The sequence below is a fragment of the Mesobacterium hydrothermale genome (assembly GCF_035818635.1).
In the GTDB taxonomy this organism is placed as follows: domain Bacteria; phylum Pseudomonadota; class Alphaproteobacteria; order Rhodobacterales; family Rhodobacteraceae; genus Mesobacterium_A; species Mesobacterium_A hydrothermale.
In genome coordinates, this window is the sequence record NZ_JAYLLH010000013.1 from 56737 (window position 1) to 111507 (window position 54771).

49 protein-coding genes and 1 tRNA gene (1 of these 50 only partly in view) are annotated in these 54771 nt (G+C 64.0%); 30 read left to right on the forward strand and 20 right to left on the reverse strand.

The window, feature by feature from the left end; all coding sequences use genetic code 11:
* On the reverse strand, nt 1–774 hold the 5' portion of the coding sequence (gene dnaE, locus VK792_RS11060; RefSeq protein ID WP_326297548.1) for a DNA polymerase III subunit alpha. It extends 2730 nt beyond the left edge of the window; 774 of the gene's 3504 nt are visible here — the first part of the coding sequence; it begins with the start codon at nt 772–774; its stop codon lies beyond the left edge, outside the window.
* 165 nt (nt 775–939) lie between these two features.
* On the opposite strand from dnaE, the gene VK792_RS11065 reads away from it, so the two are divergent.
* The 9 genes from VK792_RS11065 (at nt 940) to VK792_RS11105 (ending at nt 10933) form a co-directional block, all read left to right on the forward strand.
* A complete protein-coding gene (locus VK792_RS11065; RefSeq protein WP_326297549.1) occupies nt 940–1287 on the forward strand; it encodes an ArsR/SmtB family transcription factor in 348 nt (115 codons plus the stop codon).
* Entirely contained in the window at nt 1284–1451 is a 168-nt protein-coding gene (locus VK792_RS11070) for an SRPBCC family protein (protein ID WP_326297550.1), read from the forward strand. Before VK792_RS11065 ends, VK792_RS11070 begins: the two co-directional genes overlap by 4 nt.
* A 169-nt stretch (nt 1452–1620) precedes the next feature.
* Nucleotides 1621–3000 carry a xanthine dehydrogenase small subunit gene (xdhA, locus tag VK792_RS11075; protein ID WP_326297551.1) on the forward strand — a complete coding sequence of 460 codons (1380 nt, stop codon included), beginning with the start codon at nt 1621–1623 and terminating at the stop codon, nt 2998–3000.
* A 2-nt stretch (nt 3001–3002) separates the two neighbouring features.
* Nucleotides 3003–5348: a xanthine dehydrogenase molybdopterin binding subunit gene (xdhB, locus tag VK792_RS11080; protein ID WP_326297598.1), complete on the forward strand. Its 2346-nt coding sequence runs from the start codon at nt 3003–3005 to the stop codon at nt 5346–5348.
* Nucleotides 5341–6279 carry a xanthine dehydrogenase accessory protein XdhC gene (xdhC, locus tag VK792_RS11085; RefSeq protein ID WP_326297552.1) on the forward strand — a complete coding sequence of 313 codons (939 nt, stop codon included), beginning with the start codon at nt 5341–5343 and terminating at the stop codon, nt 6277–6279. Before xdhB ends, xdhC begins: the two co-directional genes overlap by 8 nt.
* Nucleotides 6246–7763: an ABC transporter ATP-binding protein gene (locus VK792_RS11090; protein ID WP_326297553.1), complete on the forward strand. Its 1518-nt coding sequence runs from the start codon at nt 6246–6248 to the stop codon at nt 7761–7763. The genes xdhC and VK792_RS11090 overlap by 34 nt, the downstream gene beginning before the upstream one ends.
* A 51-nt stretch (nt 7764–7814) precedes the next feature.
* Nucleotides 7815–8900 carry an ABC transporter permease gene (locus tag VK792_RS11095; RefSeq protein WP_326297554.1) on the forward strand — a complete coding sequence of 362 codons (1086 nt, stop codon included), beginning with the start codon at nt 7815–7817 and terminating at the stop codon, nt 8898–8900.
* Nucleotides 8900–9823, forward strand: coding sequence for an ABC transporter permease (locus tag VK792_RS11100; RefSeq protein ID WP_326297555.1), 924 nt, complete (start codon nt 8900–8902; stop codon nt 9821–9823). Before VK792_RS11095 ends, VK792_RS11100 begins: the two co-directional genes overlap by 1 nt.
* Nucleotides 9824–9859: 36 nt before the next feature.
* Nucleotides 9860–10933 (forward strand): BMP family ABC transporter substrate-binding protein, encoded by a 1074-nt coding sequence (locus VK792_RS11105; RefSeq protein WP_326297556.1) that lies wholly within the window; start codon nt 9860–9862, stop codon nt 10931–10933.
* A 122-nt stretch (nt 10934–11055) separates the two neighbouring features.
* Here VK792_RS11105 and dnaJ read toward each other — a convergent pair whose 3' ends face one another.
* Both dnaJ and dnaK read right to left on the reverse strand, forming a co-directional pair.
* The gene (dnaJ, locus tag VK792_RS11110; RefSeq protein WP_326297557.1) at nt 11056–12201 is read right to left on the reverse strand and encodes a molecular chaperone DnaJ; all 1146 of its coding nucleotides are present in this window, start codon (nt 12199–12201) and stop codon (nt 11056–11058) included.
* Between the two features lie 77 nt (nt 12202–12278).
* The gene (gene dnaK / locus VK792_RS11115) at nt 12279–14201 is read right to left on the reverse strand and encodes a molecular chaperone DnaK (RefSeq protein WP_326297558.1); all 1923 of its coding nucleotides are present in this window, start codon (nt 14199–14201) and stop codon (nt 12279–12281) included.
* 219 nt (nt 14202–14420) lie between these two features.
* Between dnaK and VK792_RS11120 the strand changes: the two genes are divergently transcribed.
* Entirely contained in the window at nt 14421–15026 is a 606-nt protein-coding gene (locus VK792_RS11120; protein ID WP_326297559.1) for an alpha-ketoglutarate-dependent dioxygenase AlkB family protein, read from the forward strand.
* Nucleotides 15027–15032: 6 nt separating this feature from the next.
* Here VK792_RS11120 and VK792_RS11125 read toward each other — a convergent pair whose 3' ends face one another.
* The 4 genes from VK792_RS11125 to ubiE all read right to left on the reverse strand — a co-directional run bounded on the left by VK792_RS11125 (nt 15033) and on the right by ubiE (nt 19929).
* Complete coding sequence (locus VK792_RS11125; RefSeq protein ID WP_326297560.1) at nt 15033–16586, reverse strand: hypothetical protein; 1554 nt, start codon at nt 16584–16586, stop codon at nt 15033–15035.
* Nucleotides 16583–17449 (reverse strand): flagellar motor stator protein MotA, encoded by an 867-nt coding sequence (motA, locus tag VK792_RS11130; RefSeq protein WP_326297561.1) that lies wholly within the window; start codon nt 17447–17449, stop codon nt 16583–16585. The genes VK792_RS11125 and motA overlap by 4 nt, the downstream gene beginning before the upstream one ends.
* Before the next feature lie 67 nt (nt 17450–17516).
* Nucleotides 17517–19049, reverse strand: coding sequence for a 2-polyprenylphenol 6-hydroxylase (gene ubiB / locus VK792_RS11135; protein ID WP_326297562.1), 1533 nt, complete (start codon nt 19047–19049; stop codon nt 17517–17519).
* 127 nt (nt 19050–19176) lie between these two features.
* Nucleotides 19177–19929: a bifunctional demethylmenaquinone methyltransferase/2-methoxy-6-polyprenyl-1,4-benzoquinol methylase UbiE gene (gene ubiE, locus VK792_RS11140; RefSeq protein ID WP_326297563.1), complete on the reverse strand. Its 753-nt coding sequence runs from the start codon at nt 19927–19929 to the stop codon at nt 19177–19179.
* A gap of 85 nt (nt 19930–20014) precedes the next feature.
* On the opposite strand from ubiE, the gene mutM reads away from it, so the two are divergent.
* The 6 genes from mutM (at nt 20015) to recF (ending at nt 26591) form a co-directional block, all read left to right on the forward strand.
* A complete protein-coding gene (gene mutM, locus VK792_RS11145) occupies nt 20015–20866 on the forward strand; it encodes a bifunctional DNA-formamidopyrimidine glycosylase/DNA-(apurinic or apyrimidinic site) lyase (protein ID WP_326297564.1) in 852 nt (283 codons plus the stop codon).
* A 63-nt stretch (nt 20867–20929) separates the two neighbouring features.
* Nucleotides 20930–21706: an enoyl-CoA hydratase gene (locus tag VK792_RS11150; protein WP_326297565.1), complete on the forward strand. Its 777-nt coding sequence runs from the start codon at nt 20930–20932 to the stop codon at nt 21704–21706.
* Between the two features lie 273 nt (nt 21707–21979).
* Nucleotides 21980–22243, forward strand: coding sequence for a 30S ribosomal protein S20 (gene rpsT / locus VK792_RS11155; protein WP_326297567.1), 264 nt, complete (start codon nt 21980–21982; stop codon nt 22241–22243).
* Nucleotides 22244–22725: 482 nt separating this feature from the next.
* Nucleotides 22726–24132, forward strand: a complete 1407-nt coding sequence (dnaA, locus tag VK792_RS11160) for a chromosomal replication initiator protein DnaA (RefSeq protein ID WP_326297568.1) — start codon at nt 22726–22728, stop codon at nt 24130–24132.
* 141 nt (nt 24133–24273) lie between these two features.
* Nucleotides 24274–25392, forward strand: a complete 1119-nt coding sequence (dnaN, locus tag VK792_RS11165) for a DNA polymerase III subunit beta (RefSeq protein WP_326297569.1) — start codon at nt 24274–24276, stop codon at nt 25390–25392.
* Nucleotides 25393–25487: 95 nt separating this feature from the next.
* Entirely contained in the window at nt 25488–26591 is a 1104-nt protein-coding gene (gene recF, locus VK792_RS11170; RefSeq protein WP_326297570.1) for a DNA replication/repair protein RecF, read from the forward strand.
* Here recF and VK792_RS11175 read toward each other — a convergent pair.
* From VK792_RS11175 to VK792_RS11190, 4 genes are all read right to left on the reverse strand, one after another.
* Nucleotides 26588–27187, reverse strand: coding sequence for a LolA family protein (locus tag VK792_RS11175; protein WP_326297571.1), 600 nt, complete (start codon nt 27185–27187; stop codon nt 26588–26590). The genes recF and VK792_RS11175 overlap by 4 nt on opposite strands.
* Before the next feature lie 143 nt (nt 27188–27330).
* Entirely contained in the window at nt 27331–30270 is a 2940-nt protein-coding gene (locus VK792_RS11180; RefSeq protein ID WP_326297572.1) for a DNA translocase FtsK, read from the reverse strand.
* A gap of 24 nt (nt 30271–30294) precedes the next feature.
* Nucleotides 30295–31473, reverse strand: coding sequence for an aminotransferase class I/II-fold pyridoxal phosphate-dependent enzyme (locus VK792_RS11185; protein ID WP_326297573.1), 1179 nt, complete (start codon nt 31471–31473; stop codon nt 30295–30297).
* A gap of 146 nt (nt 31474–31619) precedes the next feature.
* The gene (locus VK792_RS11190) at nt 31620–32951 is read right to left on the reverse strand and encodes an amidase (RefSeq protein ID WP_326297574.1); all 1332 of its coding nucleotides are present in this window, start codon (nt 32949–32951) and stop codon (nt 31620–31622) included.
* 79 nt (nt 32952–33030) lie between these two features.
* Between VK792_RS11190 and VK792_RS11195 the strand changes: the two genes are divergently transcribed.
* Nucleotides 33031–34248: a UbiH/UbiF/VisC/COQ6 family ubiquinone biosynthesis hydroxylase gene (locus VK792_RS11195; RefSeq protein ID WP_326297575.1), complete on the forward strand. Its 1218-nt coding sequence runs from the start codon at nt 33031–33033 to the stop codon at nt 34246–34248.
* Here the strand turns inward: VK792_RS11195 and VK792_RS11200 are convergent.
* Nucleotides 34245–34697, reverse strand: coding sequence for an Lrp/AsnC family transcriptional regulator (locus VK792_RS11200; RefSeq protein ID WP_326297576.1), 453 nt, complete (start codon nt 34695–34697; stop codon nt 34245–34247). The genes VK792_RS11195 and VK792_RS11200 overlap by 4 nt on opposite strands.
* A 74-nt stretch (nt 34698–34771) precedes the next feature.
* On the opposite strand from VK792_RS11200, the gene VK792_RS11205 reads away from it, so the two are divergent.
* Nucleotides 34772–35365 carry a LysE family translocator gene (locus VK792_RS11205; RefSeq protein ID WP_326297577.1) on the forward strand — a complete coding sequence of 198 codons (594 nt, stop codon included), beginning with the start codon at nt 34772–34774 and terminating at the stop codon, nt 35363–35365.
* 79 nt (nt 35366–35444) lie between these two features.
* The gene (locus VK792_RS11210; RefSeq protein WP_326297578.1) at nt 35445–36407 is read left to right on the forward strand and encodes an acetyl-CoA carboxylase carboxyltransferase subunit alpha; all 963 of its coding nucleotides are present in this window, start codon (nt 35445–35447) and stop codon (nt 36405–36407) included.
* Nucleotides 36408–36413: 6 nt separating this feature from the next.
* Here the strand turns inward: VK792_RS11210 and VK792_RS11215 are convergent, their stop codons facing one another.
* The 3 genes from VK792_RS11215 to VK792_RS11225 are packed head-to-tail and all read right to left on the reverse strand — an operon-like array spanning nt 36414 to nt 38372.
* Complete coding sequence (locus tag VK792_RS11215; protein ID WP_326297579.1) at nt 36414–36974, reverse strand: hypothetical protein; 561 nt, start codon at nt 36972–36974, stop codon at nt 36414–36416.
* Nucleotides 36975–36984: 10 nt separating this feature from the next.
* Nucleotides 36985–37635, reverse strand: a complete 651-nt coding sequence (locus tag VK792_RS11220) for a GntR family transcriptional regulator (protein ID WP_326297580.1) — start codon at nt 37633–37635, stop codon at nt 36985–36987.
* Nucleotides 37636–37679: 44 nt separating this feature from the next.
* Nucleotides 37680–38372: a M48 family metallopeptidase gene (locus tag VK792_RS11225; protein WP_326297581.1), complete on the reverse strand. Its 693-nt coding sequence runs from the start codon at nt 38370–38372 to the stop codon at nt 37680–37682.
* Between the two features lie 109 nt (nt 38373–38481).
* Here VK792_RS11225 and VK792_RS11230 point away from each other — a divergent pair, with 109 nt between their 5' ends.
* Together VK792_RS11230 and VK792_RS11235 are read left to right on the forward strand one after the other, a co-directional pair.
* Nucleotides 38482–38802 (forward strand): TIGR02300 family protein, encoded by a 321-nt coding sequence (locus VK792_RS11230; protein ID WP_326297582.1) that lies wholly within the window; start codon nt 38482–38484, stop codon nt 38800–38802.
* A 77-nt stretch (nt 38803–38879) separates the two neighbouring features.
* Nucleotides 38880–38955 (forward strand) — tRNA-Ala (locus VK792_RS11235).
* Nucleotides 38956–39013: 58 nt separating this feature from the next.
* Here the strand turns inward: VK792_RS11235 and VK792_RS11240 are convergent.
* On the reverse strand, nt 39014–40141 hold the full coding sequence (locus tag VK792_RS11240) for an acyl-CoA dehydrogenase family protein (protein WP_326297583.1): 1128 nt from the start codon (nt 40139–40141) through the stop codon (nt 39014–39016).
* A gap of 97 nt (nt 40142–40238) precedes the next feature.
* Complete coding sequence (locus tag VK792_RS11245; RefSeq protein WP_326297584.1) at nt 40239–42683, reverse strand: ligase-associated DNA damage response DEXH box helicase; 2445 nt, start codon at nt 42681–42683, stop codon at nt 40239–40241.
* A gap of 151 nt (nt 42684–42834) precedes the next feature.
* Here VK792_RS11245 and VK792_RS11250 point away from each other — a divergent pair, with 151 nt between their 5' ends.
* Together VK792_RS11250 and VK792_RS11255 are read left to right on the forward strand one after the other, a co-directional pair.
* Entirely contained in the window at nt 42835–43917 is a 1083-nt protein-coding gene (locus VK792_RS11250; protein ID WP_326297585.1) for a CaiB/BaiF CoA transferase family protein, read from the forward strand.
* Nucleotides 43914–44582 (forward strand): nitroreductase, encoded by a 669-nt coding sequence (locus VK792_RS11255; protein WP_326297586.1) that lies wholly within the window; start codon nt 43914–43916, stop codon nt 44580–44582. Before VK792_RS11250 ends, VK792_RS11255 begins: the two co-directional genes overlap by 4 nt.
* Before the next feature lie 3 nt (nt 44583–44585).
* Here the strand turns inward: VK792_RS11255 and VK792_RS11260 are convergent, their stop codons facing one another.
* Both VK792_RS11260 and VK792_RS11265 read right to left on the reverse strand, forming a co-directional pair.
* The gene (locus tag VK792_RS11260; RefSeq protein ID WP_326297587.1) at nt 44586–45653 is read right to left on the reverse strand and encodes an NAD(P)/FAD-dependent oxidoreductase; all 1068 of its coding nucleotides are present in this window, start codon (nt 45651–45653) and stop codon (nt 44586–44588) included.
* Entirely contained in the window at nt 45650–46582 is a 933-nt protein-coding gene (locus VK792_RS11265; protein WP_326297588.1) for an aldo/keto reductase, read from the reverse strand. The genes VK792_RS11260 and VK792_RS11265 overlap by 4 nt, the downstream gene beginning before the upstream one ends.
* Nucleotides 46583–46697: 115 nt before the next feature.
* Between VK792_RS11265 and VK792_RS11270 the strand changes: the two genes are divergently transcribed.
* The 6 genes from VK792_RS11270 (at nt 46698) to era (ending at nt 54093) form a co-directional block, all read left to right on the forward strand.
* Nucleotides 46698–48380, forward strand: coding sequence for a caspase family protein (locus VK792_RS11270; protein WP_326297589.1), 1683 nt, complete (start codon nt 46698–46700; stop codon nt 48378–48380).
* Between the two features lie 85 nt (nt 48381–48465).
* Nucleotides 48466–50493, forward strand: a complete 2028-nt coding sequence (locus VK792_RS11275) for an NADPH-dependent 2,4-dienoyl-CoA reductase (protein ID WP_326297590.1) — start codon at nt 48466–48468, stop codon at nt 50491–50493.
* 109 nt (nt 50494–50602) lie between these two features.
* Entirely contained in the window at nt 50603–51439 is an 837-nt protein-coding gene (gene lepB, locus VK792_RS11280; RefSeq protein ID WP_326297591.1) for a signal peptidase I, read from the forward strand.
* Complete coding sequence (rnc, locus tag VK792_RS11285; RefSeq protein WP_326297592.1) at nt 51436–52128, forward strand: ribonuclease III; 693 nt, start codon at nt 51436–51438, stop codon at nt 52126–52128. Before lepB ends, rnc begins: the two co-directional genes overlap by 4 nt.
* A gap of 131 nt (nt 52129–52259) precedes the next feature.
* Nucleotides 52260–53144 carry a DMT family transporter gene (locus VK792_RS11290; RefSeq protein ID WP_326297593.1) on the forward strand — a complete coding sequence of 295 codons (885 nt, stop codon included), beginning with the start codon at nt 52260–52262 and terminating at the stop codon, nt 53142–53144.
* 40 nt (nt 53145–53184) lie between these two features.
* Nucleotides 53185–54093 (forward strand): GTPase Era, encoded by a 909-nt coding sequence (era, locus tag VK792_RS11295; RefSeq protein WP_326297594.1) that lies wholly within the window; start codon nt 53185–53187, stop codon nt 54091–54093.
* Between the two features lie 23 nt (nt 54094–54116).
* Here era and VK792_RS11300 read toward each other — a convergent pair whose 3' ends face one another.
* Nucleotides 54117–54293 (reverse strand): hypothetical protein, encoded by a 177-nt coding sequence (locus tag VK792_RS11300; RefSeq protein WP_326297595.1) that lies wholly within the window; start codon nt 54291–54293, stop codon nt 54117–54119.
* A 74-nt stretch (nt 54294–54367) separates the two neighbouring features.
* Here VK792_RS11300 and VK792_RS11305 point away from each other — a divergent pair, with 74 nt between their 5' ends.
* On the forward strand, nt 54368–54700 hold the full coding sequence (locus tag VK792_RS11305; protein WP_326297596.1) for a DUF1491 family protein: 333 nt from the start codon (nt 54368–54370) through the stop codon (nt 54698–54700).
* Nucleotides 54701–54771: the final 71 nt, after the last annotated feature.

A 54771-nucleotide genomic window follows, 5' to 3' on the forward strand; every position in this document is an offset into this window, starting at 1 on the left:
CAGCGTGACCATTTCCTGCTGTGACTTGAAATAATGCTGGTTGGTCAGCCGCCGGCGCGGGTTCTGCTGATCGACATAGGCCCCTTCCGCAATGCAGATCAGCGCGTCATGAGCCTCGTACATGTCCGATTTCGGGAAATAGACATCGTTGGTCGCCACCAGCGGCAGCCCCATTTCATAGGCCATCTCAACAAAGCCGCGTTCGGTCTGTTTCTCGGCTTCGGGTTGGCCGTTCTCGCCCGGGTGGCGCTGCAATTCGACATACAGCCTGTCGCCGTAGATGTCGCAAAGCTGTGTCATCAGCGCCTGCGCCGCGCCGCGCTGGCCCTGCTGCAACCAGTGTCCCACCGGCCCCTCTGGCCCGCCGGTCAGACAGATCAGTCCTTCGCCGTGCTGCGCCAGGTCTTCCAGCGTGACGTGCGGCAATTGCCCGTCGGTCCGCAGGTAAAGGCAGCTGTTCAGCTTCATCAGGTTTTCATACCCGCGCTCGTTCTGCGCCAGCAGGACCAGCCCGGCGGGATCGCGGGGGCGTTCGCCGGGGGCGGGGGTGGCGTATTGCAGGCTGACCTGGCAACCGATGATCGGCTGGATCCCGGCGCCGCTGGCAGTGACGGAAAATTCAAGCGCCGCGAACAGGTTGTTGGTGTCGGTCACCGCGACCGCGGGCATGTCCATCGCCGCACACATGCCGGGCAGCTTTTTCAGCCGCACAGCCCCTTCCAGCAAGGAATATTCGGTGTGAACGCGAAGGTGTATGAATCGGGGATCTGCCATGCCGCCACGATATGTTGCGGTTAAGGTCAGGGAAAGCCCCAACCCACACGCGTGTCCCGTCCTCACCCCCAGGGTCGGGGGTGCGTTCAGAAAGGGCGGGAAAAACTTAGCGCAAAGGCTAAGTTTTGTTTGCCGACTCACTACGGTGCTCACATGCTTGGCCACATGACCAGCCACCTGACCGCAGTGTTCGCCGCCCTGGCCGATCCGACACGCCGTGCGGTGATCGAACGGTTGACCCGGGGCGCCGCGCCCGTCACCGAATTGTACGCGCCGCATGACATGGCGCTGCCCACCTTCCTGCGCCACCTCAAGGTGCTGGAGGACAGCGGCCTTGTCCGCAGCGAGAAAACCGGCCGCGTCCGCACCGTGCGTATCGAAGCCCGGGCGCTGGCCGAGGTCGAAACGTGGCTGCGCCGTCAAAGACGCCCCCGGGGCGCGCCGACGGACCGGCTCGAATCCCTGGCCCTGCGGCTGGAGGCGGATTTCAGCGACCGAAAGGACACTGCATGACCGACCACGATCGCGCGCTCGTCCTCGAACGCAGGTGGCATGCGCCCCGCGCGGTGGCGATGCACAACCAGGCCGAGGCGAAGAAACACCACGCCGCCATGGGCTTCCGCGATGGCTGGGGCGCGGCCGCAACACAGCCGGAAGCCTTGGCGAAAACGCTCTGATCTGCCCAAAATCCCGGCGATTGATGGATTGCCGGGCAAATTTTCCTTGCCAAATTGCAGAATCGCCGCCTAGCCTGACCTCTGCACAGGGATAAACCCGCGCGCTTTCTACGCCGCATCGAGGGCGCGCAGCAAAAGGGTCACTTAGGTAAGGCGGCGGGTTTTCAGCATGGATATCACCTTTCTTCTGAACGGAGAGAGCGTGGAACTGCGTGATGTGTCTGCGACGCGCACGCTGCTCGACTGGTTGCGCGAGGATCGCGCGCTCACCGGCACCAAGGAGGGTTGCAACGAAGGCGACTGTGGGGCCTGCACCGTGATGGTGACAGATGCCGACGGATCGAAGGCGCTCAATGCCTGCATCCTTTTCCTGCCGCAACTGCATGGCAAATCTGTACGCACGGTCGAAGGCATCGCCGCCCCCGATGGCGCGCTGCACCCGGTGCAGCAGGCCATGATCGACCTGCACGGCAGCCAGTGCGGCTTTTGTACGCCGGGGTTCATCATGTCGATGGCGGTGGCGCACAAGAACGGCGACCGCGACCACGACACCGCGCTTGCGGGAAACCTGTGTCGTTGCACCGGCTACGCCCCCATCGTGCGCGCTGCAGAGGCCGCCGCCAACCAACCGGTTCCCGCCTGGATGCAGGACGATGCCGTGGCAACGAACGCGGCGCCCGCGGGCGATACCACCGGCGTCGCTGCGCCGGAAACCGTGGCAGAGCTTGCAGCGCTTTACGCCGCCAACCCCGATGCGACGCTGGTTGCCGGGGCCACCGACGTGGGCCTGTGGGTGACCAAGCAGATGCGCGATCTGGGCCAGGTGATCTTCCTCAACCGCTGCCGCGACCTGCAACAGATCGACGAAAGCGACGATGCCCTCCGCTTTGGTGCCGGTGTCACGATGGACCGGGTGCTTGCAGCGCTGGCGCCGCTTTATCCGTCCTACGCCGAAATGGTCCGCCGCTTTGCCTCTGCCCAGGTGCGGGCGGCGGCGACGATTGGCGGCAATATCGCCAACGGTTCGCCAATCGGGGACAACCCGCCGCCGCTGATCGCGCTGGGGGCCACGCTGCACCTGCGCTGCGGCGACACCACTCGTGACCTGCCGATCGAGGACTTCTTCCTCGACTATGGCAAGCAGGACCGCGCAAAGGGTGAATTTGTCGAGGCAATCAGCGTGCCCAAAACGCCCGACCGGCTGCGGGTCTACAAACTGTCGAAACGGTTCGATCAGGACATTTCCGCCGTCTGCGGCGCGTTCAACATCACCGTGGAGGATGGCACCGTCAGTGCCGCGCGCATCGCCTTTGGCGGCATGGCCGGCATTCCGAAACGGGCCAGTCACGTGGAGGCCGCGATCATCGGCAAGCCCTGGACCGAGGCGACGCTTGCCGCCGCCGCGGATGCCTGGGCCATGGATTTCACCCCGCTGTCCGACATGCGCGCCAGCGCGGAGTATCGTCTGACCACGGCGCGCAACATGCTGCGCCGGTACTGGCTGGAAGATCAGGGGCAGATCGTCGACGTAAAGGCGGTGCCGGCATGACCATGAGCGTTGCAAAACCCCTTCCCCATGACGCGGCCGCCCTGCATGTGACCGGCAAGGCGCGGTATGTCGATGACATCCCGACGCCACCCGGCACGCTGCACCTGGCCTTTGGCCTGTCCAGCGTGGCGAATGGCCGGATCACCGCGATCAACCTTGACGCCGTGCGTGCCGCCCCCGGTGTTGTCCTGGTGCTGGAGGCGAAAGACCTGCCCGGCGATTGCGATTGTTCGCCGTCCAACCACGACGAACCGCTGTTGGCGGGGCATACGGTCAACTATGTCGGCCAGCAGGTTTTCCTTGTTGCCGCCACCAGCCACCTTGCCGCGCGCCGGGCTGCGCGGCTGGCAAGGATCACCTATCAGGAACGCGACGCGATCCTGTCCATCGACGACGCGATGGCGGCGGATGACCGGTTCGAAGACGGCCCGCGCATCTGGTCGCGGGGCGATGCCGGGGCGGCCATCGACAGCGCGAAGAACGTGATCGAGGGCAGCCTGACCATGGGTGGCCAGGAACATTTCTATCTTGAAAGCCAGGCCGCGATGGCGTTGCCGCAGGACGATGGCGAAGTGGTCGTGCACAGTTCGACCCAGCACCCGACAGAGATCCAGCACAAGGTGGCCCATGCGCTGGGCCTGCCGATGCACAGCGTGCGGGTTGAAACCCGGCGGATGGGCGGCGGCTTTGGCGGCAAGGAAAGCCAGGGCAACGCGCTGGCGATTTCCTGTGCGCTGGTGGCGCGGATGACGGGCCGGCCGGTCAAGATGCGCTATGACCGCGACGACGACATGACGATCACCGGTAAGCGGCACGATTTCCGCATCGATTACCGGGTGGGGTTTGACGATGGCGGTGTGATCGCCGGGGTCGAGTTCCTGCACCTGACCCGGGCGGGCTGGTCGATGGACCTGACATTGCCGGTGGCGGATCGTGCGATGCTGCACGCCGACAACGCCTATTTCATTCCCGCGATGCGGATCGAAAGCCACCGTTTGCGGACCAATATGCAAAGCGCGACGGCCTATCGTGGCTTTGGCGGGCCGCAGGGGATGCTGGGGATCGAACGGGTGCTGGATCACGTCGCCTATGCCGTGGGCCGGGACCCGCTGGAGGTGCGCAAGGCGAATTACTATGCCGAGGCACCGGTGGCGGAAGCTGGGGGGCCGTCTGCCCCCCCGTCCCCCCCCGAGGATATTTCCGGCCAGAAGAAGGTGCAGACAACGCATTATGGCCAGCCGGTCGAGGATTTCGAACTGGGCGCCATGACCGCGGCGCTGGAGGCGTCTTGCGACTATGCCACCCGGCGCGCGGCGGTGCGCAAGTGGAACGCGGAAAACAGCGTGCTGAAGAAGGGCATCGCCCTGACGCCGGTGAAATTCGGCATCTCCTTCACGCTGACCCACCTGAACCAGGCGGGTGCCCTGGTGCATGTCTACCAGGACGGCTCGATCCGTATGAACCACGGCGGGACAGAGATGGGGCAGGGCCTGTTCCAGAAAGTCGCGCAAGTTGCGGCCAGCCGTTTTGGCGTGCCGATGGCGGTGGTCAAGATCACCGCGACCGATACCGGCAAGGTGCCCAACACCTCGGCCACGGCGGCGTCGTCCGGTTCCGACCTGAATGGCATGGCGGTCAAGATTGCCTGTGACACGATCCGGGACCGGATGGCCGGGTACCTGGCGCAACAGTACCAGTGCAGCCCGGCAGATGTACGGTTCAAGGACGGAAGCGTACAACTTGGCAGCCAGAGCATCAGTTTCGCCGAGGCCGCCGCGCTCTGCTATGGCGGGCGGGTCAGCCTGTCGGCCACCGGCTTTTACAAGACGCCCAAGGTCGAATGGGACCGGATCAAGGGGCAGGGGCGGCCGTTCTATTATTTTGCCTACGGTGTCAGCTGTTCCGAGGTGGTCGTGGACACCCTGACCGGCGAATACCGCATCCTGCGCGCCGACGTGTTGCACGACTGCGGGTCGTCGCTGAACCCCGCGCTGGATGTGGGCCAGGTCGAAGGTGCCTATGTGCAGGGGGCGGGCTGGCTGACGACCGAAGAACTGCTCTGGGACGACAAGGGCCGGCTGCGCACCCATGCGCCCTCGACCTACAAGATCCCGGCCTGTTCCGACCGGCCCGACGTGTTCACCGTCGCGCTGTGGGACGGACGGAACCGCGAGAACACGATCTATCGCTCGAAAGCGGTGGGGGAACCGCCGTTCATGCACGGCATTTCGGTGCTGATGGCGCTGTCGGATGCGGTTGGATCGTGCGGCACGGCCTATCCCGATCTGGATGCCCCGGCAACGCCCGAGCGCGTTCTTGCCGCGATTGAACGGGTGCGCCATGTTTGACCGGATCGCGTTGAAGGCCGCCGTGACGGAGCACGGCCGCGTGGCCCGCGTAGTGATCGCGCAGGTCGCGGGGTCGTCCCCGCGCGAGGTGGGCGCGGCGATGCTGGTCTGGGAGCACGGCCAGTCCGGCACCATCGGTGGCGGCGCGCTGGAATACAAGGCCGCGCAACAGGCGTTCGTCCGCGAAGGGCTGACGCATCATGCGCTGGGTCCGAAACTGGGCCAATGCTGCGGCGGGGTTGTGACGCTTCTGACGGAAATCTATGACGCCCGGGCTGTCGCGGCGCTGGATGGCCGGGACGTGATCGCGCGCGGCACGGGCGCGATGCCGCTGGCTGTGAAGCGCCTGTTGGACCGGGCGCGGGGGCGCGGCGAACGGCCAGAGCCGCAACTGGTCAAGGGCTGGTTCATAGAACCGGTGGCCGAGGTCCAGACAGATCTGTGGATCTGGGGCGCGGGCCACGTGGGCCGGGCGCTGGTGGATGTCCTGGCGCCGCTGCCGGGCATGGCGATCACCTGGGTCGACACCGGGCCGGAACGGTTTCCTGATGCGATGCCTGACGGCGTGACGGCGTTGCCCGTGGCAGAGCCCGCGTTGCTGGCCGCCCGCGCGCCGACTGACGCGCATCACCTGATCCTGACCTACAGCCACGAACTGGACCTGGCGCTGTGCCATGCGCTGCTGGGCCGGGGATTCGGCTTTGCCGGGCTGATCGGGTCGGACACGAAATGGGCGCGCTTTCGGTCCCGGCTGAAGGCGTTGGGCCATTCGGATGCACAAATCGGGCGCATCTGCTGCCCGATTGGGCAGAAAACCCTGGGCAAGCACCCCCAGGCCATTGCCGTGGGGGTCGCGGCGCAGTTACTGGAAACGCGTATCGCAGGGGGCATGACAAAGTGGCAGACGCACTCCTTACCATCGAGGGCCTGACCAAGGCCTATCCGGGCGTCGTGGCCAACAGCGATGTCTCTTTCACCATCGGACAGGGCGAGATTCACGCGCTGCTGGGGGAAAACGGGGCCGGGAAATCCACGCTGGTCAAGATGATCTATGGGCTGGTGAAACCCGACAAGGGCACCATGACCCTGAACGGCACCCCCTATGCGCCCGCCGAGCCACGCGTCGCGCGGTCGTTGGGCGTGGCCATGGTGTTTCAGCACTTTTCGTTGTTCGAGGCGCTGACGGTGGCCGAAAACATCGCGCTGGGCATGGAAAACCCGCCCAAGCCGCGCGACCTGGCCCGCCAGATCCGCGAGGTGTCGGAAACCTACGGCCTGCCGCTGGATCCCGACCGCGTCGTCGGCACCCTGTCGGCAGGCGAACGTCAGCGGGTCGAGATCATCCGCTGCCTGTTGCAGAACCCGCGCCTGCTGATCATGGACGAACCGACCAGCGTCCTGACTCCGCAAGAGGTCGATATCCTGTTCGAGACCCTGAAAAAGCTGCGTTCCGAGGGGACCTCGATCCTGTATATCAGTCACAAGCTGGAAGAGATCCGGGCGCTGTGCGACACCGCGACCATCCTGCGGCTGGGCAAGAAGGTGGCCACCTGCACGCCTGCGGACACCACCGCCCGCGAACTGGCCGAGATGATGGTGGGCGCAAGCTTTGCCATGCCGGAAGCCAAGGACCAGCCGCTCGGCGACGTGCTGTTGCAGGTATCGGGCCTGTCGATGCCGTCGCCGGGGGCGTTCGGGACACCGCTGCGGGACATCACCTTCGAGGTGCGCGCGGGCGAGGTTCTGGGCCTGGGGGGGGTTGCCGGCAACGGGCAGGATGAATTGCTGATGGCGCTGTCGGGCGAACGCACGACCAAGGCGCAGTGCATCTGGCTGAAGGACAAGCCGGTGGGCAACCTTGGCCCTGCCGCGCGGCGCGCGATGGGCATCCTGTCGGGGCCGGAGGAACGGCTGGGCCATGCCGCCGCGCCGAACATGAGCCTTACCGAAAACGCCGTGCTGACCGCCGCGCATCGCGAGGGGCTGGTGTCGAACGGGTTCATCAACTGGGGCCGGTCGCGCGACTTTGCGCAGAAGGTCATCAGCCAGTTCGACGTGCGCACGCCGGGGACAGAGACCGCGGCCCGGGCATTGTCGGGAGGCAACCTGCAGAAATTCGTGGTCGGGCGCGAAATCCTGCAACGGCCGGAGGTGTTGATCATCAACCAGCCGACCTGGGGCGTCGATGCCGCCGCCGCCGCCGCGATCCGGCAGGCGCTGCTGGACCTCGCAGCCCAGGGCGCGGCCATCGTCGTGATCAGCCAGGACCTGGACGAGCTGATGGAGATTTCCAACCGCTTCGGCGCGCTGAACGAAGGCCGCCTGTCGGCCATCCGCCCGGTCGAGGGGCTGACGATCGAGAAGATCGGCCTGATGATGGGCGGTGCCCATGACATGGAGGTAGCCCATGTGTGACGCGGCGGATTCGAGTATTTTCGGAAAGATGAAAGCAGGGGGACGGCGCGCATGATCCGCTTGGAAAAACGGCCCCAGCCGTCAAGGTTCTGGACCGGCGCAACGCCGATCCTGGCGGTTTTGCTGACCATGCTGGTGGGCGGCGCGATGTTTGCCGCGCTGGGCACCGACCCGCTTGAGGCGATCAAGGTGATTTTCTGGGACCCGTTGTTTCACGAACAGTTCGCCAGCTATTCGCGGCCGCAGCTTCTGGTGAAGGCGGGGCCGCTGATCCTGATTGCCATCGGCCTGTCGATCGGGTTCCGGGCGGGGATCTGGAATATCGGCGCCGAGGGGCAATACATCATGGGTGCGATCTGTGGCGCCGGGGCAGGGCTTGCGCTGTACCCGTCCGACTCGGCCCTGTTGTTCCCGATGATGGTGGTCGCCGGGGCGCTGGGCGGCTGGGTCTGGGCGATGATCCCGGCGGTGCTGAAGGTGAAATTCGGCACCAACGAGATCCTTGTGTCGCTGATGCTGGTCTATGTCGCCGAAAACATCCTGGCCTCGGTGTCGTCCGGCCTGCTGCGCAACCCCGAGGGCATGGGCTTTCCGGGGTCGCGCAACCTGAACCAGTGGGATGCGGCGTCGAACCTTGACCTGATCCCGAACACCGGCATGCACTGGGGCGTGGTCGCGGCGCTGATCGCGGTGATTTTTGCCTATGTGCTGCTGTCGCGCCACATTCAGGGCTTCAACGTGCGCCTGACCGGCGAAGCGCCGCGCGCGGCGCGGTTTGCCGGCGTCAGCCCGTCGCGGATCATCCTGTTCTGTCTTGGGATGTCCGGCGTACTGGCGGGCATGGCAGGGATGTTCGAGGTGACCGGGCCCGCGGGCAAGATCAGCATCGACTTCAACTCGGGCTATGGGTTCACCGCGATCATCGTGGCCTTCCTGGGCCGGTTGCACCCGGTGGGCATCCTGCTGGCCGGGCTGCTGATGGCGCTGACCTATATCGGTGGCGAGTTGGCGCAGCTGATGCTGGGCCTGCCGGGCGCCGCGATCCAGCTGTTCCAGGGGATGTTGCTGTTCTTCCTGCTGGCGACGGATGTGTTCACCAATTACCGCGTGCGGATCGGAAAAGGAGAGTTGGCCTGATGGATCTGTCTTCAATCAATCCGGTCCTGCTGATTGCGTCGATCATGGTGTCGGCGACGCCCATCCTGCTGGCCGCCATCGGCGAGGCGGTGGTGGAAAAGGCGGGGGTGCTGAACCTGGGCGTCGAGGGCATGATGATCGTCGGCGCGGTCGTGGGCTTTGCCGTGGCGGTCAACACCGGCTCTCCGGGCCTGGGGTTTGTCGCGGCGGCGCTGGCCTCGGCCATCCTGTCGCTGTCCTTTGGCTTTCTGACGCAGTACCTGCTGTCGAACCAGGTCGCCACGGGCCTGGGCCTGACGCTGGTGGGGCTGGGGCTGTCGGCGCTGATCGGCAAGCCCTACGAGGGGATGAAATCGCCGACCCTGCCGAAGCTGGACATCCCGGTGCTGAGCGATCTGCCGGTGGTGGGCCGAATGCTGTTCTCGCATGATCCGATGGTCTATCTCAGCCTGTTGCTGGTGGTCGTGGTCTGGACCTTCCTGAAATACACCCGCGCCGGGCTTGTGCTGCGCGCGGTGGGGGAAAGCCACGATGCCGCCCATGCGCTGGGCTACAAGGTGGTGCGCGTGCGGATGATTGCGATCTTTTTCGGCGGGGCCTGCGCCGGACTTGGCGGCGCCTATCTGAGCCTGGTGCGCGTGCCGCAATGGACCGAGGGCATGACCGCCGGCGCCGGCTGGATCGCGCTGGCGATTGTCGTCTTTGCCAGCTGGCGGCCCTGGCGCGTTCTGATCGGGGCCTACCTGTTCGGGGGCGTCACCGTGCTGCAGCTGAACCTTCAGGCAGCAGAGGTCGCGGTGCCTGTCGCGCTCTTGTCGATGAGCCCGTATCTGATAACCATCATCGTGCTTGTCATCATCTCGGCCCGGGGGGCGCATGGCGCGCCTGCCTCCCTTGGCCGGTCTTTCCATGCCTCAAGCTGAGGCGCTTACACCTGTACCACCAACAAGGGGATATTCATGAAACGCAGAACACTTCTTGCCAGCGCAGCCCTGGCCCTCAGCCTTCCGGGCATGGCCTTCGCCCAGGACAAGGTAAAAGCCGGGTTTATCTTTGTCGGCCCGATCGGCGACGGCGGCTGGACCTATGAACACAACCATGCCCGCCTGGCGGTGGAAGAGCATTTCGGCGACAAGGTCGAAACCGTCTATCAGGAAAGCGTGCCGGAAGGTGCGGACGCCGTGCGCGCGATCACCCAGATGGCGCTGTCGGGGGCGGATATCATCTTCACCACCTCTTTCGGCTACATGGATCCGACGCTGGAAGTGGCGGCCAAGTTCCCGAACGTGAAGTTCGAACATGCCACCGGTTACAAGCGGTCGGACAACGTATCGATCTATTCTGCGCGCTTCTACGAAGGCCGCGCCATCCAGGGCCATATCGCGGGCAAGATGACCAAGACCAACAAGATTGGCTACATCGCGTCCTTCCCGATTCCCGAGGTCATTCGCGGCATCAACAGCGCCTATATCCACGCCAAGAAGGCCAACCCGGATGTCGAATTCTCGATCATCTGGGCCTACACTTGGTTCGATCCGGCGAAAGAGGCCGATGCCGCCCGCGCGCTGATCGAAAACGGGGCCGACGTGATCCTGCAACATACGGATTCGACCGCGCCGCAGGCGGCTGCGCAAGAGGCTGGTGGCGTGATCACCTTTGGTCAGGCGTCGGATATGGGCGAATATGCCCCAATGCCGCGCGTGTCGTCGATCATCGACAACTGGGCGCCGTATTACATTGAACGCGTTGGCGCGGTCATGGATGGCACCTGGGAATCGGTGGACACCTGGAACGGCATTGGCAAGGGCATGGTCGGCATCGGCGAGATTTCTGACGCCGTCCCCGCCGACGTGAAAGCCGAGGCGCTGGCGCTGAAAGATGCGATTGCTGCGGGTGACTACCACCCCTTCACCGGACCGCTGAAAAAGCAGGATGGGTCGGACTGGCTGGCAGAAGGGGAAACCGCAGATGATGGCACCTTGCTGGGCATGAATTTCTACGTCGAAGGCCTGACCGGCGACATCCCGAACTGATCCGGGTTGCAGACAAGCAAAGGCCCCGCATTCGCGGGGCCTTTTTCGTTCAACCCGGGGCGTGACCGATACGGAAAAGGCGCCCGGAGGGGGCGCCTTTCACGGTTCGGGCTGACGGGGCCTTAGCCCTTCATGCTGTCCCAGAAACTTTTGACCGATTTGAAAAAGCTATGCGATTCCGGATTGTTATCCTCGCTCAGCTCTTCGAATTCCTTCAACAGCTCTTTCTGGCGCGCGGTCAGGTTGACGGGCGTTTCCACCGCCAGTTCGATGAACATGTCGCCATGTCCGCCGCCGCGCAGGCCCGGCATCCCCTTGCCGCGCAGGCGCATCTGGTTGCCTGACTGGCTGCCTGCGGGGATCTTCACACGGCTGCGGCCGCCGTCGATTGTCGGCACTTCGATATCGCCCCCCAGCGCGGCCGTGGCCATGCTGACCGGGACGCGGCAGTACAGGTTGTTGGCCTCACGTTCAAAGATCTCGTGCTTCTTCACTTCGATGAAGATGTACAGATCGCCCGGAGGCCCGCCACGCAGCCCGGCCTCGCCTTCACCGGCCAGACGGATCCGCGTGCCGGTTTCGACACCCGCGGGAATGTTGACCGACAATGCGCGTTCCTTCTGAACCCGACCGGCCCCGCCGCAGGACTTGCACGGGTTCTTGATGATCTGGCCCAGACCCGAACAGGTTGGACAGGTGCGTTCGACGGTAAAGAATCCTTGCTGCGCGCGAACCTTGCCCATGCCTGAACACGTTGGGCAGGTGGTGGGCTCTGCCCCGCCTTCGGCGCCTGAACCGTTACAGGCGGTACATTGCACCGAACTGGGCACGGTGATGGTCTTTTGCAGGCCGGCATAGGCCTCTTCCAGCGTCACCCGCAGGTTATAGCGCAGGTCAGAGCCGCGCGCTGCGCGTTGCCGTCCGCCGCCGCGCTGGCCACCCATGAAATCGCCGAAAAGGTCGTCGAACACGTCGGAAAACGCGCTGGCGAAATCGGCATTGCCGCGCCCACCGGGATGGTGGCCGCCACCGCCCATGCCGCCGTCGAACGCGGCATGACCAAACCGGTCATAGGCGGCTTTCTTGTCGGCATCCTTCAGCACTTCATAGGCTTCGTTCACTTCCTTGAACTGGGCCTCTGCCTCTGGCTTGTCCTTGTTGCGGTCCGGATGAAGTTCCTTTGCCTTCGCACGATAAGCTTTCTTCAGCTCTTCGGCGCTGGCCCCCTTCGCCACCCCAAGGACATCGTAATAGTCACGTTTGGACATTCACGTCCTCCTTTTCCCGGAACGTAAAGGGCCGGTCCGGTGTCCGGACCGGCCCCATTTGGTTCCGTGATATGGGGTTACGACCGCTTGTCGTCGCCCAGGTCCTCGAAATCGGCGTCGACGATGTTGTCGTCATCCGCACCTGCATTGCCCCTGTCGGCATCCACTGGCGCATCATCGCCCGAGTCCTGTTGCGCCTTATAGATCGCCTCGCCCAGACGCATCGCCGCTTCGGTGACGTTCTGGATGCCGGACTTGATCTTGTCGGCAGGCGCGTCGTCCTTTTCAAGGTCATCCTTGAGCGCGGCCACGGCCAGTTCGATCGCCTCGATGGTCGACGGGTCAACCTTGTCGCCATGCTCCTCGATCGATTTCTCGGTCGAATGGATCAGGCTTTCGGCCTGGTTGCGGGCCTCGACCAGTTCCTTGCGGGCCTTGTCGGCTTCGGCGTTTTCCTCGGCTTCGCGGACCATCTTTTCGATGTCGTCATCCGACAGACCACCCGATGCCTGGATCGTGATGTTCTGTTCCTTGCCGGTGCCCTTGTCCTTGGCGCTGACCGACACGATGCCGTTGGCGTCGATGTCGAACGTCACCTCGATCTGCGGCATGCCGCGCGGCGCCGGCGGGATGTCTTCCAGGTTGAACTGGCCCAGCATCTTGTTGTCGGCGGCCATCTCGCGTTCGCCCTGGAACACCCGGATCGTCACGGCGTTCTGGTTGTCCTCGGCGGTCGAGAAGATCTGCGACTTCTTGGTCGGGATGGTGGTGTTGCGGTCGATCAGTCGGGTGAACACGCCGCCCAGGGTTTCGATGCCCAGCGACAGCGGAGTCACGTCCAGCAGAACCACGTCCTTGACGTCACCCTGCAGAACACCGGCCTGGATGGCAGCGCCCATGGCAACGACTTCGTCCGGGTTCACACCCTTGTGCGGCTCTTTCCCGAAGAACTTGGTCACCTCTTCGATGACTTTCGGCATCCGGGTCATACCGCCGACCAGAACCACCTCGTCGATGTCGCTGGTCGACAGACCGGCGTCCTTCAGCGCGGCGGCACAAGGCTTGAGCGAACCCTTGATCAGGTCACCCACCAGACTTTCCAGCTTGGCGCGGGTCAGCTTCATCACCATGTGCAGCGGCTGACCGTTCGAGCCCATGCTGATGAACGGCTGGTTGATTTCGGTCTGGCTGGACGAGGACAGTTCGATCTTGGCCTTTTCGGCAGCTTCCTTCAGGCGCTGAAGGGCCATCTTGTCCTTGGTCAGGTCGACCGCGTGCTCTTTCTTGAACTCGTCGGCAAGATAGTTGACGATCCGCATGTCGAAATCTTCGCCACCCAGGAAGGTGTCGCCGTTGGTCGACTTCACTTCGAACAGACCATCGTCGATTTCAAGGATGGTCACGTCGAAGGTGCCGCCGCCAAGGTCATAGACCGCGATGGTTTTCGATTCCTGCTTGTCCAGGCCATAGGCCAGCGCGGCAGCCGTCGGTTCGTTGATGATCCGCAGCACTTCCAGGCCGGCGATCTTGCCGGCGTCCTTGGTGGCCTGACGCTGGGCGTCGTTGAAATAGGCGGGAACCGTGATAACGGCCTGCTCCACCTTTTCCCCCAGGTATGCCTCGGCGGTTTCTTTCATCTTCTGCAGGATGAAGGCCGAGATCTGGCTGGGGCTGTATTTGTCGCCACGGGCTTCGACCCAGGCGTCGCCGTTGCCGCCGTCGATGACGTTGAACGGCAGGTTTTTCTTGTCCTTCGCAAGATCCGCGTCGTCGTTGCGACGACCGATCAGGCGCTTCACACCGAAAATGGTGTTGTCGGGGTTGGTGACGGCCTGCCGTTTGGCGGGTTGGCCCACCAGGCGCTCGTCTTCAGTGAAGGCGACGATGGACGGGGTCGTCCGTGCCCCTTCGGAGTTTTCGATCACACGCGGCTGGGCGCCATCCATGATTGCGACGCAGCTGTTCGTGGTCCCGAGGTCAATACCAATAACTTTGGCCATGTTTTCGATCCCTTCTTGTCTTCAAGGCGATGACCCGAAGCCCTGACCCGTTATGGCATCAGGACTCCGGCATTCGCGCGTACGGGCGGGCCGCCCGGCCGCGCTTCGGAGGGTATATAGGGAGGGCGGTTTGGGGCTGCAAGCGCCCGCTTCCGCCGGATTATGGAAAAATGCGCCTTTCCATTTGCGTTTGCGGCAGCTCTGCGCTGCAATGCCGCGATGAGCGACGTTCTGGACATTCGCGGCTTTCGGATCTGGCGTGGCTATCTTGATCGCGCCGCGCAGGCGGCGCTGGTCGATGCCTTGCGTGACGTGCTGCGTCAGGCGCCGCTCGTCCAGCCGGTCACGCCGTCCGGGCGCAAAATGTCGGTGCGGATGTCGGCGGCGGGGCGGTTCGGCTGGATCACCGACCGCAAGGGCTATCGCTACAGCGAAACGCATCCGTCCGGTGTGTCCTGGCCGCCGATCCCTGACTCCGTTCTGGCGGTCTGGCGTGCCCTGGCCGGGGCTGCGCGTGACCCGGACTGCTGCCTGATCAACTGGTACGGACCAGAGGCGCGCATGGGCTTGCACCAGGATCGGGACGAGGCCGATTTCACCCAGCCGGTGCTGTCGATCTCCCTTGGGGACGACGGGCTGTTTCGCATGGGCAATGCCGAACGCGGCGGGCGGACGGAGTCGATCTGGCTGCAGTCGGGCGATGTGGTCCTGATGGGCGGCGACGCGCGTCTGCGATATCATGGGATCGACCGGATCCGGCCGGGCAGTTCCACCCTTCTGGACGCGCCGGGGCGGATCAACCTGACCCTGCGCGTCGTGACCTGACCCCGCTCAGAATCCCAGCAGCGCCAGGCGTTCCTCGACCCTGCGCCGTGCGTCTTCGGGCGGTGGCGGAAGCCCGCCATCGATTTGCCCAAGGGCCAGCGCGGTTTTCAGGAACTGGATGTCCGGCGCAGTCGCGGCCAGCTCTGAAAGGACCTCTCCATATAGCGCGTCGAACCGGTCGTCGTAGGACTGACGGCCTTGCAGAACCTGGTCCAGCGCGCGGGCATAGTCTTGCTCGACCAGGTGCACCCGCACCTCGGCCTGCCAAAAGGCGGGCTCAAGCCGGCTGCCGCGATACTCGGTGCGAAAGCTCTCGATCAGGCGCCGGTCGCTTTCTGTCGCCGCGCGTATTGCCTCAAGCGATGTCATCCGGTCCAGCAGTTCCTCTGCCGGGGATGTTTCGTGGCTGGGATGGTGGTTTTCCTCTTCGGGCGTCAGATGCGTGGGGCCGTCGTCGGTGCGGATCAGATACGCCTCGATCCGGTTGGCAGCGTCGCCATGGCCGGTGTCACGCAGGTAATCGACCAGTGGCACTGCCCAATAGCGCCGCAGCGTGGGCGACAGCGCGGTATAGGCCCTGAACAGGTCGTCGGCGTCCCAGCCCTCCTCCGGCCGTTCGCCCGCCTTCTGCAACCGCATGACGTCCCAAAGGACCAGGCCCGGGCAAGTGCGGAACACGCTGGCGGGCAGCCGTTCGGGCCGGTCCAGCGTGGCGGCCATGGCGCGGACCAGCGCGGCCTCTTTGCTGCTGTCGTCCTGCAAAAGCGCATAGGCTTCGGTCCCCTGCGCCTGCGAGACATAGAACTGTGCCAGTGCCAGCCGGGCAGACGGCACCGGATGACCGGCAAGGTCATAGGTCGCCTGCCGCCGCGCCGCCAGTTCCCGGGCATAGTCGCCCTCCCCGGCCCAGTCCTGTGTCAGGGTCAGCGCGCCCGCCGGGCAATAGCCGGGCGGGGCAGGGGGTCTGCCTTGTACGGAAATGCGTGCGGTTTGGTCCGGATCGGGCCGCGGTGGATCAAAGGCCGACGACACCGCCATATGCGCGGCAAGATCCAGCAGTTGGCCCCGCGGCCCATCCTGCATCGCGGCCTCCAGTGATGCCTGCATCAGCCGCGACGATTCGGTGCCGAGGTGCACCGGCAGCGTGATGGGTTGCGTGGGGCTTGCGCGGGGTTCGGGGCGCGGCGGTGCGGCTTCGGGTGCGACGGCATCTTTCAGATCGATCACAAGGAACCGGTCGCGAAACAGGAACGGCTCTGCCGTACACGGGCAGGCCAAGGTCAATGACAACTGCGACGGGGCGGTCTGTTCCACCCCGGTCAGCCGGTCACGCGGAATGCGGTCGAACACGGTGGACAGGTCGAAACCATGGCCGGGCTGGTCCAGCCGCAGGGTCAGGGCTTCCCCCGATCCGTCCAGCGCCCAACCCATCGCCACCGGAAGTTCCAGCACCAGCCGGGTGAAATCGTCGTGTTCCCCCGACCGCACCGGAATGGTGGCGGCCGTTGCCGACAGCGCCCAGCACACCCAGACCGCAAGCCAGGGGATCAGGCGCCTCATGCCGCGGCCTTCGCCTCTTTCAGGGCTTCTTCCAGGTGTTCGTAGCTGGGGCGGTAATGCGCGGGCGATCCCTGGCGGCCCACTTCGATACAGATGTTGACGCCGTGGTTGTAAAGGCTGGCCACGATCACGTCGCGGATCATCTGGTAAAATGCGGCCTCGTCCTCGATCACCGCCTTCAGCTTGGACGCGAAGGGGCCGACAAGCCCATAGGCCAGGAACACGCCCAGGAAGGTACCCACCAGCGCGCCGCCGATCAGCTTGCCCAGAACCTCTGGCGGCTGGTCGATCGACCCCATGGTCTTGATCACGCCCAGAACGGCGGCAACGATCCCCAGTGCGGGCAGGCCGTCGGCAACGGTCTGCAATGCATGGCTGGAATGCAGGTTGTGGTGCAGCATCGACTCCAGCCGCTTTTCCAGAACCTCTTCCACCTGATGGGGATCGTCGTAGTTCATGGAGGCAGAGCGCAGCGTGTCGCAGATCATCTCGACCGCGGTCCTGTCGCCAAGGATGCGTGGATACCGCTGGAACAGGGACGACTCGGACGGGTTTTCGATGTGTTCTTCCAGCGCGACGGGGCTTTGCCGCCCGACCCGCAGCAATTCGTGCAGCAGGCACAAAAGGTCCTGGTAATCCTGGGTTTTCCACTTCGGCCCCTTGAACACCTTGCCGATGTCCTTGACCGTGTGCTTGGCCGACGGGCCATCGTTGCTGATGATGAATGCGCCGGCGGCGGCGCCACCGATCATCATCATTTCGAACGGCAGGGATTTCAGGATGATGCCCAGCTTGCCCCCCGCGGCAATATAGCCGCCGAAGACCATGACAAAGATCACCGCGATTCCGACCAGACCCAGCACCAGACCCCTCCTGAACAATGACGGGTCCGGTTTGGCATGAAAGGCTTAAGGAAATCTCAGCGCCGGATCAGAGCAGGGTTACGATCCCCTCAAGCAAGAGCGCGCCAAGGATCAGCCCGCCCAGCCCCCAGATCAGCCGCGTCGGCCAAAGCGACGGGGGCTTTTGCTCTTCGGGCGTGGCCTGCCGGATCAGCGCCGCCTCGACGATCGCGGGCAGGCGGGGGCCGAAACGGGCCAGCACCTTGGCGGTCTTGAACAGGTCGCCCGCAACGGCGCGCGGCCCGATAGAGGTCTTGATGTATTCCTGCACGACGGGCTTCGCCACGTCCCAGATGTTCATCTTGGGGTCCAGCGACCGCGCCACGCCTTCGACCACCACCATGGTGCGTTGCAGCAGGATCAGTTCGGTCCGGGTCTGCATGCCGAACCGTTCGGTGACCTCGAACAGATAGGCCAGCAGGCGGCCCATCGAAATCCGCGTGGCGTCCATCCCGAAGATCGGTTCGCCAACCGCGCGCAGGGCGCGGGCGAATTCATCGACATCGCGGTCGCCGGGCACATAGCCCGCCTCGAAATGCACCTCGGCCACGCGCTTGTAATCGCGCTGGATAAAGCCGAACAGGATCTCGGCATAGACTCGGCGGGTGTATTCGTCGATATGGCCCATGATGCCAAAGTCATAGGCGATGATATCGCCGTTGGCCGCGACCTTCAGGTTGCCCTGGTGCATGTCGGCGTGGAAAAAGCCGTCGCGCAGCGCGTGGTTCAGGAACAGTTGCAGCACGCGTTTCGACAGGGCTGGGCGGTCCTGGCCCGCCGCGTCCAGCGCGTCGTTGTCGCCCAGCGGCACACCTTCGGCCCAGCTCATCGTCATCACGCGGCGGCCGGAATATTCCCATTTGATGACGGGCAGCTGAAAGCCCGCGTCATTCACCGTGTTGGCGGCAAATTCGCTGGCCGCCGCGGATTCCAGCCGCAGGTCCAGTTCGCCGTTCACCACGCCCTCGAAATGCTTGATCACCTCCATCGGGCGCAGACGGCGCGAGGCGGGGGACAAAAGCTCGATGAAGCGGGCGGCGAAATAGAAGGCGTCGATATCCTTGTGAAAGGCGCGCTCGATCCCGGGGCGCAGGATCTTGACCGCCACGATCTCTCCGGTTTCGGCCAGTTGCGCCTTGTGGACCTGCGCGATCGACGCGGCGGCGACGGGCTCGCTGAAGGACGAAAACAGCGTGTCGGTGGGCTGTTCCAGCTCGCGCTCCACCGCTTTCTTCGCCTCGAAAACGGAAAACGGCGGCAGTTTGTCCTGCAACACGCGCAACTGCTGCGCCAGTTCATCCCCGGCGATATCGGGCCGGGTCGACAGCACCTGCCCGAACTTGATATAGGCCGGTCCCAGCGCCGACAGAGCGCGGGTCAGCGGCGGCATCGACGGATCGCCGGCATAGCCCAGCCACTTGAACGGCCAGCCGATGACACGGGCGGCAATGCGCAGCGGGCGCGGCGCATCAAACGCGTCCAGCACCTGCCCCATGGCCCCGGTCCGTTCCAGCGTGGCACCGGTCCGGATCAGCCGCCAGATGTTATGCGGGCCTCTCATGCGTCATCCTTCGGGGCGGGTTTGGTCGGGGCAGTCTGTGGCGTGTCCTGCGCCGGTTGCCGGACCTGTGCCCAGAACATCTGTCCGCCGCCGCAGGCCGATGGCGGGCGGGGTGTGTCGCGCTGGCTCAAATCTTCCACCCCGAATGCAGGCAGGCGATGCCCATGGTCAGGTTGCGGTACTTGGCGTTCTCGAAACCGGCGGCCTTTACCATCGACAGAAAGGTTTCCTGGTCGGGGAACTTGCGGATCGATTCCACAAGGTACTGATAGCTGTCGCGATCCCCGGCAATCACCTGCCCCATGCGCGGGATGATGTTGAACGAATACAGGTCATAGACCTTCTGCATCATGTCGTTGGGGATCTGGCTGAATTCCAGCACCATCAGCCGGCCACCGGGCTTCAGCACGCGAAAGGCTTCGTTCAGCGCCTCTTGCGGGCGGGTGACGTTCCGGATGCCGAACGAGATCGTGTAGACGTCAAACGTGTTGTCCGGGAACGGCAGCGCCATCGCGTCGCCCACCACCCAGTCAAGGCTGTCGGCCATCGTCCCGGCCTCAGCCCGCTTGCGGCCCTCGACCAGCATCGGTTCGGTCAGGTCCAGCACCGTGGCATGACCATGCCCCGCGCGTTTCAGGAAGCGAAAGGAAATGTCGCCGGTACCGCCCGCCACATCCAGCAGCCGCTGCCCCGGGCGTGGTGCCAGCCAATCCATCATCGCGTCTTTCCAGACCCGGTGAATGCCCATGCTCATCGCATCGTTCATCACGTCGTATTTCGACGCGACCGAGCCAAAGACGCCCTGAACGCGCCCGGCCTTTTCGGTTTCGGGGACTTCCTGAAACCCGAAATGGGTGGTTTTTCCGATGTCGTCCGTCATGGGTCTTGCCGTCCTTGTGCTTCGCCTTTCTTATAGAGCGCCCGACCGCCGTTACAATGCGTCCCGCTGCACAGGATCGCCGCAGATGCCCGAACTTCCCGAAGTCGAAACCGTCCGCCGCGGCCTTGCGCCGGTGATGGAAGGCCATGTGATTGCCCGCGCCACCGTCAACCGCCCGGACCTGCGCTGGCCCTTTCCCGACCGGATGGCGGACCGGCTGACGGGTCAGACGGTGCTGCAATTGCGGCGGCGGTCGAAATACATCCTGGCCGATCTGGCCTCGGGCGAGTCGCTGTTGATCCATCTGGGCATGTCGGGGCGGATGCTGGTGTCGGGCGACCCTTTGGGCGTGTTCGTGCATGACCATCCGGCGCCGGAAAAGCATGACCACGTGGTCTTTGACATGGACAACGGCGCGCGCATCACCTTCAACGACCCGCGCCGGTTCGGCGCGATGGACCTGCTGCCGACCCTGGGGGCAGAGGCGCACCCGCTGCTGGCCAGGCTGGGGCCCGAACCTCTGGGCAACCAGTTCGACGAATCCCACCTCGTCGCGGCCTTCCGGGGCAAGAACGCTCCCGTCAAATCGGCGCTTCTGGATCAGCACATCGTTGCCGGGCTGGGCAATATCTATGTCTGCGAGTCGCTCTACCGCGCCCGCATCCACCCCGCGCGCAAGGCCGGACGGATCGCCGCACCGCGCGTCGCGGCGCTGGTGCCGATCATCCGCGCGGTGCTGCAAGAGGCGATCGCGGCAGGCGGATCGTCGCTGCGCGACTTCCGGCAGGCGGACGGTGAACTGGGCTATTTCCAACACAATTTCGACGTCTACGACCGCGAAGGCGCCCCCTGCCGCACCCCCGGGTGCCGTTCGGACATCCGGCGCATCGTGCAATCGGGCCGATCCAGTTTCTATTGCCCGACCTGCCAAAGATAGCTTGATCCGGGTGGGTCACATGCTAAGCACAGGGTCTGACAGAAACCGACCGGAGCCGGCAATATGGCCTATGAGACGATCATCGTCGAAGTCGAAGACAGCGTCTGCACGATCAAGCTCAATCGTCCCGAGGCGCTGAATGCGCTCAACAGCCACCTGCTGGGCGAGCTTTGCGACGCGCTGCAAGCCGCGGATCAAAATGACAAGGTGCGCTGCATCGTGCTGACCGGGTCGGCCAAGGCCTTTGCCGCCGGGGCCGACATCAAGGAAATGTCCGAGAAAAGCTTTGTCGACATGTTCCTGTCCGACTTCTTCGGCGAACCGCACCGCGATTTCATGGCGATCCGCAAACCGATCATCGCCGCCGTCGCCGGGTATGCGCTGGGCGGCGGGTGCGAACTGGCCATGATGTGCGATTTCATCATCGCCGCTGACAACGCCAAGTTCGGCCAGCCGGAAATCAACCTGGGTGTCATTCCCGGCATGGGCGGCACCCAGCGCCTGACCCGATTTGTCGGCAAGTCCAAGGCCATGGACATGAACCTGACCGGCCGTTTCATGGACGCCGAAGAGGCAGAGCGTTCCGGCCTCGTCAGTCGCGTCGTGCCGGCCAAGACCCTGCTGGAAGAAGCGCAGGCCATCGCCGCGAAGATCGCCGAGAAATCGATGCTGACCACCATCGCCATCAAGGAATCGGTCAACCGGTCGTACGAAACCACGATGACCGAAGGGCTGCTTTACGAACGCCGCGTGTTCCATTCGCTGTTCAACACCGAAGACCAGAAAGAAGGTATGGCCGCATTCCAGGAAAAGCGTCAGGCGCAGTTCCGCGACCGCTGATCAAGGGGCGTTCTGCCGCACCGATTCGGGCGCTGCCGGGACACCGGCGGCGCCTTTCCTTTATGCAGCTGCGATATGCATGGGGTGTGCATGGGGTGTGCATGGCCGAATCCGGCGCCGGAAAGTTTGCACTTTGCATTTTCGGCAATAGCCGCTATAGCCCGCCTCCACATGCGCGTGATGCCCGCTTAGGCAAGAATCGATCCGTCGGACGAAGTCCGGCCAACGTGGTGCGTTGCGCAAGATATTCGAACGATAGACAGGACCGATCTCATGGCAAATTCGCCCCAGGCAAAGAAACGCGCACGTCAAAACGAAAAGCGCTTTGCCATCAACAAAGCACGCCGTTCGCGCATCCGCACCTACCTGCGCAAGGTCGAGGAAGCCATCGCTTCCGGTGACAAGGATGCCGCTGCAGCCGCCCTGCGCGCCGCCCAGCCCGAGCTGATGCGCGGTGTCACCAAAGGCGTGTTCCACAAGAATACCGCATCGCGGAAAATGTCGCGCCTGGCATCCCGCGTGAAGGCTCTGGGCTGATCCAAGTCTTTGAGTTTAAAATAAAAAAGCACCGCTTTGCGCGGTGCTTTTTGCGTTGGTCCGGGGCATTTCTGCACGGGCAGGAGATTCTTTTCCGGCTTTTCCCGAGTCAAGAACGAAGATCGGTTGCCGCCCCTCTGACCGGGTTGGTAGGTTCGACCCTGCGAGTCACTTTGGGAAGTAACGATCGAGAGCTGACATCGTCCCGTTTATTTTGACGGAACAGATGCAGGCGCGGGCTAAGGCAACTGCGAGCTTTGGTTTTTCCGCGTGGGGGCTGTCCTCCGGATCGGATTTAGTCATCACGTGGACCGGCGTGTCCGCGAAGCTGTGTCGGGGACAGGCACATCTTCGTGCGAATCGGGTTCAGGCGAAAAGCCCCTGCGCTCTGCGGCGCGGGCATGATGTTCTATTGCCTTCCTCGGGCGACACGCCACTGAAATCGGGACAGTGGGCAAGAAGAATGAAACTTGGGGAACGGAATGGGTAGGGACGACGAGGGGATGTCAACGCCAGAGCTGTGGGCAAGCTTGCAGCATCAGATCAGCGAGATGGTCGGGCACAACAACTTCAAGAACTGGATCATACCGCTGGAATTCCAGGGAATCGTGGAGGAAACCGCGCGGTTCGGCGCGCCCACGACTTTTCTTGGCAGCTATGTGGATCAGAATTTCGGGGATTCCATCCTCGCGCAATTCAATCGGGCGGGCCACCAGGTCCGGCGGCTGAAGTTCGAGGTGGCGGCCAACACGGCCAAGCCCGTGAAAGGCGCCAAACCCGCGTCGCGGACCGCGACCGGCACCCTGGAACCGGCTGGGCAACTGGCGCAGACGGCCAATGCCGATGGTATCGTGTCGGCCCCGCTCGATCCGCGTTTTACCTTCGACACCTTCGTCGTCGGCAAACCGAACGAGCTGGCCCATGCTGCCGCGCGCCGCGTGGCTGAAGGCGGCCCCGTCGCGTTCAACCCGCTGTTCCTGTACGGTGGCGTCGGGCTTGGCAAAACCCACCTCATGCACGCCATCAGTTGGGAATTGCACCAACGCCGCCCGGATCTGAACATCCTGTATCTGTCGGCGGAACAGTTCATGTACCGGTTCGTGCAGGCGTTGCGTGACCGCAAGATGATGGATTTCAAGGAAATCTTCCGGTCCGTCGATGTGCTTATGGTCGATGACGTACAATTCATCGCCGGCAAGGACAGCACCCAGGAAGAGTTCTTCCACACGTTCAACGTGCTGGTCGATCAGCAGAAACAGATCATCATCTCGGCCGACCGCGCGCCGGACGAGATCACCGGGCTGGAAAACCGCATCCGCAGCCGTCTGCAAAGCGGGCTGGTCGTCGACCTGCACCCGACGGACTACGAATTGCGGTTGGGCATCCTGCAATCCAAGGCAGAGGCACAGCGCGTGCACTATCCGGGGCTCGAGATCGAGGACGGGATCCTCGAATTCCTGGCCCACCGGATCTCGACCAACGTGCGCGTGCTGGAAGGGGCGCTGACCCGCTTGTTTGCCTTTGCGTTCCTGGTGGGCAAGCCGATCAGTCTTGCGCTGACCCAGGACTGCCTTGCCGACGTGCTGCGCGCCTCGCAGCAGAAGATCTCGATTGAGGAAATCCAGCGCAAGGTGGCCGAACATTACAACATCCGGCTGTCCGATCTGGTTGGGCCCAAACGGCTGCGCAGCTTCGCGCGCCCGCGGCAGGTGGCGATGTACCTGTGCAAGCACATGACCAGCCGATCGCTGCCGGAAATCGGCCGCCGCTTCGGCGGGCGCGACCACACCACCGTGATGCACGGGGTGCGACGGATCGAAGAGCTGAAAGCCCAGGACGCGGCGATTGCCGAAGACCTGGAAATGCTGCGCCGCGCGCTGGAAAACTGACGCGGGGAAAACACAGGCGGCGCGTCCTTGGGCGTGCCGCTTGACGATCCGCAATTTCCGTTCAACAAAAGCCTTTAACAGGGTTGGACAGCCGCGCTTGGCGGTTTACGGTTCCCATCCGCAATGACGGAGGACAGGGGCATGAAATTCAGTATGGAACGGGCCGCGCTGCTGAAAGCAGTTTCGCAGGCGCAGTCTGTTGTGGAACGCCGCAACACGATCCCAATCCTTGCCAACGTGCTGATCGAGGCAGAGGGTGACACCATTCAGTTCCGCGCCACCGATCTGGATATCGAGGTGGTCGATAAAGGCCCCGGGATGGTCGAAAAGGCCGGCGCCACCACCGTGGCCGCCGTCACCCTGCACGAAATCATCCGCAAGCTGCCCGACGGTGCGCTGGTCACCCTGTCCGATGACACCATGTCGGGCCGCCTGACGGTAGAGGCCGGGCGGTCTAACTTCACCCTTGCGACCCTGCCGAAGGAAGATTTCCCGGTCATGGCGTCGTCGGAATATGCCTCGAATTTCTCGGCCCCCGCGCCGGTTCTGCGGCGGCTGTTCGACAAGTCGAAATTCGCGATCTCGACCGAGGAAACCCGGTATTACCTGAACGGCGTCTACATGCATGTGGCAGAGGCCGATGGCGGTCGTGTCCTGCGTTGCGTCGCGACCGACGGCCACCGACTGGCCCGGATCGACGCCGACCTGCCCGCCGGGGCCGAGGCAATGCCCGGCGTGATCGTGCCGCGCAAGACCGTGGGAGAGCTGCGCAAGCTTCTGGATGATGACGAAATGCAGATCGCCGTCAGCGTGTCGGAAACCAAGGTGCGGTTTGCCACGCCGGAAATCACCCTGACGTCGAAGGTGATCGACGGCACCTTCCCCGATTATTCCCGCGTCATCCCCAGCGGCAACACCCGCCGCCTTGAAGTGGACGCCAGCGATTTCGCCAAGGCCGTGGACCGTGTCGCCACCGTCAGCAGCGAACGCTCGCGCGCGGTGAAGCTGGCGCTGGAAGAAGACCGGCTGATCTTGTCGGTCAATGCGCCCGACAACGGCTCGGCCGAGGAAGAACTGGCCGTGGCCTATGACGACGAGCCGCTGGAAATTGGCTTCAACGCGAAATACTTGCTGGAAATCGCCAGCCAGGTGGACCGTGAAAACGCCGTTTTCCTGTTCAACTCTGCCGCCGACCCGACGCTGATGCGCGAAGGTAACGACACCTCTGCGGTCTATGTCGTCATGCCGATGCGTGTATGACCGCGACGCACGGTGGGTGACCGACTGTCAAAGGCCTTGCGTTTCGCAGGGCCTTTTTCGTGGCGGCCCTTTCGATCCCGCGATACCTAAAGGCCATGACCGCGCTCTATCTGTCCTCGCTGACCCTGTCGCACTTTCGTTCGCACAAGCGGGCCGAGGTGGTGGCGGATGCGCGGCCGGTGGCGATCTATGGCCCGAATGGCGCGGGAAAGACCAATCTGCTGGAGGCCGTGTCACTGTTTTCCCCCGGCCGGGGGATGCGGCGGGCGGCGGCGGGCGACATGACCCGGCGCCCCGAGGCCTTGGGGTGGAAAGTCGACGGCATCCTCCATGGGGTGCGCCAGCCCCACGAGATCAGCTTTCAGTCACAGGACGGCGCGGCGCGCAGTGTGAAGATCGACGGCAAATCCGCGACCCAGACCATGCTGGGGCAGGTGGCGCGGGTGCTGTGGCTGCTGCCGTCGATGGACCGGCTGTGGATCGAAGGCGCAGAAGGGCGCAGGCGGTTTCTGGACCGTATGACGCTCAGCTTCTTCCCCGGTCATGGCGATGCCGTGCTGGCCTATGAAAAGGCGATGCGCGACCGCAACCGGCTGTTGAAGGATCATGTTCAGGACGCGTCCTGGTTTCATGCCCTGGAAGTGCAGATGGCCCGCGCGGGCGTTGAAATCCATGCCAACCGGCAAGCCACGCTGGCCAGGATCGCCGCCGCACAGGACGGGGCTGCCACGCAGTTCCCTGCCGCCGATCTGGCGCTGATCCATGCCGATGGCGACCTGCCCGAGACTGAAGACAGCCTTCAGCAGGCGCTTGCCGCGTCACGGCCTCAGGATTACCACGCCGGGCGCAGCCTTGTCGGGCCGCACCGTGCGGATCTTGACGCCAGCTATGCTGCCAAGTCGACGCCGGCACGCGAGTGTTCGACGGGGGAACAGAAGGCGCTGCTGATTTCGTTGATCCTGGCCAATGCACGGGCCCTGGCGGCCGATATCGACATGGCCCCGATCCTGCTGCTGGACGAGGTCGCAGCCCACCTGGACCCCGACCGCCGCGCGGCGCTGTTCGATGAAATCTGCGAGTTGGGGGCGCAGGCCTGGATGACCGGGACCGAGCGCAGCCTTTTCGACCATCTGGGCCCGCGCGCCCAGTATCTGGAGGTGACACAGGCCGACACCCGGTCCGACGTGCGCGCGGCTTAACGTTCCAGCCTGTCGATTTCGAACGGGATGCTGAACATCATCTCGCCCAGCGAAGCGGATTTGTCCAGTTCGCCAAGGATCACAGTGGTGGAATTGCCCGCGTCGTCGTTGATCCGCCATTGCCGCAGCTCTGTCGGGTTGCCGGTGAAAACCAGCTCGATATTGCCGTATTCGGGGTGTTCGGGATCCTGTGCGCGCACCGTGGTCGAGGTGCCGTCGGAACTGTGCCCGGTCACCATGTTGGCCTGCGCAAGATTGACGTTCTGCGCCAGGATGATGCTGAGCGGTGTGCGCTTCAGCGGGTATTGCTCCGAGGTTTTCACCTTCTTGTCGATGATCGCCACCGCCCCGCCACCGGCCAGCACCAGCGCCTGTTCCGGCGGGTTGTATTCGAACCGCACCCGGCCCGGCCGCTTGAGGAAGATCGTGCCGGTGCTGATGGTGCCGTCGCTGTTGATCTGGGTGAAACTGCCCTTGGCCTGTTTCAGCGTGTTCAGATAGCGCGACAGTTCGTTCAGCGACAGCTTCTCTGCCGCTGCGTTGGTGGTCATCGCCAGCCCGGCGACAAGCGCGAGCGAGAGGGTACGAAGGGTCATGCCGAAGCGGTCCTTTGCGGTTGCCTGTCCCCCGAATATAAGCGCTGCCCGCATGTTATACGATAGCAGCCGGGGGTTTCGGCAATTCCCTGCGTGGTGGAAAAGACCCTGCCGCGCCAGATGGCGGGGCAGGGGGAGCGGGGTTACTGTTCCGGCACCAGGATTTCGCGCTTGCCAACATGGTTGGCGGCGCTGACCACGCCCTGATCTTCCATCTGTTCGACCAGCCGGGCAGCCTTGTTATAGCCGATGGCCAGCTTGCGCTGGATATAGGATGTCGAGCACTTGCGATCCTTGATCACGATCGCCACCGCCTGATCGTACAGCGCGTCCTCGCCATCAGTGTTGCCACCGGTGTTCAGGCCAAGAACCGCGTCGATGCTGTCGGCCTTGTCGTCATCCGGCCCGTCGAGCACGCCCGAGACATAATCCGGCGGGCCATAGGCCTTGAGGAAGTTCACGACTTCCTCGACCTCGGTGTCCGACACGAACGGACCGTGGCAGCGGGTGATGCGCGATCCGCCCGCCATATAGAGCATGTCACCCATGCCCAGCAGCTGTTCGGCGCCCATTTCGCCCAGGATCGTGCGGCTGTCGATCTTCGACGTCACCTGGAACGAGATCCGGGTGGGGAAGTTCGCCTTGATCGTGCCGGTGATCACGTCGACCGACGGACGCTGCGTGGCCATGATCAGGTGGATGCCAGAGGCACGGGCCATCTGCGCCAGCCGCTGGATGCAGGCTTCGATCTCTTTGCCCGCAACCATCATTAGATCAGCCATTTCGTCGACGATAACGACGATATAGGGCATCTTCTTGGGCTCGAATTCCTCGGTCTCGAAGATCGGATCGCCGGTTTCCTCGTCAAAGCCGGTTTGAACGGTCCGTTCGAACATCTCGTTGCGGCTCAGCGCGTCCTCGACGCGGGAGTTATAGCCGTCGATGTTGCGCACGCCCATCTTGGACATCTTGCGATAGCGCTCTTCCATCTCGGCCACGACCCACTTCAGCGCCACGACGGCCTTTTTCGGGTCGGTCACAACCGGCGACAGCAGGTGGGGAATGCCGTCATAGACCGACAGTTCCAGCATCTTGGGGTCGATCATGATCAGGCGGCAGTCGTCAGGCGTCAGCTTGTAGAGCAGCGACAGGATCATGGTGTTGATCGCCACCGACTTACCCGAACCGGTTGTCCCGGCGATCAGCAGGTGGGGCATCTTCGCGAGGTTCGCGACCATCGCCTCGCCGCCGATATCCTTGCCAAGCGCCAGCGGCAGCTTGTGCTTGCCATCGCCATAGTCGCGCGCCGACAGGATTTCGCGCAGCGCGACCATTTCGCGGTCGGCGTTGGGCAGTTCGATCCCGATCACGGTGCGCCCCGGCACGGTCGACACGCGGGCCGACAGCGCCGACATGGACCGCGCGATGTCATCCGCCAAGCCGATCACGCGGCTGGCCTTCAGGCCCGGCGCCGGTTCCAGTTCGTACATGGTGACCACGGGGCCGGGACGGACCGACACGATTTCACCCTTGATGCCATAGTCATCCAGGACCGTTTCCAGCATCCGTGCGTTTTCTTCCAGGGCTTCGTCCGACAAGACGTGGCGTTCGACCTGGTCGGGGTTCAGCAGCAGGTTCAGCGGCGGCAGTTCATACTGCGGCTGGCTGTCTTCGAATTTCAGTTGCGGTTGCGCCTCTGCCTGTGCGCGGCGAGACGGCTGGATCGGCTTGCGCACGGACGGCTGCACCAGTTGCTTGCGCTGGACAGGCTGGGGCGCGGCAAACGGTTGTTCGACCGGCTGGAACGCGGCCAGACGGTAATCATCGTAGTCGCCAAGGTCGTCTTCGTCTTCCGCGGGAACGTCAATAAAGGCGTCGTCCTGCGGGGCCGGGGGCAGAGTGGGGTGGGGCGCAGCGGCGCGTGCGGTCAGCGGCGGCTCGGGTTTCAGCCCGGCGGCGCCGCGCGCAGTCAACGGCGGTTCAGGTGGCAGGCTGCCATGCGGATGTGGATCGACGATCAACGGGTCGGGCTTGCGGCCACGGCCCTTGGTCAGGGGGGCGACCTTTTCGATTTCGGCCTGCCGGGCGGCACCGGTGCGGTTGCGGATCACGTTGGTGATCTTGGCGCGAATGCGGTCTTCGGCGGGGGCGTCCTGCACGTCTGCCACGGAGACGGGTTCGATCAATTCGGGTTCGGGCATCGGCTCTGTCCGCCGGATCAGCGATGGCATCCGCGACAGGAACGATGTCTTTTCCGGTTCGGGTTGCGGCGCATCGTCGACGTAGCTGGGCGCTGCCTGCGAATAGCGCGCGGCCTCGGCTGCTTCCCATTCGGCGGCTTGCTGCTGGGCGGCCTCTGCCGCGGCGATGCGGGCGCGCTCTCGGCGGTCGGCATTGCGGGCCTGCATCGACTGAGCCGCGTAGACCGCGCCGTGTGCGCCGCGCCCCAGCAGGGCCATGAGCGTAGCATAGACCATGATCACGCCGACGATCAGGAAGCGGATGATCGCGCGTACCTCGGGAAAGGTGAAGCCCAGCACAAAAGCGCCCATTGCCACGATCCCGGCGCCCAGTACCAGCATCATCAGCGTCAGCCCCAGTTCCGCGCCCACCGGCAGCAGGTTCAGCAGGCTGCCCATCAGCATGTCGCCGAACAGCCCGCCCATGCCATAGCTGTAGGTCCAGTCCGGTCCGACAGGCTGGCCCGCGGCATAGACCGACACCAGCGCGATCCAGATCGGCGAGAAGATCAGGTTCGGCAGTGCGCGGTCTTCGCCCTGGTGCAGGGTAAAGCGCAGGCCCCAGGCCAGCAGCACCACGGGCACCGCCCAGGCCCCGCGACCCACGATCATGTAAAGCGGTGCGGCGATGGACGCACCGAACCGGCCCATCCAGTTCTGCACCGGCGCGTCGGTGGCCGACAGCCAGCTTGGGTCTTCGGGCACGTAAGAGGCGATCATCGCGGCGGCCATGAGCCCCAGAACGATCAGTGCAATCCCGATCAGCTCTTTGCCGCGACGTTCAATCGCGGCCTGCATGTTGCTGTCAAAGAGCGGATCGCGCCCGCGTGCCTGATATGCCATGTCTCGCCTCGTCGTTTCTTGTTCTTATGCGTAAAGACAGTCCCTGATCTTCGTCAGGCCCTGTTCAGTCTCGTCGTAGGGGGCGACCATCGCCACCCGGATATATCCCTTGCCCGGATTGCCGTCGGCGGTGTCGCGCGACAGGTAAGCGCCCGGCAGCACCCGCACCCCGGTTTCCTGCCACAGCTTCAGCGCCGCGGCTTCGCCATCCTCGACCGGCAACCACAGGAAAAAGCCCGCCTGTGGCGACATGTAGCCCGGTACGTTGCCAAAAAAGCGGTCGGCCAGCGCGTATTTCTCGCCATAGAGCCTGCGGTTTTCCACGACATGCGCCTCGTCGCGCCAGACCGCTTCGGCGGCGTGTTGCAGCGGCAGCGGCAGGGGAGCGCCGGAATAGTTGCGCAGCTGTTTCACCCGCGCGATGCTGTCCGCACCGCCCGCGATGAACCCGGCACGCAGTCCCGGAAGGTTCGACCGTTTCGACAAGGAATGGAAGATCACCACACGCTCAGGGTGTGCGCCCATCGCCCGCGCCACCTGCAACGCGCCGGTGGGCGGCGTGTCGCGATAGATCTCGGAATAGCATTCGTCGGCGAAGATCTGGAAATCGTGCTTTTCGGCCAGCGCGATCACCGTCTGCCAATAGTCTTCGTCGGCCACGGCGCCCTGCGGGTTCGCGGGGGAACAGATATAGGCAATCGCCGTTCGGTCGAGCACGTCATCGGGCAGGGATGCGAAATCCGGCAGGTGGCCGGTGGCATCGGTGGCATTGACGAACACCGGGTCGGCGGTGACCGAAATCGCCGCCACCATGTAGACTTGGTAAAACGGGTTCGGCGTCAGCACCACGGGGCGTTGGCCCGCTTTGGTTTCCGGGCACAGCGCCATCGCGGCGTTATACAGCCCCTCGCGCGTGCCGTTCAGCGCCATGATCTGCGTGTCGGGGTCCAGCGTCACGCCATAGCGGTTCTGCACCCAGTCGCACATCGCTGCGCGCAAACCGGCAGACCCTTCGTTCGGCGGATAGCGCCCAAAGTCAGCGGCATGATCGGCGATGATCTGCGTGATCCATTCGGGGAAGGCGTGCTTGGGCTCGCCAATCGTCATGTGAATCACCGGCCCACCCGGTTCGTGCACGTCCAGAAGGGCGCGCAAACGCGGGAACGCATAGGCCGGTAGGTTCGAAAACCGCTCGGGGAACATCTGTGACTGCCTCGGACTTGCGGGATCGTTTGCGCCCCGCTTTGTGCCGAAGATACGCAAAGCACTGGCCCCCGTCCAGAAAAAGCCTTCTGGAACGGGGACCTGTGGCAGGAAAATCGCAATCGCCTGACGGCGGGCGCGTCGCCTCAGGCCAGCGCCGCTTCGACCGACAGGGCGATGCGCAGGATCTCCTCCTCGCCCATCGGGCGGCCCATCAGCGACAAACCACAGCTGGGCGTGCCGTTGGGCAGGGTCACGATGGCCCCGCCGGTCAGGTTGCCGACACGGGTGTTGCGCAGCGCCAGCAGGTTTTCAGCGACGAAATAGTCCGGGTCGGACAGCAGCCGGTCTACGTTCGGCGCCAGCATCGGGGAGGTCGGGCAAATCACCGCGTCGAACCCGGCGGTCGCCTTGGCCCAAATTTCACGCATGGCGTCCAGCCGGCGCCACGCCGCGACGTAATCCGCACCGCTGAACTGTGCGCCCGCGCGGAACCGGTCGCGGATCGGGGCAAACATCAGGTCCGGCTGCGCCTCGATCGTGTCGCGCCAGATGGCATAAGCCTCGGTGGTGTAAAGCACGCCGGCATCGGCCATTGCCGCTTCGATCTCGGGGAAATCGAAGGGGATGATCTCTGCCCCGGCCGCGGCCAGTTTTTCCAGCGTCGCGGCATGGGCCTTGGCGGGCACGTCGCGCAGATCGTCCAGAACGATGGTTTGCAAAGCGCCGAAGCGCATGCCCGTCAACGGGGCGGGAGTGCGTGTGTCGATCGGTGTGCGGCCCTCGATCACGGCCAGCATAAGCGCGGCGTCTTCAACCGTTCGGACCAGTGGTCCGACGGTGTCGAACTTCTCGCACAGTGGCACCACACCTTTGATCGAGATCCGGCCCGACGTGGTTTTCAGCCCGACAAGGTCGTTCCAGACCGACGGGATGCGAACCGATCCGCCCGTGTCCGACCCCACCGAAGCAGGCGCCAGCCGGAACGCGACAGAGGCGGCGGCGCCAGAGGACGAGCCCCCCGCCACAGCGTCATGGTCGTTGACGCAGGGCGAGGTTGCGGTGATCGGATTCAACCCCAGGCCGGAAAACGCCAGTTCCGACATATGCGTCTTGCCCAGGCAGACGGTGCCCATCGCCGTGGCGTTCTGCAAAACCAGCGCGTCCGCGTCCGGCACGCGGCCTTTCAGCAGGGCGGACCCGGCTTCGGTCGCGATGCCCGCGGTGTCGTACAGATCCTTCCAACTGACTGGCACACCGTCCAAAGGCGACAGGCGCTGCCCCGCCTTGGCGCGGTCGGATGCGGCCCTGGCCTCTGCCAGGGCGCGTTCGGGGGTCAGCCGGGCATAGATGCGGTCGGCAAACGGATGCGCCGCGATCTTGTCATAGAATGCCTGCAGCAGGTCGACCGGGTCGACCTCTTGCGCGGCGATGGCGCGGCCCAGCTCTGCGGCGGTTTTTTCGGTCCAGTCGGTCATGGCATCCCCTGTCGTTTTGCGCGAGAGTAGCGGCAGCGCGGCGCATGGACAATGCCGCGCGAAAGGACATAGTCGCGCCATGACCGAGTTTGCTGATATCGCCATCGTTGGCGGCGGGCTGAACGGCCCCGCCTTGGCCCTTGCCTGTGCGCAGGTGGGGCTTTCCGTGATCCTGATCGACGCCCAGCCTGTCGAAACCTTCGAGGACAGCGATTTCGACGGCCGCGCCTATGCGCTGGCCCTGGCGTCCAAGCGGATGCTGCAGGGCCTGGGTATCTGGGACCGGGTGGCGATGAACGCCCAACCGATGACCGAGATCAAGGTCAGCGATGGTCGCGTCGGCGAAGGCCGCGTCTTTCTTGGCCTGCATTTCGAGTCCGACGAGATCGAGGAAGGCCCGATGGGCTTCATGGTCGAAGACCGCTACCTGCGCCGCGCCTTGCTGGCCGCCGTTGCGGAAAATGACCTGATCACGCTGGTGTCGCAGGAAACCGTGGTGGCGCAGGACGTGGCCGCCGATGGGGCCACGCTGACGCTGGGCTCTGGCGATACGGTAAAATGCCGTTTGATCGTCGGGGCCGATGGCCGCCAAAGCGGCGTGGCCGCCCGCGCGGGGATCCGGCGCACCGGCTGGGACTATGGCCAGACGGCGCTGGTCTGCGCAATTGCGCATGACAAGCCGCATGGCGGCGTGGCGCATCAGTTCTTCATGCCGCCCGGGCCGCTGGCGATCCTGCCGCTTCCGGGCAACCGCAGTTCCATCGTCTGGAGCGAACGGCACGACATGGCGCGCCGGATCAATGCCCTGCCGGACGAGGAATACTTGCAGGTACTGCGCCCGCGTTTCGGCGATTTCCTCGGTGATATCCGGCTGGAAGGGCGTCGGTTCCTTTATCCGCTGAACCTAACGCTGGCCAATGCCATTACCGCCGACCGTGTTGCGCTAATCGGCGATGCCGCGCACGGGATGCACCCGATTGCGGGGCAGGGGCTGAACGCCGGATTCCGCGACGTGGCAGTGCTGGCGCATGTGATTTCACATGCCGTCAAACGCGGCGAAGATTTCGCGAGCCCCTTCGTGCTGGACCGCTATGCCCAATGGCGGCGGTTTGACACCGCGACGCTGGCAGCCTCGACCGACCTGTTCAACAAGCTGTTTTCCAACGACAACCCGCTTCTGCGGCTTGGGCGTGACATGGGCATGGCGGCGATCAACGCGGTGCCCGGGTTGCGCCGCGGGTTCATCCGCGAAGCGGCGGGGTTGAACGGAGAACTGCCGGACCTGATGCGCGGCTAGGCCCGTTCGTCCTTGGGGCTGCCCATCACGACATAGGACGTGATGGCGTTGACCTGCGGCAGCACGCCCAGCACGTCTGTGTGAAAATGCTTGTAGCTGGCAAGGTCCGCCGCCTCGACCCGCAGAAGGTATTCCCAGCTGCCGGTGATGTTGTGGCATTCCCGAACCTCGGGGCTGCGCGAAATCGCCTTTTCGAACGCTTCCTGGCTGGCCTTGGTGTGCTGGCCCAGCCCGACCATGACATAAGCCACGAAGCCCACACCCATCGCGTCGGGATCCAGCACCGCGCGATAGCCGGAAATCACCCCGCGCCGTTCCAGTGCCGTTACCCGCCGCAGGCAGGCGGACGGTGACAACCCCACGCGATCCGCCAGCGCAAGGTTGCTGATCCGGCCGTCGCTGGTCAGTTCCTGCAATATTTTTCGGTCAATTGCGTCAAGTTCGGTCATATATTGCATCTGTTCAACGATTGCGCCGCAAATTGCAACTTCATGCCGCGCCCGGCGTGGCAAATATTGCAATTATGACGCTCGATCTTCTCCTTGCCCTCTCGACCTTCGCCGCCGTGACGCTGTTCACGCCGGGGCCCAACAACGTGATGTTGATGACCTCTGGCGCCAATTTCGGTCTGCCGCGCACGCTGCCGCATCTGTTCGGCGTCGCCATCGGCTTTCCGGTGATGATCGTTCCGGTCGGGTTGGGCGCGATGCGCCTGTTCGACATCTGGCCGCCCGCGCATACCGTCCTCAAAGTGGTTGCCGTGGTCTATATGCTGTATCTTGCGTGGAAACTGACCAAGGCCACCGCGCCGGGCGAAGGCAAGGTGGGCGGCCGCCCTCTGACCTTCCTGCAGGCGGCGGCGTTTCAGTGGGTCAACCCCAAGGGCTGGTCGATGGCGCTGGGCGCGATCACGCTATATGCCGCCAGCCGCGACCTGCCGGCGGTGCTGTGGGTGTCGGGCGTGTTCCTTGTGATCGGCACGGCCTCGGCCTTTTGCTGGGTGCTTCTGGGACGCGAGGTGCGGCGTTGGCTGACGAATGCGCGTCGACTGAGGGTTTTCAACTGGACGATGGCCGGGCTTTTGGTGGCCTCGCTTGGGATGGCACTGTTCCTGTAGATCCGTCTGAACTCTTGCTTTGTTGCATCCGGCGGCAACGCAGGCCATATACGGCGCACGATTCAAGGGGTTTTCCGGTATGACTCACTACCTCGATTTTGAAAAACCGCTGGCCGAGATTGAAGGCAAGGCGGAAGAGCTGCGCGCCATGGCACGCGGCAACGAGGACATGGATATCGAGGACGAGGCCGCGGCGCTGGACCGCAAGGCCGACGCACTGCTGAAAGACCTTTACAAGAAACTGACGCCCTGGCGGAAATGCCAGGTCGCACGGCACCCCAACCGGCCGCATTGCAAGGACTATATCGAGGCGCTGTTTACCGAATACACCCCGCTTGCAGGTGATCGCGGGTTTTCCGACGATCATGCTGTGATGGGCGGTCTGGCGCGGTTCAATGATCGCCCGGTGGTGGTGATCGGCCATGAAAAAGGCCACGACACCGAAAGCCGCATCCACCGCAATTTCGGCATGGCGCGGCCCGAAGGGTATCGCAAGGCGGTGCGCCTGATGGACATGGCTGACCGTTTCAATCTGCCCGTCGTGTCGCTGGTCGACACCCCCGGCGCCTATCCCGGCAAGGGGGCCGAGGAACGCGGCCAGTCCGAGGCGATCGCCCGGTCGACTGAAAAATGCCTTCAGATCGGCGTGCCGCTGGTGTCCGTTGTCATCGGCGAAGGCGGGTCTGGCGGGGCGGTGGCCTTTGCCACGGCGAACCGTCTGGCAATGCTGGAACATTCGGTCTATTCCGTGATCTCGCCCGAAGGCTGCGCGTCGATCCTGTGGAAGGATTCCGAAAAGATGCGCGAAGCCGCCGAAGCGCTGCGCCTGACCGCGCAAGACCTGTATCAGCTGGGCGTGTCAGACCGGATTATCCCCGAACCCATGGGCGGCGCCCATCGTGACCGGAAAAAGACGATCACCGCCGTGGGCAATACCATCGCCGCCATGTTGTCGGAACTGAACGACATGACACGCGAAGATCTGATCCGCAATCGTCGGGCCAAGTTTCTGTCGATGGGCTCCAAGGGGCTGGCGGCCTAGGCCGGGTCACAGGATCTGTTCCAGGCCCAGTTCCCGGATCAGTTCGAAATATCCGAACAGCACCATCAGGAAAAAGGCGAACAGGATCAGTTCGTACTTGAAGTGATGCGCCTGAAAAAAACTTCGATCGCGGTGGTTCAGGATGTCCATCAGTTCATCACCGAACCGGATTGACAGAAAGGTGCCCGTCGCGGACAGAACGATCACCGACCAGTAGGGCCATGGCGTAATCAGGATCTGGTGCAGGATTCTTGTCAGGATCGTAGTGTCGTAATATTGCTGCGCCAGCAGCAGTGTGGCGACATTCGTACCGATAGCCAGCGCCCAGACCATCAGTTCGGACAGCACCATTCTTATGCCAAAGATCAGTCGCAGCGGGAAATCCAGCAGGAACCCGGCATCGGCGATTGGCGTGCACAACACGAAAAAGCTCCATGTCAGGGCGGACGCAATGCCGCCCGTGGCCAGATCGAATTTCAGGCTGAGATACAGGAAATTCGCCGCCAGCAGGCCAAGCAACAGCACGAACTTGGTCAGGACCTGCGATTTGGGTGTCTTGAAAGCCATGTCTTGCGTGTCAGGCCACCAGCAGACGCAGCCCTTGCGTCACGTCCGAACGCACCGCCAGCCGCAGGCTCGGTTCATCCCCGGATTTCAGCGCCGCAATGATCAGCTTGTGATAGCGCGGCGGTTCCGTTCTGCGCAGCCGGCCATACAGCGCGCGCATCGTGGGCCCGAGTTGCAGCCAGACGTTTTCCGCCATGGCCAGCATCGCCGGGGCTTGCGCGCGCAGGTAAATTGTCCGGTGAAACTCTAAGTTCGTACGGATATAGCCAACGGCATCGCGGTTCGACACCATGTCGCCCACCGCGTTGTTGATCGTGGTGAGGCGGTCGATCAGGGCGATGTGCGCGCGGGGCAGGGCCCGGCTGGCAAGTTCGACTTCCAACAATGACCGAAGTGCGGCCAGTTCTTCGATCCGCTCGTTCGAAAGCTCCGGCGTCGATAACCGGCCCGAACTTGACAGCGACAGTGCGCCTTCGGCGACAAGCCGGCGCACGGCTTCGCGCGCTGGGGTCATCGAAACCCCGAAATCCGCTCCGATCCCACGCAGGGTCAGGGCGGCGCCCGGAGGGATTTCCCCCACCATGATGCGCGACCGCAGCCCGCGATAGACGCGGTCATGGGCCGAGGCATTTAGGTCGGGATTGGGCTTGGCGGACAGCATGGGAATATGTGATCACAAATTCTGCGCCGGTCAATTGAAGACTTTCAATCCCCGAATTTATAGCGGTGCAAACCGGCACCGTGCTGGCGCAGCCAGGTGCGTTGCGTCTTCCACGGGCCGTGGATTCGCGTGACCGTGTCCCAGAACGCCTGCGAATGGTTCATCTCGGCCAAATGGGCGACCTCGTGCGCAGCGACATAGTTCAGAATTTCTGGCGGAGTGAGGATCAGCCGCCAGGAAAACATCAGCGCCCCGTCACTGGTGCACGACCCCCAGCGTGACCGGGTGTCGCGCAGGGTGATGCGGCTATAGGGCAGGCCCAGTTCTGCGGCATAGTGATCGGCGGCCTGTGTCAGCCGCGTGCGCGCCTCTTCCCGCAGCCAGCCGCGCAATCGGGCGGGGATCTGTTCGGCGGGGCCGGGCACCTCGATCCGGTCGGGGCGCAGAACCACCCGCCGTCCCATGGCAAGGTCGATTCGTGTCTCAACCCCGCGCAGCGGGATTGCTGCGCCGGCCGTGGGCAGGATGTCGCCGCCGCGTTTTTCCAGGTGGCTGCGCAGCCACGCTTCCTTGTCGCGGGCAAACGCCAGTGCCTCGGTCTCTGGGACGCGTTTGGGCAGGGTCAGGGTGACGCGCCCATCCAACTGTGACAGGCGCAGGCTCATTCGCCGCGCACGGGCGGACCGGCGCAGAAGAATGTCTATGGGTGGGGTGCCGGGCAGACGAAGTGTTCCCATATCCCTTGCCTCAAAAGAATGACCGCGCCAAAGCCTTTGACACGCCGCCCGTGTTATGGCAGTTGGCCGCGATCGTCTACAAGACCACGGATTCATGAAGGGACCACGCATGCCCAAGGAAGAATGGGGCGTCAAACGCATTTGCCCGACCACCGGGAAGCGTTTCTACGACCTGAACCGCTCGCCGATCGTCAGCCCGTACACCGGCGAAGTGATTGAAATCGACACCACCAAACCGCGGATGATCTCTGCGGACGCAGAAGATGCGGCATCGAAGGCAAAGGCGAAAGTCTCCGACGATGACGATCTGCTCGATGATGATGACGTCGATGTCGAACTCGAGGATGATCTGCTGGACGACGACGACGAAGAAGAGAACGTTTCGCTCGACGATCTGGCGGATGTTGCTTCGGACGACGACGACAGCTGACGCAAAATTTTCGCGCGGGCTGGATTTTTCGACTTGAACCCGCCCGCGCGCTCGCGTAATTCGACGCGCACGGTTACGGGGCCTTAGCTCAGCTGGGAGAGCGCTACAATGGCATTGTAGAGGTCAGGGGTTCGATCCCCCTAGGCTCCACCAACCGGACCACGAAAAAGCCCCGCCTCTGGTGGGGCTTTTTGGTTTGTGGCACAAAAGGTTACAGGCCCCGCGCGATGACCAGCCGCTGCACGTCGCTGGTGCCTTCGTAGATCTGGCAGACCCGCACATCGCGATAAATCCGTTCCACCGGATAGTCAGCCAAATAGCCGTATCCGCCGTGGATCTGGATCGCCGCGGAACAGACCTGTTCCGCCATTTCCGAAGCGAACAGCTTGGCCATCGACGCCTCTGTCAGGCAGGGCTTGCCCGCCTCGCGCAGCGCCGCGGCGTGCAACACCATGTGGCGCGCGGCCTCGATCTTCGTCGCCATATCGGCCAGCCGGAATGCCACCGCCTGGTGTTCGATGATGGGTTTGCCAAAGGTCACCCGTTCACGGGCATAGGCCAGCGCTGTCTCATACGCCGCACGCGCCATGCCGACGGATTGCGACGCGATGCCGATCCGCCCGCCTTCGAGGTTGGCCAATGCGATGCGATAGCCTTGCCCTTCTTCGCCCAGCAGGTTCTCCGCCGGAACACGCATGTCGGTGAAGGCCAGCGCGCAGGTGTCTGAACTGTGCTGGCCCAGCTTGTGTTCGACCGAAACCACGTCGTATCCGGGGGTGTCGGTTGGCACGATGAAGGCAGAGATGCCCTTTTTGCCCGCAGCCGGATCGGTGACCGCAAAGACGATGATGACATCGCCGTTCTTGCCCGAAGTGATGAATTGCTTCGACCCGTTGATCACAAAGTGATCACCGTCGCGCACTGCCCGGGTCTTCAGCGCAGAGGCGTCCGAACCCGCGTGCGGTTCCGTCAGGGCAAACCCGCCGATCTTCCTGCCCGCCGCCATGTCGGGCAGGAACCGGGCTTTCTGATCGTCACTGCCGAACCGCAGGATCGGCGCGCAGCCGACCGAGGAATGCACCGACAGGATCGTCGAGCACGCGCCGTCGGCCGCGGCGATTTCTTCCAGTGCCAGCGCGTAGGCCACGGTGCCGGTGTCGGACCCGCCGTATTCTTCCGGTACGACCATGCCCATGAAGCCAAGTGCACCCATCTCGGCCAGTTCGTCGCGCGGAAAGGCGTGGTCACGGTCGCGCGCTGCCGCCCCGGGGGCCAGCCGTTCCTGCGCGAATTCCCGCACCGCGTCGCGGATCTGTTCCTGGGTTTCGGTCAGGATCATCGGTCGCCTCCCTGTTTCCTTTGCGCCTTCGATAGCACAGGTGCCCGCGCGGGCGAGCGGAACGCCACGTCCGAATGTCCGCACCTGTTCGTCAGGATCAACGCAACCGCCACCGCGGCCGCGACGGAAGGGCATCGACCTGCGCCAGCCCGCTTTCGTTCAGAAGGCGCGTCACCTCTTCCTGCAACAGCCGCTCCTCGGCCGACCCCTTGATTGGCACCCGTCCGTGTTCCAGGAACAGCGGCGCCGACAGCGGCGTGATCCGGCTCAGCCGGATGTGGTCGATACGGTCGCCCACCCGGTCGCACATCTCGCGGATGCGGGCGAAATCGACCAGCCCGCGCATCGCCTCTTCCCGCGTGATCTGCATCAGCAGGTGATCGGGGTCGTATTTCAGCAACGTATCATACAGGATATCCGACGACATCGTGGCCTGCCGCCCGGTCTTGCGTTGCCCACCCACCTGCCGTTCGATCAGCCCTGCAATGGTGGCACTGGCGCGAAACGTGCGTTTCATCACGGCGTTGCCCGCCAGCCAGCCGTCCAGCCCCGCCTCCAACGCGGCCAGGTCGAACAGCGGGGTCGGATCGGTCACCGCCTCAAGCCCCCAGATCAGCGTGGCATAGTCTGTGGCCACGAACCCCATGGGGGCCAGCCCCATCTCCTCCATCCGCTTGGTCAGTAGCAGCCCCAACGTCTGCTGCGCGTTGCGACCGGCAAAGCCGTAAACCACCATCTGTTGCCGCCCGTCATGGGGAAAGGTCTCCACCATCAACCGCCCGGGTTCCGGCAGGCGGCTGACCTCGGCCTGCAACCGCAGCCAGTCGGCGGTATGATCGGGCAGGCCCGACCAGTCGCCGTGCCGGAACATCTGCAGGATGCGCTGGCTCAACTGGGTCGAGGTCGAGAACTTGGTGCCGTTGAACGTGGCGATCCTGGGCTTGCGGCCCGGGTCGCGGCTGACCTCGACCGTCAGGTCCCGCAGCCCTTCGTAGCGCACGATCTGCCCGCCGATCAGAAAGGTATCGCCGCGCGACAGCGATGCGGCGAAGCCTTCCTCGATCTCGCCCAGTGGCGCGCCACCGCGCCCGCGCCAGCGTACCTTGAGCGTATCGGTGTCCTGGATCGTGCCGATGTTCTGCCGGATCCGCACGGCGCTGCGCGGGTCGCGCAACTGCCAGCGCCCGTCGGGCCGCTGCACCAGCCGCTGCCACTGGTCATAGGCCCGCAGGGCATAGCCCCCGGTGGCGCAGAACTGCAGGCAATCGTCAAAGCCCTGCCGCGTCAGCGTCGCAAAGGCGCCGGCACTGGTCATCTCGGCAAAAAGCGCGTCGGCGTCGAACGGTCCGGCACAGGCGGCGATCAGGATGTGCTGACATAGCACGTCGCGCGGCCCCGGCCCGCGCGGATCGCCGTCCAGGTCATGCGCTTTCACCGCCTGCAGCGCGGCCAGGCATTCCACCACCTCGAACCGGTTGGCCGGCACCAACAGGGCCTTCGACGGTGCGTTATAGCGGTGGTTGGCCCGCCCGATCCGCTGCACCAGGCGCTTGACGTTCTTTGGCGCGCCGACCTGGATCACCAGGTCCACATCACCCCAGTCGATGCCCAGGTCCAGCGACCCGGTGCAGACGATCGCGCGCAAATCGCCGCGCACCATTGCCGCCTCGACCTTTTCGCGCTGCTGCCGGTCCAGCGATCTATGGTGGATGCCGATTGGCAGGGCGTCGTCGTTCGCCAGCCATAGATTGTGAAAAAAGATCTCCGCCTGCGCCCGCGTGTTGTGAAAGATCAGCGTCGTCTTGTGCCGCTTGACCTGCTCCAGAACGGCAGGAATGGCATAGGCCGCCCCGCCCCCCGACCAGGGCGGGGCTTCCTCCGTCACCAGCATGGCAATGTCCGGATCGGGCCCCGGGTCGGCCTGCAGGATTTCGCAGCTGTCGGGATGGCGCGCCAGAAGCTCCGCGATTGAATGTGGATCGTCGACCGTGGCCGAAAGACCAACCCGCCGCAGCCCGGGACAGATCGCCTGCAACCGTGCCAGCGCAAGGAACAGCTGATCACCCCGCTTGCTTTCGGCCAGCGCGTGGATCTCGTCGACCACCACCCGCTGCAACCCGGCAAACATCCGCGGCGCATCCTCGTAGGACGTCAGCAGCGCCAGCGATTCCGGCGTGGTCAGCAGGATATGCGGCGGGTCAGCGCGCTGGCGTTTCTTGCGGCTTGCGGGTGTGTCGCCGGTGCGGTCCTCGACCCGGATCGCCAGTCCGGCCTCCTCGATCGGTGTCCGCAGGTTGCGCTTGATATCCGCCGCCAGCGCCTTCAGTGGCGACACGTAAAGCGTATGCAGCCCGTTCTCCGGCGCGGTCCCCAGCTCGCACAATGTCGGCAGGAACCCCGCCAGAGTCTTGCCCCCGCCGGTGGGCGCGATCAGCAGCAACGCGGGCGCATCCGCCCGCTCCAGCATCGCCGCTTGGTGCGGGTGCATCCGCCACTCCCGGGCGTCGAACCAGCTTTGCAGAGGGGCAGGCAATCGCGACATGCCTCAACAGATACCGCGCCGGAACAAAAAGAAAACCGTCTCCCATCATCTTGCTCAAAATATCCCGGGGGGTATGGGGGGCTGGCCCCCCATTCTCGCCCTTGCGGCCATTGCACCGTCGGGCCACAGTCCGTGGCGGGAGGACAAGACCATGCTCAAAGGCATCCGCATCATCGAGATCGAGGCCCTTGGCCCCGCGCCGTTCGCCGGCATGCTTCTGGCCGACCTGGGGGCCGAAGTGGTGGTGATCCACCGCAAATCCGGGGCCGACACGCCCGGGAAAGAGGACAACAACCTGCTCGATCGTGGCAAACGCTCGATCGCGCTGGACCTCAAGGCCCCCGACGATCGCGAAATCGCCCGCGCCCTGATCAAGACCGCCGACGGTCTGACCGAAGGCATGCGCCCCGGCGTGATGGAACGGCTGGGGCTTGGCCCGGAAGAGGCGCTGACGCTGAACCCACGGTTGGTCTATGGCCGGATGACCGGCTGGGGCCAGACCGGTCCGCGGGCGCGTCAGGCCGGGCATGACCTGAATTACCTTGGTCTCTCGGGGGCGCTGTTCTATGGCGGCCTGCCCGGAGCCGTGCCGGGGGTGCCGCCGACCCTGCTGGGCGATATCGGCGGCGGGGCGATGTATCTTGCGGTCGGGATGCTGGCGGGCATCCTGAACGCCCGCAGCACCGGGCGCGGCACGGTGGTCGATGCCGCCATCGTCGACGGGGCCAGCCACATGATGGCGCTGCTTTTGTCGATGGGCGCACAATTTTCCACGCAGGCGCGTGGCCGATCGCTGCTCGATGGTCCGCACTGGAGCCGCTGCTATACCTGTGCCTGTGGTGGCAACATCTCTGTCCAGTGCCTGGAACCCAAGTTCTACGCGCTGTTCCTCGACAAGATGGGCCTGTCCAACGATCCGGATTTCGCCCGCCAGTTCGACCAGGCACTTTGGCCAGAGCTGACCGCGCGGCTGACCCGGATTTTCGCTGAAAAGTCGCGCGCCCATTGGGATGATCTGTTCGAGGGCAGCGATGCCTGCGTCGGACCGGTGCTGTCCCCGTCAGAGGCGCAAGGCGATCCGCATGTCGCGGCCCGGGGCATCTGGCAGGCAGGTCAACCCGCTGCCGCACCGCGTTTTGGCCACGACGCGCCGCCCGCGCCACCGCCCAGCCCGATGCGCGGGCAGGACAGCGCGGCAATCCTGCAAGAGCTGAAGACAAAGGGGCTGATATGACGGATTTCGACACGCTGACCGCCATCCTGACGCGCCGTGCATCGTGCCGGGGGTTCCGCCCCGATCCCGTTCCGCAGGCCGAAATCGCGGCGGTGCTTTCCAGTGCACAGCACGTCCCGAGTTGGTGCAATTCCCAGCCCTGGCAGGTCATCGCTTGCGGGGCCGAGCAAACCGACCGGTTGCGCAGCGCGTTTTACGATCATGCGTCGAAGGCGGCGCATGCCAGCGACATTCCTTTCCCTTCAGGCTATGACGGGGCCTGCCGCGACCGGCGGCGGGACTGCGGCTGGCAATTGTACGAGGCGGTGGGCGTCACCAAGGGTGACCGCGAGGGTTCCGCCCGGCAGATGATGGAGAACTTCCGTTTCTTCGGCGCGCCGAATTTCCTGCTGATCACCACGCCGAAGATCCTTGGCCCCTATGGCGTCCTTGACTGCGGGGCCTTCGTCACCGCCGTTCTGCTGGGGCTGGAGGCACGGGGGCTGGCTGGAATTGCCATGGCTTCGGTCGCGGGGTTTTCGCCCTTCCTGCGGGATTGGTTCGGCATTGCCGAAGATCGCGATATCCTGTGCGGGATCGCGCTGGGTTACCGTGACGAAGATCACCCCGCCAACGGTTTCCGCACCACGCGCGCGGGTCTGTCCGACGTGGTCGACTGGCGCTGAGCGTCAGCCGAACCGCGCAGGCGACAGCGCCGCGACGGTGGCCGCGTCCAGATCGTGATCGGTGCCACAAAGCTGCGCCGCCAGAAGCTGTGCCGCCGCACAGCAGGTCTGGAACCCATAGCCGCCTTGCCCCGCCAGCCAGACGAACCCGGGCCGCCGCGCGTCACGCCCGACAACCAGCGCCCGGTCCGGGGCAAAACTGCGCAGCCCGGCCCAGTTGGCGATCATCCGGGTGACGGGTTCGGTCACCATTTCCTCGTAGCGCGCCAGCCCTTCGGCAAGGATCATGTCATCGGCCCAGGCATCCTGCGGCGGCACCGGGTCTTCGTCGGCGGGCGACACCAGCAGCGCACCGGCGTCGGGCTTGGCGTACCAGGCGTCGTCGACCCCGTCCATGAAGGGCCAGCGGCTGGCGTCGATCCCGTCGGCCAGTGCGATCCGCGCCATCGACCGGCGAAAGGGCTGGATGCCCAGCGGCTGGACGCCCGCCAGTTCCGCCACCGGGTCGGCCCAGGCCCCTGCCGCGTTCACCAGCGTGTCGGCGGACCAGTCACGATCCCCGGCGCGAATGTGCCAGCGCCCGTCCTGGCTGATCCGGTCCACCCGCGCGCCGGTCACGATCTGCGCCCCGTGGGCCAGCGCCTGTTTTCGGAACGCCTGCAACAACAGGTCTGTATCAAGGTCATAGATATTGGGCCGCGTCGCCGCCAGCGCGCAAGTGGCGGGGTTCAGGATCGGCACCATCTCGTGCGCTTCGGAGACCGCGATCTGGTCCAGGTCGAAATCGGCGACATTGGCGGCAAAGCGCTCTGCCTCATCCGCCTTGCCCAGCAGCAGCATCCCCTTTTGTTTCAGCACCCCGTGGGAATGCAGGCAGGGCAGGCTGGCACGGTTCAGCGCGCGGATCGTGGCATTGCCGTAATGTTCCAGGAACGCCGCCGCTGACCGGCCCGAGGCGTGGTAGCCAAGGCTGGTCTCGGCCTCCAGCACCGTGACAGGTGCATGGGGGGCAAGGAACGCCGCGGCAGAGATCCCGGCGATCCCGCCGCCGATAATAACGATGTCTGTCACGCCTCCTCCAGCCGGTCGGTGGCGGGGGGCGGGGTTGGCGTCAGGGCCGACAGCCGGGCGTAAAGCCCGTCATCCATGGCAAGGGTCATCCCCGCCAGCGACGGTTGCAATTGTTCCACGGACCGTGCCGACAGGATCGGGTTCGGCCCGGCGGGGTGGCGCGCGACCCAGGCCACGGCCAGCGTTGCGGGGTGGGTGCCCAGTTCGGCGGCAATGGCTGAAAGCTCTGCCGCGGCATCGTGCATCGCGGCCGGGGCATAGCGCGCGGCGTACATCGCGCTGTCCTTTAACCGGCCGTCGGCCCCGTCGGCGTATTTGCCGGTCAGCAACCCGCCCCCCAGCGGCGAATAGGTGGCGGCGACGATCCCTTCGGCGGCACACATCGGCAGGAGTTCAACCTCTGCCTGCCGTTTGACAAGGTTATACATCGGCTGGATCACGTCGATCCGCGTGCCCAGTTTCGCCGCCACCGCCTGCGCCTTCATCACCTGCCACGCGGCATAGTTCGACACCCCGATATGCCGGATCAGTCCCTGCTGTTGCAGCTCTGCCAGCGCGCCAAAGGTTTCGTCCAGCGGCACGTCATCGGTCCAGCGGTGCATGTACAGCAGATCGACGGTATCAAGCCCCAGCCGCTTGCGGCTTTCGTCGAACGACGCCCGGATGTTCGCGGCCGATCCGCCCCCGGCATAGTTCACCTTGGTCGCGATATAGACCTTGTCGCGTTCGGCCCGGGCGCAATCGCCCAGCAAGGTCTCGGACCTGCCTTCGGTATAGGCATAGGCGCTGTCGAAATGGGTGATCCCCGCCGCGCGGCAGGCATCGTAAAGCGCTTGGCTCGCCGCCGCATCGGCTGTGCCGCCGAACTGCATGGTGCCAAAGGCAAAGGGCGTGACGGGGGTGCCGTCGGAAAGGGTCAGCTGTTTCATGGCCTATTGGTGCCACCGGATCGCGGCGCTGGGAAGGGCAGAGTAGGCAAATCCGGTATTTGTGACGCTGTGCCGGCCATGTACCCTGTCGCGCGAACCTGCCCGGAGGTGCGCCATGCGCGGTCTGATCGTTCTTTGCCTGATGTTGTTTCCCGTGCTCGCCAATGCCGGACGGCAGGCGATGGTCATCGGCAACGCGGCCTATGACGTTCTGGAAAACCTGCCCAACGCGCTGGGCGACGCACGGGCCTATCGCGACGGGTTCGGGCGCCTGGGCTATGACGTGACCTATCACGAGAACCTGTCGCTGGACGCGATGCTGCTGGCGATCGAGGCGTTTACCGCCGGTCTGGGGCCGGGCGATGACGTGGTGTTCGTCTATTCCGGCCACGGCTGGTCTGACGGGCGGACGAATTTCCTGATCCCGACCGACGCCCCGCGCGACGGCAGCGAACGGCAGCTGGCGCGCGCGTCCATCGCGCTGAAGAACGGCGTGGACGGCGTTCTGGACGATATCGACCGGGCGACCGCGGGTCTTGCGGTGCTGATCATCGACGCCTGCCGTAACAATCCCTTCCGCGCCAATGGCCGGTCGGTGGGGCTGTCGCGCGGGCTTTCCGCGCTGCCCGGAACGGACGAATCCTTCATCATCTATTCCGCCGATAACGGACAGGTGGCGCTGGACCGCCTGCCGCAGGATCCCGAAAGCCAGACCATGTCGGTGTTCACCCGTCACTTCCTGCCGCTGCTGGAACAGGGCCGCTATCTCGAAGACGCGATCACCGAGGCTCAGGTGCAGACCGCCGCCCTGGCCCGCACCTATAACGACCATGTCCAGCGCCCGGCCTATTCCGACCAGACGCTGGGCTATACCTGCCTGAGCGAAACCTGTTCCCCGCGTCGGGGGATCGAGGTACGCAGCCAGTGCGACCAGCTTTATGACGAAGCTAAGGCCGCGGGTCAGTGCTTTTCCTACCAAGCCTATGTCGACACGTGTGGCGATCACGTCTTTGCCCCGATGGCGCGGGCATTTCTGGCCGGCCAGTGCCAGCCCACCAAAGCAACGGCGGTTCCGGAGCCCAACACCGCTGCCGCGCCCGATACACCCGAACCCGCCATCGCGACCGAAGACATCCCGGTTTTCGCGCCCCCGGCGCCCGTGCCTGCGCCTGCACCTGCGCAAAAGACAGAGATGCGCAAATGCACGTCCGCCCCGACCGACGAACAGGGGTTGGAAGACTGTCTTGCCGCGCTCAATTCCCGGTCTTGGGAACGCGATGACAGGGTGCGCTTTACCTCGGCCGTTGGCGGTTTGTATTATACGTTGGGGCAGCTTGACCGGGCAGCTGGTTACTATCGCCGGGCCTGGTTTCTGTCGCCGGACGACACGGTTTTTCTTGGCAGCCTCGCGGCGATCTATGCCAAACAGGGCGATACCCAGAACATGCGGAAATTCATCGACGAAACCGCGCAACGGGTCTTCGACACCGGGGCCTTTCGAGCCGATGTGGCCTATCTCGAAGGGGTTGCGGCACGCGCCAATGGCAAAGGCGCTTCGCAACAACGCAAGGCGCTTGATACCTACTGGGATCTGTTGCGCGACATGGAAAAACGCCGCTGGCAGCGCGACCTGAAAGATGCCGGGTTCTATACAGGCGACGTCGATGCGAAATCCGGCCCTGCGATGCGCCGGGCCTTTGACGCCTGCATCAAGGTCGACAAATGCCGTGCGCCGATCAACTGGCTGGAAGTGCGCTGGCTGTCTGTGCCCGAAACCGAGTTTCCCGTTCGGGACTGATGCCATGCGCAGAACCTGACCCCACGTTTCGCGTGACAAGCAGGGCCTGACCGGGTGATCTGACCGGCAATCAGGGAGGCCCGCCATGTCAGACTATCCGCATCTTCTTGCCCCGCTCGACCTTGGGTTCACCACGCTGAAGAACCGCGTGCTGATGGGGTCGATGCACACCAACCTTGAAGAAACCAAGGACTGGAACCGGGTCGCGGAATTCTATGCCACCCGGGCGCTGGGTGGTGTCGGGCTGATGGTGACGGGCGGCATGGCGCCCAACCGCGAAGGCGGGGTGTTTCCCGGGGCGGCAGGGCTGTTCACCGATCAGGACATTGCCAACCAAAGGATCGTCACCGACCGGGTGCATGACGCGGGCGGCAAGATCGCGATGCAGATCCTGCATGCAGGGCGCTATGCCTATGGTCCGGATTGCGTTTCGGCCAGCGCGATCAAATCGCCGATCTCGCCCTTTGTGCCGAAGGAACTGGACGAAGACGGGATCGAGAAACAGATCGCCGATATCGCCACCGCCGCTGCCCGTGCGCAAGAGGCAGGGTATGACGGGGTCGAGGTGATGGGATCCGAAGGGTATTTCATCAACCAGTTCCTGGTCACCCATACCAACAAACGTACGGATCGCTGGGGCGGGTCGTACGCAAACCGGATGCGGCTGGCGATCGAGGTGGTCAAGCGCGTGCGCGCCGCTGTCGGGCCGAATTTCATCGTGATCTATCGCTTGTCGATGATCGACCTGGTGCCGAACGGGTCCACCCACGACGAGGTGGTGCAACTGGCGCAGGAAATCGAAAAGGCGGGGGCCACGATTCTGAACACCGGTATCGGCTGGCACGAGGCGCGGATCCCGACGATTGCCACCTCTGTGCCGCGCGCGGCCTTTGCCTGGGTCACGCAGAAGCTGATGGGCAAAGTCGGCATTCCGGTCATCACCTCGAACCGGATCAACACGCCCGAGGTGGCAGAGCAGGTTCTGGCAGACGGCTGCGCCGATATGGTCAGCATGGCACGGCCGTTCCTGGCCGACCCGGACTTCGTCGCCAAGGCCGCGGCCGGCGAGGCGCAGCTGATCGCGCCCTGCATCGCCTGCAACCAGGCCTGCCTGGATCATACCTTCAGCGGCAAGATCTCGTCCTGCCTGGTGAACCCGAAGGCGTGCTTTGAAACCGAACTGGTGGTCGCACCGACCGATGCCCCCAAATCCGTCGCGGTTGTGGGGGCGGGCCCCGCGGGTCTGTCCGTGGCCATCGCCGCGGCAGAGCGCGGGCACAAGGTCACGCTGTTTGATCGGGCCGACAAGATCGGTGGGCAATTGAACATGGCCAAGCAGGTCCCGGGCAAGGAAGAGTTCATTGGTCTTGTCGACTGGTTCGCCGCCATGCTGTCCGAGACCGGTGTGAGCCTGAAACTGGGGCAAGAGGTTGGGCCTGACGATCTGGACGGGTTTGATGAGGTGGTGATCGCGACCGGCGTCATTCCGCGCGATCCGCAGATCCCCGGGCAGGACGGCCCCAATGTCCTGAGCTATATCGACGTGCTGCGTGACAAGGCGCCGGTGGGTGATCGAGTCGCTGTGATCGGTGCGGGCGGGATCGGCTTTGACGTGTCGGAATACCTTGTGCACGATGGCGACAGTCCGACGGAAAACCTGCCCGACTGGATGCGCGAATGGGGGGTCGCCGACCCGGCCGAGCATCGCAGCGGTCTGGTCCCTGAAGGCCCGCAACCCGGTGCGCCCGCGCGGCAGGTCACGCTGTTGCAGCGCAAGGCGGAGAAGCCAGGCAAGCGACTGGGCAAGACAACCGGCTGGATCCACCGCATGGCGTTGCAGATGAAGAATGTGCAGATGAAGGGCGGGGTGAATTACGAACGGATCGACGCCGACGGTCTGCACGTCAGCTATGGCGAGGCCCGCGAACGCCCGGAATTGATTCCCTGCGATACGGTGGTTCTGTGCGCCGGTCAGTTGAGCGAGCGCAGCCTTGCCGACGCCCTGGCGGCCAAAGGGATCACCGCGCATGTGATCGGTGGAGCGGACGTGGCCGCCGAACTGGACGCCAAGCGGGCAATCAACCAGGGCACACGGCTGGGGGCCGCCTTGTAAAGCGATTGTGAAACCCGCGCGTCCATCGGGGTTGCGCGGGTCTGTTCCCTTGACAGCCGGATTTAGCGCCCGCATGAAGCGCCAGACTTGTGTGGCTAGGGACAGAGTGATGGCATCCGAAACCAAGAAGAGCGGCGGCGTTCTGGAAACGATCAAGACGGTGGTTTACGCGCTGCTGATCGCCGGTGTGTTCCGCACCCTGTTCTTTCAGCCCTTCTGGATCCCGTCCGGGTCGATGAAAGACACGCTGCTGATCGGCGATTTCCTGTTCGTCAACAAGATGAGCTATGGCTATTCCTATGCCTCTTGCCCGTCGATCTACATCCCGCGCTTCGGCATCGACATCAGCGCCGATGACATCTGCGGCTTTCTGGACGGTGACAATACCCGCATCCTGGGCGGGCAACCTGAACGCGGCGACGTGGTGGTGTTCCGTCACCCGACTACCGGCCGCGATTTCATCAAGCGCGTGATTGGCCTGCCGGGCGATACGGTGCAGATGAAAAACGGCTTGCTCTACATCAACGATGTTGCGGTCAAGGTCGAGCCCAACGGCACGTTCGAGGAAATCTATGAGGCGCAGGGGCCCCAGCGCCTTACCCCGAAATGCGAAAATGGCCCGGTCGGCGAAGGCGCGCTGTGCACCAAGAGCCGGTTCACCGAAACCCTGCCCAACGGCGTGTCGCACGACATCCTGAACATCGGCACGACCTGGACCGACAACACCCGCGTCGAAACCGTGCCCGAAGGCTATTACTTCATGGTGGGCGACAACCGCGACAATTCCTCTGACAGCCGCGTGGCGCAGCGAGTCGGGGGCGTCGGGTTCGTGCCCTACGAAAATATCGTCGGCCGCGCCGACAGGATCATGTTCTCGTCCGCCGGGCGGTCCATGTTGTTCTTCTGGACCTGGCGCAGCGACCGTTTCTTCAAGGCGATCGAGTGAAGCTGTCCAAGGAATTGATCGATTTGCAGCACCGGCTCGGGCATCAGTTTGCTAGGCCGGTCTTGCTGCTTCAGGCGGTGACACATTCGTCGATGTCCTCGCCCGGGCGCGAGGACAACCAGCGGCTTGAATTTCTGGGCGACCGGGTTTTGGGGCTGGTTATGGCAGAGGCGCTACTGGCCGAGGACGCAAAAGCCACAGAAGGCCAACTTGCGCCGCGCTTCAACGCGCTGGTGCGCAAGGAAATGTGCGCAGAGATCGCACGGCAGGCCGATATCGGCGCCGCGCTGAAACTGGGGAGGTCAGAAATGCTGTCTGGCGGTCGGCGAAAGACCGCGCTGCTGGGGGACGCGATGGAGGCTGTGATTGCCGCTGTCTATCTGGATGCCGGGTTTGACACCGCACGCGACCTGATCCTGCGGCTGTGGGGCAACCGCATCCGCAACGTCAAGGAAGATGCGCGCGATGCCAAGACCAGCCTTCAGGAATGGGCGCAGGCGCGCGGCATGAAGCCACCCAGCTATGAACAGCGCGCCCGGTCCGGACCGGATCATGCACCGGTGTTCACCATTGCTGCCGTTCTGGAAAACGGGGCAGAGGCAGAGGCAACCGCCGGATCCAAGCGGATCGCCGAACAGGCGGCTGCCAAGGCACTGCTGGAGCACCTTGAACAGGGCGGAACCGACTGACGCCGCGCCGGGCTGGTCAGTCCCTGCATTTGCCACTAGGGAACTTGGGGTCGCGCATCGATGTTCTGGACACCTGCCTTGGCCCAACCTGTCTTTTCCCCTGATCTTCCTGAAACGCCGCGGGACGCGGCATGAGCGCGAACCTGAAGGGCAGCCTGTTGATGATGCTGGCCATGCTTGGCTTCGCGATCGAGGATGCGTTGTTCAAATCCGTGGCCCCCGGCCTGCCGCCGGGTTTTGCCACGCTGATCTTCGGCCTGACCGGGGTGACGATCTACACCGTCCTGACCCTGGCCGCCGGAGAGGCGCCGCTGCATCCCGAAATGATCCGCCCCCGGTTGTTGATCCGCACGGGTTTCGAAATCATCGGACGGCTGTTTTTCGCCTTGGCGCTGGCATTTACTCCGTTGTCGGTCACGTCCTCGATCCTTCAGGCTGCGCCCCTTGTGGTGACAGCCGGGGCGGCGTTGTTGCTGAAGGAACATGTCGGCGCCCGGCGTTGGGCGGCTATGGCGATTGGTTTCATGGGGGTGATGTTGATCCTGCGGCCCACGCCCGATGCGTTCCGTGCCGATGCACTGTTTGCCGTGGCGGGCATGTTCGGCTTTGCCATGCGCGATCTGTATACCCGGGCCAGCCCGCCGGCGGTGACCGCGCGGCAGCTGGGCATCCTGGGGTTCGCGGTGATCGTCATGGCGGGCCTGCTGATCATGCCCTTCGACCCCGCCCCGCCGCGTATGCCCACCGGGTCCGAGCTGTCCCGACTGCTGACGACCGGGGTGGTCGGTGTCATCGCCTATACCGCGCTGACCGGGGCGATGCGGACAGGCGAAGTGTCTGTCGTGGCGCCGTTCCGCTATTTCCGTTTGCTGGTGGCGCTGAGCTTTGCCTACCTGTTCTTCGATGAACGCCCGGACCTCTGGACGTTGCTGGGCGGGTTGCTGATCGTGGCCAGCGGAACCTATACTTTGCTGCGGTCAGGCAAGGCGAAACAGAGCACTGGCGCGGCGCGGTAAACTGCCGTATGACCCCGGCTTCGACAAAGGATCGTACCAGATGACCACACGCGCCGGATTTATTGCCCTGATCGGAGAGCCCAACGCGGGCAAATCCACGCTGACCAACCGCATGGTCGGCGCCAAGGTGTCCATCGTCACCCACAAGGTGCAGACCACCCGGGCCCGCATTCGCGGCGTCGCCATCGAAGGCGACAGCCAGTTGGTCTTTGTTGACACACCGGGCCTGTTCAAACCGCGCCGCCGGCTGGATCGTGCGATGGTCGCCGCCGCCTGGGGCGGCGCCGCAGATGCCGATGTCGTTGTCCTGCTGGTCGAGGCGCATCGTGGCGTGACCGACGGGGTCAAGCGTATCCTCGACGGGTTGGCCGATATCGGCAAGGGTCGCACCGTGGCCTTGGCCATCAACAAGATCGACCGGGTGAAATCCGAGGTCCTGCTGGCGCTGTCGCAGGACCTGAACGAACGTTTCGCCTTTGCCAAGACCTTCATGATCTCGGCCGAAAAGGGTTATGGCGTCGATGACCTGCGCGCCTGGCTGGCCGACCAGCTGCCGGAAAGCCCGTGGCTTTACCCCGAGGACCAGATCGCCGACCTGCCGCTGCGGATGATCGCGGCAGAAATGACGCGCGAGAAACTGACCCTTCGGCTGCACCAGGAACTGCCCTACCAGCTGACTGTGGAAACGGAGCGCTGGGAAGAACGCGATGACGGGTCGGCGCGGATCGACCAGATCGTCTATGTCAGCCGCGACGGCCACAAGGGGATCATCCTTGGCAACAAGGGCGAAACGATCAAGGCGATCAGCAAGGCCGCACGGGAAGAGCTGGAAGAATTCCTGGGGCGCAAGATCCACCTGTTCGTGCAGGTGAAGGTCCGGGAAAAATGGCTGGAAGAAGCCGAGCGCTATTCGGAAATGGGACTGGATTTCAAGGATGGCAACGCCTGACGGCGTTGCCTGTCAGGGTTCGTTCAGCGCTTGCAGAGGCTGAACCACAGCACGCCCATCAGGCCAAGGGTGCTGCCCAGCATCCGCTGGTGATCTTCTTCGAGAAAGGTAACGTCGAGCTTTGTACCGAGCCCGATCAGCACCAATCCCGACAGGAAAAGCGCGCTGGGAACCAGGACGACACGTTGAAAGCGGGACATGTATTACTCCGTCTTCTTAACCTGCAAACGACTCTACCGAGGCCACCAAACGATGAAAGTATGGTATTCCTGACATGCGCGTGACTGCCCGAATTTGGGTCGATGCTTACCTGTTGCGGTTGCGACTGCTGAATATTCCGGCATTTGTTGTTTCTCATGGCAACGATCTGGCCGGTTCGGTGCTCGTTAAACTGAACACGCTGGATGGGCAAGCCCGTGTTTTCACACGTCGATTCGATTTTCTGAAAGATGCGCGCGTCTGGGATGTGCTGGCCGAGGGCGACGAGGCTTCGGTTGACGCGTCGATTGCAGCGCAACGACGGATGGATCCGGACCTTTGGTTCATAGAGGTTGAAGATCGCGCGGGCAGACATCTTCTGGATGATCCGGGGCTTGCCGAGGGCTAGTGGATTGAATCCAACATTTGGAACCCTCGATTTCTTGCGGCGATGATGTCGTTGGGGTCTGCCCGCCAAAC

What these genes read in the sequence shown, in the direction of transcription:
- VK792_RS11065 (WP_326297549.1), top strand. Translation starts at nt 940, where the DNA reads ATGACCAGCCACCTGACCGCAGTGTTCGCCGCCCTGGCCGATCCGACA.
- VK792_RS11070 (WP_326297550.1), top strand. Translation starts at nt 1,284, where the DNA reads ATGACCGACCACGATCGCGCGCTCGTCCTCGAACGCAGGTGGCATGCG.
- xdhA (WP_326297551.1), top strand. Translation starts at nt 1,621, where the DNA reads ATGGATATCACCTTTCTTCTGAACGGAGAGAGCGTGGAACTGCGTGAT.
- xdhB (WP_326297598.1), top strand. Translation starts at nt 3,003, where the DNA reads ATGAGCGTTGCAAAACCCCTTCCCCATGACGCGGCCGCCCTGCATGTG.
- xdhC (WP_326297552.1), top strand. Translation starts at nt 5,341, where the DNA reads ATGTTTGACCGGATCGCGTTGAAGGCCGCCGTGACGGAGCACGGCCGC.
- VK792_RS11095 (WP_326297554.1), top strand. Translation starts at nt 7,815, where the DNA reads ATGATCCGCTTGGAAAAACGGCCCCAGCCGTCAAGGTTCTGGACCGGC.
- VK792_RS11100 (WP_326297555.1), top strand. Translation starts at nt 8,900, where the DNA reads ATGGATCTGTCTTCAATCAATCCGGTCCTGCTGATTGCGTCGATCATG.
- VK792_RS11105 (WP_326297556.1), top strand. Translation starts at nt 9,860, where the DNA reads ATGAAACGCAGAACACTTCTTGCCAGCGCAGCCCTGGCCCTCAGCCTT.
- dnaJ (WP_326297557.1), bottom strand. Translation starts at nt 12,201, where the DNA reads ATGTCCAAACGTGACTATTACGATGTCCTTGGGGTGGCGAAGGGGGCC.
- dnaK (WP_326297558.1), bottom strand. Translation starts at nt 14,201, where the DNA reads ATGGCCAAAGTTATTGGTATTGACCTCGGGACCACGAACAGCTGCGTC.
- VK792_RS11120 (WP_326297559.1), top strand. Translation starts at nt 14,421, where the DNA reads ATGAGCGACGTTCTGGACATTCGCGGCTTTCGGATCTGGCGTGGCTAT.
- VK792_RS11125 (WP_326297560.1), bottom strand. Translation starts at nt 16,586, where the DNA reads ATGAGGCGCCTGATCCCCTGGCTTGCGGTCTGGGTGTGCTGGGCGCTG.
- ubiB (WP_326297562.1), bottom strand. Translation starts at nt 19,049, where the DNA reads ATGAGAGGCCCGCATAACATCTGGCGGCTGATCCGGACCGGTGCCACG.
- ubiE (WP_326297563.1), bottom strand. Translation starts at nt 19,929, where the DNA reads ATGACGGACGACATCGGAAAAACCACCCATTTCGGGTTTCAGGAAGTC.
- mutM (WP_326297564.1), top strand. Translation starts at nt 20,015, where the DNA reads ATGCCCGAACTTCCCGAAGTCGAAACCGTCCGCCGCGGCCTTGCGCCG.
- VK792_RS11150 (WP_326297565.1), top strand. Translation starts at nt 20,930, where the DNA reads ATGGCCTATGAGACGATCATCGTCGAAGTCGAAGACAGCGTCTGCACG.
- rpsT (WP_326297567.1), top strand. Translation starts at nt 21,980, where the DNA reads ATGGCAAATTCGCCCCAGGCAAAGAAACGCGCACGTCAAAACGAAAAG.
- dnaA (WP_326297568.1), top strand. Translation starts at nt 22,726, where the DNA reads ATGGGTAGGGACGACGAGGGGATGTCAACGCCAGAGCTGTGGGCAAGC.
- dnaN (WP_326297569.1), top strand. Translation starts at nt 24,274, where the DNA reads ATGAAATTCAGTATGGAACGGGCCGCGCTGCTGAAAGCAGTTTCGCAG.
- recF (WP_326297570.1), top strand. Translation starts at nt 25,488, where the DNA reads ATGACCGCGCTCTATCTGTCCTCGCTGACCCTGTCGCACTTTCGTTCG.
- VK792_RS11175 (WP_326297571.1), bottom strand. Translation starts at nt 27,187, where the DNA reads ATGACCCTTCGTACCCTCTCGCTCGCGCTTGTCGCCGGGCTGGCGATG.
- VK792_RS11180 (WP_326297572.1), bottom strand. Translation starts at nt 30,270, where the DNA reads ATGGCATATCAGGCACGCGGGCGCGATCCGCTCTTTGACAGCAACATG.
- VK792_RS11185 (WP_326297573.1), bottom strand. Translation starts at nt 31,473, where the DNA reads ATGTTCCCCGAGCGGTTTTCGAACCTACCGGCCTATGCGTTCCCGCGT.
- VK792_RS11190 (WP_326297574.1), bottom strand. Translation starts at nt 32,951, where the DNA reads ATGACCGACTGGACCGAAAAAACCGCCGCAGAGCTGGGCCGCGCCATC.
- VK792_RS11195 (WP_326297575.1), top strand. Translation starts at nt 33,031, where the DNA reads ATGACCGAGTTTGCTGATATCGCCATCGTTGGCGGCGGGCTGAACGGC.
- VK792_RS11200 (WP_326297576.1), bottom strand. Translation starts at nt 34,697, where the DNA reads ATGACCGAACTTGACGCAATTGACCGAAAAATATTGCAGGAACTGACC.
- VK792_RS11205 (WP_326297577.1), top strand. Translation starts at nt 34,772, where the DNA reads ATGACGCTCGATCTTCTCCTTGCCCTCTCGACCTTCGCCGCCGTGACG.
- VK792_RS11210 (WP_326297578.1), top strand. Translation starts at nt 35,445, where the DNA reads ATGACTCACTACCTCGATTTTGAAAAACCGCTGGCCGAGATTGAAGGC.
- VK792_RS11215 (WP_326297579.1), bottom strand. Translation starts at nt 36,974, where the DNA reads ATGGCTTTCAAGACACCCAAATCGCAGGTCCTGACCAAGTTCGTGCTG.
- VK792_RS11220 (WP_326297580.1), bottom strand. Translation starts at nt 37,635, where the DNA reads ATGCTGTCCGCCAAGCCCAATCCCGACCTAAATGCCTCGGCCCATGAC.
- VK792_RS11225 (WP_326297581.1), bottom strand. Translation starts at nt 38,372, where the DNA reads ATGGGAACACTTCGTCTGCCCGGCACCCCACCCATAGACATTCTTCTG.
- VK792_RS11230 (WP_326297582.1), top strand. Translation starts at nt 38,482, where the DNA reads ATGCCCAAGGAAGAATGGGGCGTCAAACGCATTTGCCCGACCACCGGG.
- VK792_RS11240 (WP_326297583.1), bottom strand. Translation starts at nt 40,141, where the DNA reads ATGATCCTGACCGAAACCCAGGAACAGATCCGCGACGCGGTGCGGGAA.
- VK792_RS11245 (WP_326297584.1), bottom strand. Translation starts at nt 42,683, where the DNA reads ATGTCGCGATTGCCTGCCCCTCTGCAAAGCTGGTTCGACGCCCGGGAG.
- VK792_RS11250 (WP_326297585.1), top strand. Translation starts at nt 42,835, where the DNA reads ATGCTCAAAGGCATCCGCATCATCGAGATCGAGGCCCTTGGCCCCGCG.
- VK792_RS11255 (WP_326297586.1), top strand. Translation starts at nt 43,914, where the DNA reads ATGACGGATTTCGACACGCTGACCGCCATCCTGACGCGCCGTGCATCG.
- VK792_RS11265 (WP_326297588.1), bottom strand. Translation starts at nt 46,582, where the DNA reads ATGAAACAGCTGACCCTTTCCGACGGCACCCCCGTCACGCCCTTTGCC.
- VK792_RS11270 (WP_326297589.1), top strand. Translation starts at nt 46,698, where the DNA reads ATGCGCGGTCTGATCGTTCTTTGCCTGATGTTGTTTCCCGTGCTCGCC.
- VK792_RS11275 (WP_326297590.1), top strand. Translation starts at nt 48,466, where the DNA reads ATGTCAGACTATCCGCATCTTCTTGCCCCGCTCGACCTTGGGTTCACC.
- lepB (WP_326297591.1), top strand. Translation starts at nt 50,603, where the DNA reads ATGGCATCCGAAACCAAGAAGAGCGGCGGCGTTCTGGAAACGATCAAG.
- VK792_RS11290 (WP_326297593.1), top strand. Translation starts at nt 52,260, where the DNA reads ATGAGCGCGAACCTGAAGGGCAGCCTGTTGATGATGCTGGCCATGCTT.
- era (WP_326297594.1), top strand. Translation starts at nt 53,185, where the DNA reads ATGACCACACGCGCCGGATTTATTGCCCTGATCGGAGAGCCCAACGCG.
- VK792_RS11300 (WP_326297595.1), bottom strand. Translation starts at nt 54,293, where the DNA reads ATGTCCCGCTTTCAACGTGTCGTCCTGGTTCCCAGCGCGCTTTTCCTG.
- VK792_RS11305 (WP_326297596.1), top strand. Translation starts at nt 54,368, where the DNA reads ATGCGCGTGACTGCCCGAATTTGGGTCGATGCTTACCTGTTGCGGTTG.